The sequence below is a fragment of the Streptomyces sp. NPDC093064 genome, assembly GCF_044754605.1.
GTDB lineage: Bacteria > Actinomycetota > Actinomycetes > Streptomycetales > Streptomycetaceae > Streptomyces.
This window is the reverse complement of the sequence record NZ_JBIVPK010000003.1, coordinates 171,261-226,283: the sequence shown is the minus strand read 5'-3', so window position 1 is coordinate 226,283 and position 55,023 is coordinate 171,261. Positions and strand designations below refer to the sequence as shown.

The following is a 55,023-nucleotide window of genomic DNA, read 5'->3' as shown; positions in this document are numbered from 1 at the left end:
TCCGCGCCCTTGGCCGTGCAGCGCGGCCCGCGGCACACCATGACCTGGTGCCGGTGGCCGGTGACCTCCTCCCAGGCCGGAGAGGTGAGGCCGGGTTCCCCGCCGGTGATCGGCCTGACGGACGCCGTGGCCGCGGCCACGGCGTCCGCGGAGTCGGCCAGCCGGGTGGCGACGAGCAGCCCGGGGCGGTGGCCGGCGCGCTCCCGCCACCAGTACGCCGCGATCCGCCGCAGCCAGGAGTGGCCCGGACCCGAGGCCCCGAGGCGGACCCCGATCAGGACGACGGTCTCCGCGCCCGTCTCGGCCAGCCTGGTCAACTCGGCGGACAGGGACGGCTCGCCCTGCTGCAGGAACGCCGTCGTAGCACCCAATGGCGCGGCGGCTCCGAGCAGTTCGGCCCGGTGGTTGGCCTCCGCGAGGGACATGCCGACCAGGACCGTGGCACGGCCCGCGACGGCGGCCGTTGAGGGGGCGCTCGTACGGTTCTGGCTCATGACGCGGGCCCCTCGGGAAGCAGTCCGTTCCACCGGATGTGCGGCCTGTCGTACCGCGGGTGCCGCTCCACGGTCGCGTCGACTCCGTAGACACGCGCGATCGTGGCCGAGGTGAGCACCTCGGAGGCGGGCCCATGGGCCACCAGGCGGCCGTCGAGCAGCACGGTGACGTCGTCGCAGTAGGCGGCGGCGAGTTCGAGGTCGTGCAGGGCCGCGACGGTGGTGATACCGAGCCCGCGTACGGTTTCGAGGAAACCGAGCTGGTAGCGCAGGTCCAGGTGGTTGGTGGGCTCGTCCAGCAGGAGCACCCCGGGTTCCTGTGCCAGGGCCCGCGCCAGCTGGACCCGCTGGCGCTCGCCGCCGGAAAGAGACGACCAGGTCCTGTCGAGCAGCCGCCCGACGTCGGTGGCGGCGACGGCCCCGGCGAGCACCGACCGCTCGTGGTCGGCCGCGGCGCCCGCCACAACGGGCCACCGGCCGCGGTGAGGCGTGCGCCCCAGGTCAATGACCTGACGGGCCGTCAGCGGCAGTGCGGTATCGGCCTGCTGTTCCATGAAGGCTACCCGCCGCGCGCGCCGGCGGGCCGGCAGGGCGTACAGGTCGCCGCCGTCGAGGAGGACCCGGCCCGACTGCGGCCGGCGCAGTCCGGCCAGCGCCCGCAGCAGCGTCGTCTTGCCGGCCCCGTTCGGCCCGAGCAGGCCGGTCGTCCTGCCGGGGGTGAAGCCGAGCGTCACGTCCGTCAGCAGCGTGGCGCCGTCGACGCGCACGCCGACGCCCTCGGCGCGCAGCCCCACCGGTTTCGTGCTGATCACGGCCGACCCCCTGCGGCCGACCCGCCGTCTGTCCGGCGCCACAGCAGCCAGGCGAAGAACGGCGCGCCGAGCCCGGCGGTGACGACGCCGACGGGGATCTCCTGGTCCGGGAGCACCGAGCGCGCCACGATGTCACTGCCCACCAGCAGGGACGCGCCGACGAGTGCGGACAGGGGCAGCAGCAGGGCGTGGCGCGGGCCGCACACCAGGCGGACGACGTGCGGCACGACCAGGCCGACGAACCCGATGACACCGGTGTGGGCGACCAGGCACGCGGTCACCAGCGCGGCCGTGGCGACCAGGGCCCAGCGGGTGCGTTCGACGTGGACGCCGAAGGAGCGGGCCGCGGTCTCGCCGAACGCGAACGCGTCCAGGTCCCGGGCGGCCGCGACCATGACCACCGTGCCGACGACCGCCACCGCGGTCAGGAAGAGGGCCGTGCCCCACCGCACCCCGGCCACCGAGCCCAGCGTCCACTCCATGACACCGCGGGCGGCGTTGCGGTCACCGAGGACGAGCACGACGAACGACGTGTACGCGCCGCAGATCTGCCCCACCGCGATGCCGGCCAGCACGGTCCGCGCGGCCGGCAGGGACCGGGTGCGCGCGGCGGCCAGCGCCAGCACGACGACGACGGCGAGCAGGGCGCCGGCGAAGGCGGCCGCCGGGAGCGCGCCGACCGCCGCGGCGCCGGAGGCTCCGACGCCGAGGACGATCACGGTGACCGCGCCGACGGCGGCGCCGTTGGAGATCCCGAGCAGGTAGGGGTCGGCCAGGTCGTTCCCTGTCAGGGTCTGCAGCACCGCGCCGCAGACCGCGAGCCCCGCGCCGGTCGCGGAGGCTCCCAGAACCCGGGGCAGCCGCAACTGCCAGACGATCTGGTCGTCCAGCAGCGTGACGGGGGAGTTGCCGAGGCCGAGCCGGCGCAGAACGACATCGGCGACGACGTGCGGCGGCTCGTGGACCGACCCCACGGCGAGGCCGAGGAGGACGGTGACCAGCAGCAGGACCACGGCAACGGTCAGGCCCGCCGCCGCGCGACCCGCTCCCGCGGGCCGTGCGGCGGGACGATCCGCCACCGTCATGAATGCGGGCGCAGCTTGCTCAGGCCGGCCGAGACACGGGCGGCACCGTCGGCGAGGCGCACGCCGGGCGTGGTCTCGGAGAACGGCACGACCACGAAGGCGCGGTGCCGGACGGCGGTGAGCTTGCTGAGCACCGGGTCGTGCTCCAAGTAGTCGATCTTGGCCTGTGCGGTGTCCCAACCGGCGTCCGCGAGCACGATGACGTCCGGGTCCGCCGCCGCCACCTTCTCCCAGCTCACGGTCTTCCAGCCACCGGGCAGCGTGCCGAAGACGTTGTGGGCGCCGACGGCGTCGAGCACGAGCTGGGGTCCGCCGTGGCCGGCGCCGACGAACGGGGCCTTGGTGTTCGAGTCGTACCAGAGCACGTTCAGGCCCTTGCCCGCCGCCTTGGCCCTGAGGCCGGCAAGCTGCTGCTTCTGCTCCTTCTGGAGGGCGGCGGCGCGCGGTGCGACACCGAACACCTCGGCGATGTCGCCCACTTCGCCCCACACCGCCTGGAAGGAGACCGGCGGCACCTGCTTGCTGTCGGCGCAGCCGAACGGGGACAGGTACGACTCGATGCCCTTGGAGCTCAGATCCGCCCGCGTGCCCGCCACCTTGTCGCTGAACGCGCTGGCGTAGGAGGCGTAGAGGAAATCCGGACGCGCCGCGAGGAGCTTCTCCTTGGTCGGGTACTCCTTGGAAAGGACCGGGACGGCGTCGTAGGCCGCCTTCCACTTCGTCGGGACCGCGTCGTCGAGGAACGCCGTTCCGGCCATCCGGGACTGCAGACCGAGGGCCAACGCCACTTCGGTGGCACCCTGGTTGAGGGTGGCCAGCCGGCTCGGCGGTGCCGCGACGGTCGTGGTGACGCCACAACTGCTCACGCTCACCGGCGCCGGGCGGCTGCTCCCGGCCGCCGCGGCGGGCTTGTCGGCCGCGGGCGCACCCGTACAGGCGCCGAGCGCACCGACGAGCAGGAGCGCGGCAGCGGCGAGGCCGGGGCGTGGGGAACGTGCGGGGCGTGTGAAACGTGCGGCGTGTATGGAACGTACAGATCGAAACGGACGCAGGGGACCGCTGGGCACGATGCTCTCCAAAACCCTCGTGGAACATGTCGCGCCGTGACCGGTCTCCTGGCTTCCGCGTCAACGCTCCGAGGCCGACCTTCCCAGGTGGCTCGTTCCCGATCCACCCAGTGGCCCTGACCGCTCCGGGAGCCGTCAGCGAGGGCCGCGGAACTCCGCGGCTACAGTGGCGAGGGCCGCACCGGCTTCCGACCGGTTTCCCGTACACCACGGCAGCCATACGCTACCAAGCCGCTGGTGACGCAACCGCGAGAGTGTCCCGTAGGAGAGCACCGCCATGCGCAACGCACGGTACCGGGAGCGAAGCGCTTGACCCTCACGTGGCGTCAGGCCGCATGGTCGGTGGCGTGGAAGAGCACCTGACCGTGGGACGTGTGGCCGAGTTGGCCGACGTGACCGTCCGCACGCTGCATCACTACGACGAGATCGGCCTCGTGCAGCCGTCCGCGCGGACCTCGGCCGGGTACCGGGCCTACTCGGCGGGCGACGTGGAGCGACTGCGGGAGGTGCTCGCCTACCGGAGGCTGGGCTTCGGACTGCGCGAGATCGCGGATCTGGTCGACGACCCGGCCACCGACGCGGTCGCGCACCTGCACCGGCTGCGCGGCCTGCTGCTGGAACAGCGCGACCACGCTGCCGCCATGGTGACGGCCATCGACACGGAACTGGAGGCACGGGCCATGGGGATCAGGACGCCACCGGAGGAACAACTGAAAGTGTTCGGCGCGCAGTTGTACGAAGTCATCGGGTCCGCGTACCCGGCGACGCGGCGTACCGAGCTGCGGATCGCCGCGAGGATCTGGGATGCGCTCGGGGACGCACGGACGGTACTGAACGTCGGGGCCGGCACCGGCTCCTACGAGCCCCCCGACCGTGAGGTGATCGCGGTGGAACCGTCGGCGGTCATGCGGGCACAGCGTCCCGCGGGCGCGGCGCCGTGTGTGGCCGCCAGTGCGGAAAGCCTTCCGTTCGAGGACCAGTCCTTCGACGCCGCGATGGCGGTCAGCACCGTTCATCACTGGCCGGACCCGGTCGCCGGGCTGCGCGAGATGCGGCGCGTGGCCCGCCGGGTGGTGGTGTTCACGTACGACGCGAGTGCCACCGGCTGGGGTGAGCGGTTCTGGCTCACCCGCGACTACCTGCCTGAATTCGCCGACCTGCTCGCCGACTGGCCTCCGCTGGCCGACCTGACCCGCGCGATCGGGGGCCGCGCGGAGCCGTTGCTCATCCCGTGGGACTGCGCTGACGGCTTCTTCGAGGCCTACTGGCGCCGGCCCGAGGCATACCTGGACGAACATGTGCGCCGCGCGGTGTCGGTATGGACCAGAGTCGGGCCGGAGGCCGAGCAGCGGGCGGTCAACAAGCTCCGCGACGACCTCTCCTCAGGCCGGTGGGCCGAGCGCAACCGCGACCTCGTCGCCCTCGACGCGGCAGAACTCGGCCTGCGCCTGCTCGTAGCCTGAACCGGCCGGTCCAGCCCAGCAGCGGCATCAGAGCACCCCCGGAGCGCGCTACGTCCACGTCGGTACGGCGGGCCGCCGCCGCGCTGGTCATCCGGCTCCGCACATGATCGACCGGACAGCTCGCGGCAAGATCCCCCAAGCGCCGAGTCTCTACTGCTGCTCGATGCTGATTGCGGCGGTGTTCCCGGCGGTGTCCATGCTGAGCGCGACCTTGCCGAGTCCGAGGTTTTCGACCTGCATGCCGTCCTTGTCGAGCATGGCGGGCAGCTTGGTCTGGATCCAGGTGCGGACCTTGGCGTTGTCGATGCCGTCGAGGTTGGCGGCCGTGACGCAGTGCGGGCCTCGGCGTCCCAGCGGTAGAGCATGGTGGTCAGGTCAGGATGGCGGGTGCGCTTCACGGTGGCGAGGGTGCCGAACTGCTGCTCGCCGAGCAGGGTTGGGGAGAGCGCCTCGCCGGACAGGGGCGCGATGTGCGGGATCAAGGCCGATCACGCTTCTCATTGAGGATGACGTCGGAGGAGGGGCCCAATGGGTGCAGGGGAGATGAGCCGGGCTCAGGCCGTCGCGCTCGTGCAGCGGATCATCGACGCGGATTACGCCTCCGAAGAGGAGATGGACAACTGGCTGGACATGCTCGACAGGACCCTGGCATGTCCAACTGGGCACGTCAGTGACCTGATCTTCTGGCCGCCGGAGCGAGAACTCTCGGCCGACGAGGTGGTGGGCCTTGGTGTATCGGCCGATAGCCCTGTGACACGGCACTGCGCGAGACGACAGACGTGGCTCCCGCCACTTGGCGCGGGCGTCGAGGCGCTGCGGTAACCAGGTGCGCGATTCGCTCTCTCAGAGCGTCGAAAAGCCGTGTCCGTAGGCAAGTCGGGTACAGCGTGCACCAGCGACGAAGCCCGTCCAGGCTTCCGCCGACATGGTGAGGTGCGCCTGCTCGGGTCGCTTGGAGTCCCGCACGAGTACGCCGGACGGGGTGAAGGCGGCTTCTAGGCACTCGGTCGTGTTGCCGCCGCTGTACGACGACTTGAACCAGACGAGTTCGGAGGCGGGCCGGGGACTGACAGACATTCACAACTCCTTGCGGGCACGATGGATCACGGCGGAGGAAGCCTCCATGTCCAACGCTTGTGCGCGGAGGTACTCGAACGCAAGTCTGTATCGCTCTAGTTCCTCATCCTTTTCCAGGAAGAGCGAGCCGGCGTGGAAGTCGACGTACACCACGTCGAGGGCTGACTCGGTGCCGCCGAGGATCACAAAGCTGCCGAGTGCGGCGGAGTGGGCGCCCTTGGAGAACGGCAGCACCTGAAGCGTGATGTGAGGGGACTCGTTCGCCTCCAGGAGGCGGCCGAGCTGCTCCTTCGTGGTCTCGGGAGAACCGACGACCCGGCGGATGACGGACTCGTCGAGGATCGCCCACAGGCGAGGAGGCTTCGGCCGGTTGAGGATCTCTTGGCGTTTCATACGGATGTCCACCAGCCGTTCGATCTCGGACGGCTGCAGTGGAATCTCGTTGGCCTTCTGCAGGGCAGTGCTGTAGGCGCGCGTCTGGAGAAGCCCCGGAACGTAGACGCACGAGAAGTGGTCCTCGCGTACGGCCTCGTCCTCCAGAGTGAGCAGCAGGTTCATGCTCTCCGGGATGGAGTCGGCGAAGGAACTCCACCAGCCCTGCTGCTTGGCGTCCTTGGCCAGCCTGACCACAGCCTCCCGTTCGGAGTCGGAGGCTTCGTACTCGCGGCACAGCGCGTCTACGACGATCCACTTGACCGGACCCGCCTGGGTCTCATACCGGCTGACCGTCGCCTTCGAGACGCCGACCAGTTGGCCGGCCTCCTCCAGGGTCATCCCTTTACGGGCCCGCAACTTGCGCAGCGTTGCACCTAGTTGGCGGCGGCGTGTGGTGGTCCTCACGGACATGGGACTCCTCTGTGGGTACCCCTGGGCAGCGGCTCGGAGCCTCAACAGGCTAGGCAGCGCGGTAGCCAGCCCACCACGGGATTCACTCGATAGATTCCCGTGAGAAGTTACATAGTGAGAGTTCTCTATGCCATCCTCGCTACAGATCGCTACGCAATGCAGCCGAACGGACACGGTGGGCGCAGCATGCGCGTGGCATGGGAGGGAGGAATGCTCATGCCTGGTACCAGTGCCAGGGACGGTCAGCACCGCTGTGTCCTGCCTTTTGAAGCGCTGCCGGCTGAGGTCCGGCTGCTACGCAAGGCTGCTACTTCGCAGTTGGACCAGTGGGGCGTGCCAACAGCGGGTGAGGAGACTGCGCTAGTCGTCACGGAACTGGCCACGAACGTCATCAAGCACGTGGGAGAGGGGGCGTCGGCGACCCTGATCCTTGAGTGGAGCCGCGAGCGGCTGCGGGTCGAGATGCACGACAAGAGCCGTGTACTGCCATCCGTGCACCACGCCGACTGTGATGCGGAGTGCGGTCGCGGCCTGCATATGGTCACTGCCATGGCGGTGAACTGGGGGACCGTCGTCACGGCGCTCGGTAAGGCGGTGTGGTGTGACATCGCGTTGGGCGCCGAATCCGACTGCCGACGCGTGGAGCGTGCCGTCGAAGCGCTTGAGCGTTACCAGGGGAGCAGTGAAGCCGCCCCGGAAGGACGGCAGCGCGCGGCGGCCCTGGAGGAGTTGGCGATCGAGCTGATCGCGGACTTGCTGCACTGGACGTCGGCGCGCGGCCTGGACCCGGATGACGTGTTGGACCGGGCCCAGATGCACTATGAGGCCGAGGCGAAGGTTGCCTAGGGACCTGCCTGTGCTCGCGTTGCACGATTCCGGCGCCGGCGCCGACCAGTTCGGCGCCGCACACCCCCATGACGAACCTGGTCGATGTGGATCAGCTCGCCCGGGCCGAGTACGTCCACACGTCAGCCGGGAGGTCGCGCTCCAGGTGCCAGGTGATGGCCATCGGCTTGCTCCCGGTGTGGGTCTGGTAGGTCGCTGGGCCGAGGAGCATCCACGGCTGGGACTTGCCTATGTCGGTGTTCTTGTAACGCCGTACGAATAGCAGGACGTGACTGCCGCGCTGGGCATGTTGCCGGTAGCGCATGCCGGTAGGAGAGTTCGCGGCCGTCGAGTTCTGCGATTCCCAGTGGAAGAGTTCCGGGCTCAGCGCGTAGTCCCTGTATCGGATGGTGGGTGAGAAGTCCTTCTCGTTCTTCTCCAAGGTGATGAGCAAGGCGTCCGTCTGAAGGTCCTCGACCCACTGCACGCCCTGCGCGAAGGACCGTGGCATCTGACCGCCGAAGCGTGCCACACCGAGTGCCGCGAGGATCTCGGACCGGTTGTAGGCGCTGTGGACCTTCAACGGGACGTGGCTGAGGGGGCCGGACAGAGGCAGGGGGAAGTGGTCGGCCTGTTCGATCACGTGGGAGAGCAGTTGCCTGAGCTCGTCACGGAACGCCGGCTGAGAGCGGAGGGATTCCAGGCCTGCCTGGAAGCTGGTGAAGCCGCCCGCGTTGTCCCAGAGGTTGAAGAACAACATACGGGCGTAGGACTGATCGCTGGGGCTCAGGTCCTCGTACGGCGGGACGTTGTCCTCGAGGAGACGAATGTAGGCCTGGGCGCGCTCGGGGTCGTCAACGTGCAGGAACGCGTGGACGCGCTTGAGTAGAGCGGCCTCTCCTGCCGGGGCGGTTTCGTCGATCAGGCCGGCACGGCGCAATACCGTCGTCCACGAGTTGTCGCTCTTGTAGAGCTCCTTGATCTCCCGGCGACTCTCCCGAAGATAGTCGGCGAGGCGTGGCGTGCTGTAGGCCTGGACCTCCTTCACCAACGTCTGGACTGAGGCGTTCACTTGGGCACGGATGTTGTCGAGGATGAGGTCCTTGGACTTGCCCTCCAGGATGATCTGGCAGCCGGATGGCAGTTGTGGGAAGTCGTGCTCGATGTGGTCGACGAGCCGGTTCCGCGAGAGGTTGGTCAGTGCCCGGAACTGCTCCTCGAAGCGGAACTCCGCCCGATGCTGTCCGATGAAGTCGAGAACCGTGAGTACCGGTTTCGTCTCGGTACGCCTAAGCCCCCGGCCCAGTTGCTGGAGGAAGATCGTGGCGCTGTTGGTGGGGCGGAGGAGAAGCAGGGTGTCGACGTCGGGGATGTCGAGTCCCTCGTTGAACAGGTCGACGGAGAAGATCACCTGGAGCTTGCGGTCGCGTAGATCGCGCAGTGCTTGGGCGCGCACATCCGCGGGCGAGTCGCTGTCGAGCGCGACGGCCTGGAAGCCTGCCTTGCGGAAGAAGTCGGCCATGAAACGGGCGTGCGCCTTGCTCACGCAGAAGCCCAGCGCCCGCATGGTTCCGGGGTTGGAGACCTTGTCGCGGATCTGCTTCACCACGATCCGGGCGCGTGCGTCATTGCCTGTGAAGAGGTTGTCGAGCTCCTGATCGGTGTATGTGCCCTTCTGCCAGCCCAGGTGCCTCAGATCCGTGCCGTCCGGGATGCCGAAGTAGTGGAAGGGGCAGAGCAGGTCGTTCTCCAGAGCCTCCCACAGGCGCATTTCAGCGGCGATGCGTCCTTCGAAGAACTCGTCCTGGACGTTGCGCCCGTCCATCCGCTCGGGGGTCGCCGTCAGACCCAGTAGCTCCTTCGGCGCGAAGTGGTCGATCACCCGGCGGTACGTGGTCGCGGTGGCGTGGTGGAACTCGTCGATGACGATGACGTCGAAGTGATCGGAGGCCAGTTGCTCCAGCCGCCGCACATTGAGCGACTGGACGCTTGCGAAGACGTGGTTCCACTCACGCGGGTCCTGTCCCGCGTGCAGCAGCTCTCCGAACGAGGCGTCGTCGAGGACTTCCCGGTATGTGCGCAGGGATTGGTTGAGGATCTCCTTGCGGTGCGCCACGAACAGGAGCCTCGGTCGTTCGTTGTCGGACTTGCACATGCTGCGGTAGTCGAGGGCGGCCATCACGGTCTTCCCCGTGCCGGTGGCGGCTACCAGCAGGTTGTCGTGACGCCCGCGGATCTCCCGCTCGACGCGGAGCCGCTCCAACATGTCCCGCTGGTGTGGGAAGGCGCGTACCTGAAGGCCGGAAAGGTTGATCTTCAGATCGGTGGTGGAACTGGTGCCGCTCGCCTGGGCCAGCGCTCCGTCGAGGCGTTCACCGTGCAGGTCTGGGTAGTAGGTCTCGAAGGCGCTGTCGTTCCAGTACGCCTCGAAGGTCGCCTCGAACTTGTCCAGTACGGCGGGGGTGGCGACGGACGACAGCCGTACGTTCCACTCCAAGCCGTCGAGCAGTGCGGCCCTGGACAGGTTCGAGCTGCCGACGTAGGCGGTGTCGAAGCCCGTCTTGCGCCGGAACAGCCAGGCTTTGGCGTGCAGGCGGGTGGAGCGGACCTCGTAGTTGACCTTGACGGTCGCGCCGAAGTCCCGCACCAGCCGATCGAGTGCGTGACGGTCGGTGGCCCCCATGTACGTGGTCGTGATGACCCGAATCTCCACGCCGCGCTCCTTGGCGGCGCGAAGAGCGTCCTCCAGGACCCGGATGCCGTACCACTTCACGAACGCGCAGAGCAGGTCGATACGGTCCGCGGTCGCGAGCTCGGCCCGCAGCTCGGCACCCAGGCTGAGGTCCTCCGGCGAGTTCGTGAGCAACGAGGCCTCGGACAGCGGCGTGAGGGGGCGGATTGCGTAGGCGCCCGGCGCCTCCTGCTCGGCGAGGGCGAGCAACTGGCGGGGGCCCTCGACGACCGTGCTTATGGGCTCGGTGTCGGTCTGGCCGGTTGTCCCGGTGGCCAGAGATTCCAGGACCTTGTTGACGAAGGGGACTCGCTGATCGGAGGGAAGCCGGCTGAGCGTGCGGGCGACCACCTCACCGACGTGCCGGGCCAGAACGTGAGGCGAGGACTCCTTGCTGACCTCGGCGTCGATGGCCTTCCACCCCATGGCCTCGAGCTGCCCCAGCTCGTCGTGCACGTCCTGGGTGATCAGCCGTTCGTACACGCCGGCGACCGGCTGGCCCGCACCCTGAGATTCCGTCACCAAGCCCCCCTCGATCACGTATCAGTGGCTCTGTTGTAACAGGGACCACTGACAATCGAAGAACCTGGATGCACCAAATGCGCCCCAGCCGTCCGTTCTGAGGGGCAGGCGACGGGTGCGGCGCTGTTGGTCTGGTTCTCCAGTTGTCGGCGCTGACTGAATCCGGTCCGTCCCGGCCTTCCGGCCGACGGACGGCCTCACTGGTTGCGGCGGCAGTCGCTGATCGACAAGGCTTGTCGATGTTGACGAGAACATGGCGGCACGGTCGGCGACTGCCATGGCCGTGTGAGGGACGGGGCGCTGGTGAGTGACCGGCATGTGCGGAAGATGTTGCGGCAGATGGCGAGCGGGGAGCCCGTTCACGTCTCCCCCGCCATGGGGTCGATGAAGAAGTTCACCCGACTCGCCTTCATCGCTGAGCAGTTCGGATACGAGTACGCGGACATATGGCAGGGCGGCGGGCTGGATGGCAACCAATACGTGATGCTGATCGTGCCCGACCCAAGTCCGCAGGCCCGCGCGCGGGCCGCGCAGAACCGGGCGCTGTACCCGGACGCGAGCGACGGGGGCCCGCTGCCGCCCCTCGTGCCGGACGCGGTCGAGCTCCTCAAGGCCCGCATCACGTTCGACATCACCGCCAAGTTCACTGACAAGCAACGGGTGGTGCTCGCGGCTGTCGGTGCCATTCCGTTGGCCCTGCCCGTCGGCTTCTGGATCGGCGAGGGCGCCACTGCCGTTGTCCTTGCCGGCGTCGTCTGGGCCGCGGTGATGGCCCTCGTGCCCGTGGGACTCGCCGTCAACCGGCACTACAGGGCCAAGTACACCGCCCTCCTGCAAGCTGCCGGGTACACAGCGGTGACCGACCCGAACGGGCGGCTGCGGTATGTGCCGCCGGACGGGCAGCTTCCCGGGCACGGCAATCCGTTCGCCGCAGGGACGTAGCGCGTGCGGTGCCGGGCGCGCCCGCCGCCGAGCCGTAGGGTGCCGGCCTGGCTAGGTCGCCGGCCAGACTGTCATGTCCGCCATCACGAAGCCGATCTCCGGCAGCGCGGTCGACTTCACATCGATCAAGAACAGCGCGATGTCTCCAGAGGGGTGCTTGACGCAGATCTCGCTGCCGGCCGCCGTTGCGGCCAGCGGGATGCGGCGATGGCCGCCGCGGCGGCTGTCGGCACCGGCGAGGAGGTCACGGCAGTCCTCGAAGGAGACCCCGGGATCGCCGTACCACAGGACCATCGTGCTGGTGTCGCTTTCCAGCTCGCAGCCCGCTTCCTTGCAGTCGAAGCGGATGTCTCCTTTGCGGTCCTTGCGCGGGGCGGCCTTTTTGAGGTCCAGTGAGTTCTCGCGGTCCAGCCACTGGCCGGGGTACGGGACGGCTTGCGGCGGCTTGGGTGTGGTGGAGGAGGGGAGCGACGCCTCTGGTGTCCGGCCACCAGCCTCGGAGGCCGGCGTGGCTGCCGATGAGGACGCCGAGGACTGCGCGGACGCTTTCGGAGAGGGCGTCGAGGACGCGGCCGCACTCCAGTCGCGGAGCCCGTTCACCGCGTTCATGGCCGTCCAGGTCAGGCCGGTCAGCAGCAACGCACCCGCCGCCACGGAGGCGGTCGCGATCAAGGCGACGCGGCGTCTGCGGGTGCGTCGTTCTTCCGGGTTGAGAGGCATCGGCGGCCGCGGCCATGCGGGCTGTGGGGCCGGGACGGTCGACTGCGGCCAGCCGACCGAAGGCAGCGTGTAGCCCTGGGTGGGGTTGGGGACCGGGGGTGGGACCGTCACCTTCGGTCCCGCTATCTCCCGCCAGACGGCCGGCCCGCCGCCTGCGTCGGCGTCCCCGCCCAGCCGCTGCCGGCACCACTCGACGAGCTCCGCCGGGGTGACCCGCTCCTCCGGATCGGTGGCCAGGCACCGGGCGAGCAGCGGACGGAGCTGCTCGGGCAGGAGGGAGAGGTCGGGTTCGTCGTTCACGATCCGGTACAGCACGCTGACCGCGGGGCCGTCCCCGTACAGCGGCTCGCCCAGGGCCGCGAACGCCGCCGTCTGGCCGAGCGCGAAGACGTCGGTCGCCGGCGTGAGCTCGCCCGCGGACGCCTGTTCGGGAGCCATGAACGACGGTGTGCCGATGGCGGCGCCCGTGGTGGTGTGCGAGGTGACGTCCGAGGCCAGCGAGATGCCGAAGTCGATCACGCGCGGGCCGTCGGCGGCCAGCAGCACGTTCGACGGCTTCAGGTCCCGGTGCACGATGCCCGCGTCGTGGATGGCCTGCAGCGCCTCGGCCACCCCCGCCATCAGCCACAGCACGGCCGGAACCGGCAGCGGTCCACGCCGTGCGACGGCCTCGGTCAGGGAGGGGCCGGGTACGTACAGCGTGGCCAGCCAGGGCGGTACGCCGTCCGCGTCGGCGTCGATCAGCTCGGCGGTGTACGCGCCCCGGACCCGCCGGGCGGCGGCAATCTCCCGGCGGAACCGTCGCCGGAAGGCCGGGTTGTCGGCCAGTTCCGGCCGGACCACCTTGATCGCCACAGGACGGCCGCCCTGCGTGTGCGACAGGTAGACCCGGCCCATGCCACCCGCGCCGAGCCGGGCGGCGAGGCGGTAACCGGCCACCAGGGGAGGGTCGTCCGGCTGCAGTGGCTGGAACACCTCGGTCGCACCCGCATTGTTCATCGGTCTTCGTCCCCCTGATCCCCCGGTCGCCTGATCCCCGGATCCCCAGATCCGGTGAGTCGACCAACAAGCAGCACCCTAGAGCGTGTTGAGGAGGTCGTGATCAGGTGGCCTGCGGCCTCGGCGGGGCCTGAGACGGTCGATCTCGGCAAGCACCGTCTCCACGTGCGGGCGTACCCGGGCCTTCAGCTCCAGGCTCCAGTGCTCCTCGGAGTACCGGCAGTTGAGATACAACGCCCTGGCGTGCTCCAGGACAGGGCGTTGCTCCGGGGGAAGCCGGGCGAGAGTCCAGTCGGCCGCCTGGTCCTTCGACCTGATCTCACCGGTGGCGAGCGTCGTCCAGACGCGTGCCAGGGTCAGCACGACGTTGCGGGTGTCACTGTCCAGGTCGTCGAGCAGGCCGGGGATGCCCGCCACGCTGGACCTGGCCAGGTCCCCGGACGGCACGTGGTCCAGGACCTCGGCCGGGGGCGGGCCGGTCAGCGGGTGGTTGCCGGCCAGCACCATCGTGAGGAGAAGGGCCAGGTCCGGCATCGACTCCGGCCGAGGCGGCCCGCTCGCCTCGAACTCGTCGCGCAGCCACTCGCCGTAGAGGAAGTCGGCGGTCGGTGGGTATCGCCAAGGGCGGACCTCCGACTGAACGGTGACCGTGAGCTCGACCGGACGGGCCTCGCCGGTGGAGCCGGAACCGGAGATGCGCGACAGCCCGTGGAGAAGAGCCCGTCGTTCCCGGCCGTTCATGCTGCGCTGAGAGACGACCAGGACGTCCACGTCGCTGGCCGGTCTGAGACCGCCGAGCACGCAGGAGCCGTGAAGGTAGGTTCCGATGGCGGTGCGCCCCAGCACGTCATCGACCAGCCCTGCGATCTCCCGAATCTGGTCCATCGCGGCAGCATGCCCCCCGGCCCGTGCGGACGCACCCTCATTTCTGGGAGTTCGTGCTACGGCCTCAGTGTCCGAGAACGCTCCCCACCGCTGGTCACTGTCCGGTGGTACGCCTTGTTGGCGATACGCCACCTGCCGTCAGCCCGCATCAGCAGGAAGACGTCCGTGAAGGTGTCCGTGCCGTGCCGGAGGGTCATGGACGCGGTGGCGACGGTGCCGTGGACGTCGATGGTGTCGATGCGGCGGGTGCGGGTCGGTTCGTCCGTGGCCGGGCGGCCGGGGAAGAGCGCGCAGTACTCGTCCAGGCGCCACGACACGAATGCGCCGTCCCGGATGCCCTCGATGTGGGCGGTGAGCAGGAACGCGTCTCGGAAGTGGGTGGGGTCGCCGGTGGCGTGGCCGCGGATGTAGGAGTGCAGCGGTTCGAGCACGGCCTCGTCCACGGCGGGAACCGTGGCGGCTACGGCGATGTCGGCCTCCGGATCGGCAGGGGTGGCGGCCAGATCGGCCGCGTTGCGCAGGGGGCTGTTCGACGCCGTGGCCAGCAGCGCCATGTCCTTACCCAGTGCGCCGATCGTGAACTCAGCTGGGGCCGGGGTCGACTCGTCAGCAAGGAGGAAGGTCCGCTTGCGACCGACGAGCCCGCCGAGCTGGCCGAGTTCGAGGACGTCCAGTACCTGGGCACGGGGCAGGTCCAGGGCGTCGGCCTGCCGGAGTGAGTCGCGCAGTGCGAGGACGGCGCCGGCGAGGCTGCTGTTGGCGACCAGCTTGAGCGACGCGGCGGTGGCCGCGCCGTCGACGGGCCACACGGTGCCGAGCGCTCGGAGTACCGGTCGGACCCGGTCGAGCGCGTCCCGGCCGCCGGCGGCGAGGATCCGCAGGGTGCCCGCGGCTACGGCCGGTACGGAGCCGAGTACGGGCGCGTGGACGTAGGACGGGCCGAGTTGCCGGGCCAGGGTCGAGGCCTCGGCGGGGGCGATGGTGCTCGTGTTCAGCACGATCGTGTCCGGTCGCAGTGAGGGGCGGATGCGGTCGACGACCTGCCGGCAGGCCCGGCCGTCGAACAGTGCCAGGACTGTGATGTCCGCCTTCGTCACGGCGTCGTTCGGCTCGCGGGTCGTCTCGACGGCGCCCGCGACGTGACGACCGGACCGTGTCCAGCCGACGACGTCCCAGTCCTGGTCGGCGAGTCGGGTCGCGATCGCGGCGCCCATGCGGCCCAGTCCGAGCACGGCGACGGTGTGCGGTGTGGTCATGCGTCCGAGCGTGGGGCACCGGGAGGGCTGCGACAAGCGCAGATATGGAAGGGCTGCTCTGCGGGATCCGCATATCAGCGGCATACTTGCGGGCCATGGCGCTCACTTCATGGCGGACCTTCGTGACGGTGTGCCGGCTCGGCTCGTTGTCGGCGGCGGCCGACGAACTCGGCTACACGCAGTCGGCCGTCTCCCGGCAGATCGCCGGGCTGGAGCGCGAGCTCGGGGTGCCACTGGTGGAGCGGCATGCGCGTGGTGCGCGTCCGACGCCTGCCGGAGAGGTGTTCCGCCGTCACGCAGCGGCCGCGCTCACCGAGGCCGACCGGGCGGTTCGTGCCGTGCGGGACCTGCGTGACGGTGCGCTGGGCCGGCCAATGGCCGTCGGTGCGACGCCGTCCCTGGCCGCCGGGATCGTGCCCGTGGCGATACGCCGCCTGCTGGACACGGCCGGACCCGTCCGGTGGAGCCTGTCGCCCGGACTGAGCCTGGAGCTGTACGACCGTGTGGTCTCGGGCGACCTGGACGTCGGCGTGGTCACCGACGCGCCACCGGGGCTGCCCAACGACCCGCGTCTCGAACGACGGTTCCTGGGGATGGACGAGATGGTCGTCGTGCTGCCCGTCCACCACCCGCTGGCCGGGGGCGCCCCGGTGCGCATTCAGGCGCTGGCCGACCAGACCTGGGTGGAGGACAACGAGGGCTCGGCGGCGCTGCTCCGCCAGCATGCCGCCCGCGCCGGGGTGACCGCCCGCATCGACCTCGCCGCGGCCGATCTGCCCGGCAAGTTGGCGCTGGTCGCTACCGGCCACGCCATCGCGCTGATACCCGGGGTGCTGGCCGGCGCGCTGCGGACCGATGTCACCGCGGTGGCCCTCGTGGATCCCCCGACCCGCGGCATCTACACGATCACTCCACGCCGCGACCCGCACCCTTGCTCCGCGCCTCTGCTCGACCAGCTCGTGACAGCCTTCAACGCGGGGCGTCTCGCCCAAGCCGCGCACCGGCCGGCTGGGACGGACGCCCACGACCGGGACTGAATCCGCCCGCTTCCGGCCCGCTGAGACGCTTCCGGCCCGCTCAGACGGTTCCGGCGGGTTCGGCCGGTTCGGCGGGTTTGGCCACCCCATGGCACTCCCCGTACGCCTGCCTCGACCCGCACCAGCACAGCGCCCCCCGCTGCGGTGGCCAGGTGACCGCGCGGCCCCGGGCCGCCAGGGTCGTCGCGTACTGGGGCAGCAGGGCCGGGTCGGACGGGGAGGCGGCCTCCGAGGCGGCGAAGGCCTCGTAGGAGGGGACCGTGCCTGTGACGATGCCCAGGTTGGGGGTGCCGGAGGAGGACAGTTCGCGCAGGGACGCCTCTATCGTCGCCAAGTGGGTCTCGTGGGAGGGGTATTCGGACGTGAGGCCGGCGTAGGCCGTGAGGAGTTCGGACAGTTCTTCCGCCGGCCAGTGCAGGACCGCCACCGGGAAGGGGCGGGAGAGGGCCGCGCGGTAGGCGCCGAGTTCGGCACGGAGGCGGGTGATCTCCGCTTGCAGTTCGGCCGGGTTCTCCGAGCCGAGGGACCAGACGCGTTTCGGGTCGTGGAGTTCGTCCAGGGGGACCGGGGAGGCGTGGAGTGTGTCGGCCAGCATGTCCCAGTCGTCGTGGACGGTACCCAGCATGCGGCGGACGCGGTGGCGGCCGAAGAGGAGGGGGTGGGTGGCGTGCGGGGGCTCCTGGGCTTCCGCGAGAAGCAGTTCCACGCCCTGGGTGAACGTCTCGTGCGCTGCTTCGAGTTCGTCGTGGGCCTCCAGGGACTCCGCGACGATCACCCAGGGGGCCGGGTCGCGGGGCGCCGTGGCACGGACGCCCTCGATGATCGCTCTCGCCTCCGCCTCGTGGCCGTACTCCCACAGGTTGGCGGCCTTGAGTGCCCGGACCAGGTGGGGGCTCTCCAGGTCGGCGGGGGAGGACAGCAGCCGGTCGTAGAGGGTCGTCGCGGCGGGGCGGTCGCCGGACAGTTCCCGGTGGGCCGCGGCCTGGAGGAGGAGGGCCTCGGCGTCCTCGGGGTACAGATCGGCGGTCCGCTCGAGGCGGTCCGCTTCGGTGGCGTGGTCGGCGTCTTCGGCGGGCGTGGCGGGGCGCATGGGGGACACCGTACTGCCGGACACTGACAAACGTGAGGTATCTGCAGGCCAGGGGGCCCAGGGGATCCAAGGGACCTCGCCCCAGGGCCCAGCCCACGTCCGTGCGCCCCGCACCCTCACCCCCGCTCCGGCGTCCTCACCCCCGCTCCCGCGACACCCCCACGCTCACCGCGCCCACCAGCGCCAGTCCCGCCGACACCACCATCGCCACGTCGGCGCCCCCTCCCAGGCTGCCCGTCGACGTCGCGAGGGCGATGGTCAGGGCGACTCCGGCGCAGGAGCCGATGTAACGGAGGGTCTGCTGGGCGCCGGAGCCCATCGCCGCGCGGTCCGGCGGGACCGACTCCACCGACAGCAGGGGCAGCGCGGCGTTCAGCAGGCCGCTGCCCACGCCGCTCACCAGCAGGCCCGGCAGCATGCGGAGCCAGGAGCCGGAGCCGATCGCGCCGAGCATCGTGAGGACGCCGGCCGCGTGGAGGACGAAGCCCAGGACCAGTTGCCGGCGCGGCGTCACCCGCCCTGCCAGGCGCTTGGCCTGGAGGGCCACCGTGAAGCCCGTGCCGGACCACAGCAGCAACAGCCAGGCGGTGGTCATCGGTGACATGTTCAGCGTCTGCTGGAGCAGGGCCGGCAGGTAGCTGAAGAGGCCGATCACCGCCAGGCCGGTGAACAGGCCGCCCGCCGAGGAGGCCAGGAAACGGGGGCGGCGCAGCAGGGACAGGTCGATCATCGGTGTGCGGCTACGGCGCTCCAGCAGCGCGAAGACCCCGAGCAGCGCCACGGCCGCCGCGAGCAGCAGTCCCACGGGCGCCCGCAGCCAGCCGTCCCGGCCCAGGGTCACGGCGGCCACCAGGGCCACCAGGGCCAGCCCGAAGGTCAGCGCGCCGAGGACGTCCGGCCGGCCGCCCCTCGGCGCGCGGGACTCCGACAAGGCTCGGGTGCCGAGAGCGGCCGCGACCAGGGCGGCGGCGCCCAGGACGGCGTAGGCCGCCCGCCAGTTCGGCAGGGCGCCCGTGACCAGCGGGCCGACCGCTATGCCGCCGCTCACGAAGGCGCCCCAGACGCCGGTCGCGTGGAGCCGCCCGCGCGGGGTGGGGAAGGCGTGCACGAGCAGGCCCAGGCTGCTGGCCAGCAGGGCCGCGCTGGCCGCGCCCTGGGCGATACGGGCCAGCGTGAACTGCCAGGTCGTCGTCGCCAGGGCGCCCAGAACGGTGGTCAGACCCAGGGTCAGGGTGCCGGCGAGGAAGACGCGGCGGCGTCCGTAGTCGTCGGCCAGGCTGCCGGCGATCAGGAGGAGGGCGGCCAGGCCCAGCGGGGTGCCGTTGAGCAGCCATGCCTGGGCGGAGAGGGGGGTGTGCAGGGCGGCCGCGGTGCCGGGGAGGGTGATGATCGGCGCCGTGTACGTCATCAGGGCCACGGTGGTGGCCGCGCTGGTCACGGCCAGGGTGGCCCGGGGGTGCGGGGGCCCGTCCCGGCGCCTGAGGCGTGGGGCTTCGGTGCGGGTGGTGACCGTTGCGGTGGAGGTCGTGGCGGAGTTCAGCCCGGTCATGGGCCCGTCCTTCCGGGGGCTGGGCGGAGAAGAGGCTCAGGCAGGTTCGGTCATTGAACTGACCTGCTCGTGAACGGTAACACCCTCGGTTCGCTCATTGAACCAAGGCCGCGGAAAGTGGCTACAGTGGACGGCATGGCACTGGGCAAGGACTACGCGACGCAGGAGTGCTCGATCGCCCGCGCGCTGGAGATCATCGGAGAGCGCTGGACGCTGCTGGTCGTCCGCGACGCGCTGTACGGCGTCCGGCGCTACAACGACTTCCTGGTCCACCTCGGCATCCCCCGCGCGGTTCTCGCCGCCCGCCTCCAGACGCTGACGGCGGAGGGGATCCTGGAGAAGCGGCGGTACCAGGACTCGCCACCCCGGTACGAGTACGTCGTCACCGAGCGCGGGATCGCGCTGTGGCCGACCCTGCGGGCGCTCGGCCTGTGGGGGCGCGAGCACTTCACCGAGGTCCGGCTGCGCTACTTCCGGCACGCGGAGTGCGGCACCGAACTCGGGCCGTACGGCGAGTGCCCCTCCTGCGCAACCGTCGTACCGGTCGAGGACGTCCTCATGGAACCGGGACCCGGACTCGATACGGACCCGGCGGATCCGGTCAGCCGGGCACTGCTCAAGCCGAGGCGGCTGCTGCAACCGCTCGAGATCGATCCTGTATAACGGCCTCTACGCCTCTACGCCTCTACGCCGCTATGGTGAGCCGGAGGCCGCCCGCCGTCTGCCGTCCGTCGGCAACCGGCAGCCGGCACCAGAGCACCGCAACGCACGCTCACGGGGAGGGAGTCGACGTGATCCGCAGTCGCGTCGCCACGCGCCCCGCCGCCGTGCCGCTGCTCCTGTCCCTCCTCCTGCCCCTCCTGCTGCTTCCGGTCGTCCTGTTCGACACCGGCGGTCTGTCCGGGACCGTGGCCATCGCGCTCGCCGCGACCGCGGCGGCCGGTTCCGCGCTCGTCGCCTGCGCGGTGCTCGCCTCCCGCTGCGCTCCCGCCGTGCCGCCCACCCGGGTGCGTACGGCCATCCGGGACCGGGACCGCCGTACGGCCTTCCTGCCGCAGCGTGATCCCGACGCCGCGGGCCGGCCGCGGCCCCGGGCGCCCGGGCGCGCCCTTCCGGCGACCACCGTGTAGGGCACCGCACACCTCACCTCGTGACCCTGCGCGGGTCGTCATGCCGTCATCCCCGTACGCCATTCCCGTACGCCTGGCACGACGAGACCCCCGGAGGGCTCACCCATGTCCGTTTTCGCCGGCCTGGTCGAGCGGCTCGCCGACCTGCTCCAGCCGCTGTTCCACGCCTCCGCGGCCGCCGCCGCGATCGTCCTGTTCACCGCGCTCGTACGACTCCTCCTCCACCCCCTGTCCCGGGCCGCCGCGCGCGGGCAGAAGGCGCGAGCCGCGTTGCAGCCGCGGATCGGCGAGCTGCGGAAGAAGTACCGGAAGGACCCCGAGAAGCTGCAAAAAGCCGTGCTGGAGCTGCACGCCGAGGAGAAGGTGTCGCCGCTGTCGGGCTGCCTTCCCAGCCTGCTGCAGATGCCCGCCTTCTTCCTGCTGTACCACCTGTTCTCGACACCGGCCGCGGACGGCGACGGGCTGCTCGGCCACCGACTGCTGGCCGCGCCGCTAGGCGGCCGGTGGGCCGACGCCCTGGCCGGGGACGGCGTGTTCGGGGCGGCCGGGGCGGTGTATCTGGCGCTGTTCGCGGTGGTGGCCGTCATCGCCGCGTTCAACTTCCTGCGGACGAAGAAGTCCCTGGTCACAACCGATATGGCAGGGATGGGCGGCGGCGCCGCGGGCGCGGTCGGCAAGGCCATGCCGTACATGTCCTTCTTCACCCTGGTCACCGTGGCGGTGGTGCCGCTGGCCGCCGCGCTGTACGTGGTGACCAGCACGGCGTGGAGTGCGGTCGAACGGGTCCTGCTGTACCGGTGAGCGCGCGGGCGCGGCCGTCCTCCGCGGCGGGCCTACGGTCCAGTACGTGAACGCGCTCTTGCGGAGTGGAGGTTGACCTTGGACGATCGACCAGTCCTCCGATGGTTGCGTCTGCCGCACCCAGGTCGCCTTCATCGGCCGGGCGCCCGCGATCGAGGGAGTTGACACATGAAATTGCTGCGAGTCGGTACGGCGGGTGCGGAGCGGCCCGCGCTGCTGGACGCGACCGGGGTCCTGCGGGACCTGTCGGGCATCGTCCCGGACATCGACGGAGCTCTGCTCGCCGACGACGCGGCGCTCGGCCGGATCCGTGACGCCGCCGCCGCGGGGGAACTGCCCGCGCTGGACGGGGCCGGGTCGGACGCGGCCGCGTCGCGGATCGGGCCGCCGCTCGCGCGGATCGGCAAGATCGTTTGCATCGGGCTGAACTACCACGACCACGCCCGCGAGACCGGGGCCGAGCCGCCCGCCGAGCCGGTGATCTTCCTCAAGGCGCCGGACACCGTGGTAGGGCCGGACGACACCGTGCTCGTGCCGCGCGGCGCCGCCAAGACCGACTGGGAGGTGGAGCTGGCGGTCGTCATCGGCCGTACGGCCCGCTATCTGGAGTCCCATGAGGAGGCGCTCGCGCACGTCGCCGGGTACGCGGTGGCGCACGACGTCTCCGAGCGGGAGTTCCAGATCGAGCGCGGCGGGACCTGGGACAAGGGCAAGAACTGCGAGACGTTCAACCCGCTCGGGCCCTGGCTGGTCACCGCCGACGAGGTCCCCGACCCGCAGGCGCTGCCGCTGCGCCTGTGGGTCAACGGCGAGCTGAAGCAGAACGGGTCGACCGCCGACCAGATCTTCCCCGTCGCCGAAGTCGTGCGCTACGTCAGCCAGTTCATCACCCTGTACCCCGGTGACGTCATCAACACCGGTACGCCGGCCGGGGTGGCCCTGGGCCGGCCCGAGCCGAAGCCGTACCTGCGGTCCGGGGACGTGGTCGAGCTGGAGATCGAGGGGCTGGGCCGGCAGCGGCAGGAGCTCAAGGACGCGTAGGCGCTCCGCCGGCGGGCCGGGAAGACGTGGGCGGTTTCGGGTCCGCGGCGCCGTCGCGGCTCGCCGTGCCCGCGCGGCGGAGCCGCGCAGTGCCACAGCCCCGCGCCCGCGCGGCGGAGCCGTTTTTGCCACAGCCCCGCGCCCCTTGACCCGGTCCGCTCACGCCAGCAGGGTGGCCAGCCTGCGCCACTCCTCCCGCGGCAGGGCGTCGCGCGGGCCGTCGGCGACCACCTGGAGTGCCACGTGGTCGGCGCCCGCCGCGTGGAACGCCTCGATCCGCTCCCGGATCCGGGACTCCTCACCCCAGGCGAACACCGCGTCGATCAGACGGTCGCTGCCGCCGCCGGCGACGTCGGAGTCGGTGAAACCCAGGCGCAGGAAGTTGTCGGTGTAGTTCGGCAGCTCCAGATAGGGGGCGAGGTACCCGCGGGCCACGGCGCGGGCGCGGGCCGGGTCGGTCTCCAGGACGACCTTGAACTCCGGTGCAAGGAGCGTCGCCTTGCCCAGGATCTCGCGGGCCTGCGCGGTGTGGTCCGGCGTGACCAGGTACGGGATCGCGCCGGCCGCACGGTCCCGGGCGAGCCGCAGCATCCTGGGGCCGAGGGCGGCCAGGACCCGGCGCCCGGCGGGCACGCCGCCCTCGCCGGACCGGTCGAGATCGTCGAGCCGGTCCAGGTAGCCGACCATCGCCGAGTACGGCTTCCGGTACTGCTGCACGCGCGGACCGTGGCTCACTCCGAGGCCGAGCACGAAGCGGCCGGGGTGGGCGGACTCCAGCGCGGTGAACTCCGCCGCGGTCTCGGCGGCGTCCTGCTGCCAGACGCTCTGGATGCTGGTGGCGACGACGATCCGCCCGGTCGCCTCGATCAGCGGGGCGGCGTTGCGGGCGGTGCTGTTGCCGCCCAGCCAGACGGCCCCGTAGCCGAGTTCTTCCAACTCGGCGGCGGCCTCGGCGAGTTCGGTGCGCCGGGCCGCGTTCTCCGAGCGGAGTCCGATGCTCCAGATGCCGTACCGGCCGATGGTCTCCGGCAAGGCGCGCGCGGGGCCTGTGGTGTCGCTCATCGGTTCCGATCCCTCCGGGCGGGGGTTGCTGTGCCTTGATCGTCACGTGTCCGGCACATCCCCACCGGAGGGCGTCCCGGGACGGTCCCCGGCTTCCCCCGAGAGCACTAACCTCGATCTTGCGTGCCCCTTCGAGTCCCCCGCCCGGCTGTTCGAACCGCTGTGGACGGTGGTTGTGGCCGGTGGCTCCCGGCTACGTGTTCAGGAACCGCTCCAGTGCCTCCACCACCATCCGGTGGTCCTCGAGCTGGGGCAGGCCGGAGACCGTCACCGTGCCGATCACGCCCGCGCCGTCGACGTGGAGCGGGAACGAGCCGCCGTGGGCCGCGTACAGGTCCGGGTCCAGGCGGGAGGCGGTCTCGAAGGTCGTGCCCTTGGCGCGGAAGCGGGCGCCGACCAGGTAGGAGGCGCAGCCGTAGCGCTCCACCACGCGGCGTTTGCGGGCGATCCAGGCGTCGTTGTCGGGGGTCGAGCCGGGCAGGGCCGCGTGGAAGAGCTGCTGGCCCGCGCGGTGGATGTCGACGGCGACCGGGGCCCGGCGCTCCCGTGCCAGTTCCACCAGCAGCGAGCCCAGCGCCCAGGCGTCGTCGTACGTGAAGCGGGGGAGGACCAGCCGGCGTTCCTGCGCCTCCAGTTCCTCGATGGTCGGGGTGGTCTCGGGGGTCGGGCGCACGTTGTTCGTCACAGCCGCACCTCCACGCCGTCGCGGGCCGAGCGGCGGGCCGCCTCCAGGACGTCGAGGGCGTCGGCGGCCTCCCGGGCGGTCACCGGGTTCGGGGCGCCGTCGCGGAGGGCGGCGGTCACGGCCGCGTAGTACGCCGGGTAGTCGCCGGGCAGGGTCGGTACGGGGCGGCCGCCGCCGGTCAGCGGGGACTCTCCGGAGCCGATGCGGCCCCACAGGGCGTCGTTCTCGGCGCCCCAGCCCTCGGTGCCCGGGCGCGTGCCTTCCCGCAGCGCGGCCTCCTGCGGGTCCAGGCCGTACTTCACATAGCCCGCCTGAGAGCCCAGCACCCGGAAGCGGGGGCCGAGTTGGGCGGCCGTCGCGGAGACGTGGAGGTGGGAGCGGACGCCGTTGGCGTGCGTGAGCGCGATGAAGGTGTCGTCGTCCGCCTCGGCGCCGGCGCGGCGCACCACCGCCTCGGCGTACACCTGGGTGGCCGGGCCGAACAGCACCAGGGCCTGGTCGACCACGTGGCTGCCGAGGTCGTACAGCAGGCCTCCGATCTCCGCGGGGTCGCCGGACTCGCGCCAGCCGCCCTTCGGCTGCGGACGCCAGCGCTCGAAACGGGACTCGAAGCGCCATACGTCGCCCAGCTCGCCCTCGGCGATCAGCCGGCGCAGGGTGAGGAAGTCGTTGTCCCAGCGGCGGTTCTGGAAGACGGACAGGAGCAGCCCGCGCTCGTCGGCCAGGGCGGCGAGGTCGCGGGCCTCGGCCGCCGTCCCGGCGATCGGCTTGTCCACGACCACCGGGAGGCCCGCCTTCAGGGCGGCTGTGGCGAGCGGGACGTGCGTCTTGTTCGGGGAGGCGAGGACGACCAGGTCCAGCTCGCCGGCGCGGGCGAACAGCTCGTCGGGGCCGGCGGCGAGGCGGACGTCCGGGAACTCCGCGCGGGCCTGTTCCTGCCGCTGCGGGTTCGAGGTGACGACCGTGTCCAGGGTCAGGCCCTCTGTCGTGGCGATCAGCGGGGCGTGGAAGACGGAGCCGGCGAGGCCGTAGCCGACGAGGCCGACGCGGAGGGGGGTGCCAGTCATGGCCCCTACTTTCGCAACGCTGTTGCCGAAGTGCAAGCGCGGGGGACAATGGCGAGGTGAACAGTGGGAAGGGCGGAGCGGACGCGGTGACGGTCTCGGGAGTGACGGGCAGGGGGACGGCGGGCGCGAACCTGCTGGCCCTGCGCAGCCACAACACCGCGCTGGTGCTCGACCTGCTGCGCGGGGCGGGCGCGGCGGGGATCAGCCGGCTGGAACTCGCCGAGCGGACCGGGCTGACCCCGCAGGCGGTCAGCAAGATCACGGCGCGGCTGCGCCGGCAGGGCCTCGCGGCGGAGGCGGGACGGCGGGCGTCCACGGGGGGCAAGCCCCGCACGGTGCTGCGACTGGTGCCGGAGGCGGGGCACGCGGTGGGAGTCCACGTCGACCGGGACGAACTCCGTGTGGTCGTCGTCGACCTGAACGGCACCGCAACCGGCGAACGCCGCCGCCCACTGGACCTCGGCGCGGGCGCGGAATCCGTCGTGGCGACGGTGGCCCACGAGGTGGAAGCGCTGGTGGGGGAGGCGCTGGGGGGTGGGGCGGCTCGTGTCGGCGTGCCCCAGGCCGGGGTGGCCCGGGCTGCCGCGTGGGCCGGGGTGGCCGAGGCTGAGGAGTCAGAGGTTGGCGGGGCTCAGGCGGGGGTCGCGGGGGCTGGGGTGCCGCAGGTCGGGGTGCGCGAGGCTGGAGGGGCCCGGACCGGTGCCGCGCAGGGCGGGCTGCCCAAGGCCGGGGAGTCCGAGGCGGCAGCGGACCGGGCCGGGGCGTCGCAAGCCGGAGTGACCCAGGCCAGAGGGGCCGAGGCCGGAGTGGCCGGGGCCGGAGGGGCCCGGATCGGCGCCGTGCAGGCCGGAGTGACCCAGGCTGAGGCGGCGCAGGCCGAAGGGACCCGGCCCCGGCTTTCCGGTGTCCCGTCGCTCGTCGGGGTCGGGGTGGCCTTGCCCGGGCCGCTTGATCATCGGTGGGGGGTGCTGCATCGGGTGACCGGGTTTCCGGAGTGGGACGGGTTTCCGTTGCGGGACGCGCTCGCGCGGCGGCTCGGGGTGCCCGTCGTGGTCGACAAGGACACGAACGCGGCGGCGCTGGGGCTCGCGGTCGCGGGTGAGGGCCGTTCGTTCGCGTACCTCCACCTCGGTACCGGTCTCGGGGCCGGGCTGGTGATCGGGGGGAGCGTGCACCGGGGGGCGCGGACCGGGGCGGGGGAGTTCGGGCACCAGGTGATCCAGCTGGACGGGCCGTTGTGCGGGTGCGGGGACCGGGGATGTGTCGAGGCACTGTGCCTGGCGGCCGTGGAGCGGGGAGAGGCCGCGGAGGCGGCGCGGGTGCTGGGGGCCGGGGCCGCGAACCTCGTGGGCCTGCTGGACATCGAGTTGGTGCTGCTCGGCGGTCGTACGGTCGCGGCGGCGCCCGAGGTGTTCGTGGCGGGCGTGGCCGAGGTGCTCGCGGCGCGGGCCCGGCGGGAGGGGGCGCCGGGTGACGTGGTGCCGGTCCGGATCGCGCCGGGAGGGGAGCGGGGGGTCGCGGAGGGCGCGGCGCAGTTGCTGCTCGCGCCGATGTTCGGGCGGGGGGACGGCTGACGGGTGCCCGGCGTCGTGCCGCACCCGTCAGGTGAACATCTCCGATGTCGTGGCCGGTGAGGTCGTCGCGACGGCCGCTGTGGTGCAGCGGCACGACAACGGCGAGGACCGGGTCGGCCGGTCCGACGACCGCCCGTTTCGCATCGACACGGATCCCGAAGCCGCCGACACCGCCCCGCGCCCCCGAGGTCGTCCGGCGGCCCCCACGCCCCCGACGGCCGCCTCCCCCCGTGCCGGCGAACTCGCCCGCACGGGCCCGGTCGCCCCGCGCGGAGTGGGCACGGTCGCCTAGTGCTGCGACCGGAAAGGTTCACCGGCTCGCGACGCCCGGCACGGCACCTCGCCGCGTTGTCGCATCACCCGAGTACATCCAGTACGCGGGCGATGCTCCGCCTTGCGATGTACCGCACCGGACGCCGCGAGCTTTCCGGCAAACCTTTCCGGCCACAGCACTAGCGCCGCTCGGCCTCGGCGGGACGCCGACCCGGAGGCGCCGCCGAGGCCGGCGGGTGGATCTGCGACGATCTTCACGTGGACTACCCCAACGACCAGGCTCCCGGCGCCCCGGTGCGCTCCGGCATCCCGGAGCACGGCCGGATCCCCAAGTACTACGCGGTGAAGGCGAGGATCGACGACCTCATCGGCGAACTGGGGGAGGACCGGCCGATCCCGACCGAGCGCGATCTGTCCGAGGAGTACGGGGTCGCCCGCGAGACCGTGCGGCAGGCGGTGCGCGAGCTGATCCTGGAGGGCAAGCTGCGGCGCCGGGGCCGCGGCACGGTCGTCGCGGGCCCCAAGCTGGAGCAGCCGCTGTCCCTGGTCAGCTACACCGAAGGCGTACGGCGGCAGGGCCGCACCCCCGGACGTTCCCTCGTCACCCTGGACCGCTTCCCCTGCCCGGACCCCCTCGCCGCCGAGACGGGACTCACCCGCGGCGAACCCGTCTGGCACCTGGAGCGCGTGCTCCTCGCGGACGACGAGCGGGTCGGCCTGGAGAGCACCTACGTGGCGGTGGCCCGGGTGCCGCACCTGGACACCGGCTTCGACCCCGACTCCTCCTTCTACGCCTACCTCCAAGGGCTGGGCATCGCCTTCGGCGACGCCGACGAGCGCATCGAGACGGTGCTCGCCACCCCGCGTGAGGCCCTGCTCATCGGCACCCCGCCCGCGGTGCCCATGCTGCTGATCCACCGCGTCTCACGGGACACGGACGGGCGCCCGCTGGAGCGGGTGCGGAGCCTGTACCGAGGGGACCGGTTCTCCTTCACCACCCATCTGCGCGGCTGACGACACCACCCACCCGCGAATGACGAAAGGGCGCCGAACAGGCGCCCTTTTTATCACGAAGAGATAACGGGTCTAGCCCAAACTTGACGGCTCGTTCAACCTCCCGTTGTCGGCAGGACCCTTCCGGTTCCTTGTCCGGGAGGAACGTGGTCGTCGTGAGAGTGACAGTCGTAGGAGCCGGCGTGGTGGGCACCATGCACGCCTGGCAAGCAGTGGAACGCGGCCACGAGGTCGTACAGATCGAGCGAGAGGCCGAGGCCCGCGGCGCCTCGCTGCGCAACTTCGGGCAGATATGGGTCAGCGGCCGCGCGGTCGGCGAGGAACTCGACACCGCCCTGCGTGCCCGCGAGCTGTGGGAGGAGATCGGCGGCCGCGTGCCCGCGCTGGGCTTCCGCGCCAACGGCTCCCTGACCCCCGTGCGCGGCGACCTCGAACGCGCCGTCGCCGAGGCCGCCGTGGCCCGCCCGGACGCCGCCCTCCGCGGTCGCAAGCTGCTGACCCCGGCCGAGGCCCGCGCCCTCAACCCCGCCCTGCGCGGCGAGTTCGACGCGGCCCTGTACTGCGAGCGCGACGCGGCCGTCGAGCCGCGCACCGCCCAGCTGGCCCTCCGTGCCGAACTGCTCAAGCACCCGAACTACACCTTCCTGCCCGGGCGCGAGGTCCGGGAGGTTGTCGGCGAGGGCGCCGTACGCGACGACCACGGCGACGTCCACACCGGTGACGTGGTGGTGCTGTGCACGGGAGCCTGGCTCGGCGGACTCGTACGGGAACTCGCCGGCCCCGATCTGCCGGTGCGCCGCGTCCGGCTGCAGATGATGCAGACCGACCCGCTGGGGGAGCCGCTGCCGACCTCGGTCGCGGACGCCGACAGCTTCCGGTACTACCCGGCCTACGCGTCCGAGGCCCTGGACGAGCTCAACGCGAGCCGGCCGCAGGCCGAGATCGCCGCCGCCCACCGGATGCAGCTGCTCATGGTGCAGCGCGCCGACGGCGGACTCACGATCGGCGACACCCACGAGTACGAGCACCCCTTCGCCTTCGACACCGTCGAGGACCCGTACGACCACCTCACCCGTGTCGTCGAATCCCTCCTCGGCCGCCCGCTGCCGAAGGTCCGGCGCCGCTGGGCCGGCGTGTACGCGCAGTGCACCGACCCCGGCCGGGTCGTGCACCGGCAGCAGGTCCGCGACGGGGTGTGGCTGGTCACCGGGCCCGGCGGGCGCGGCATGACCTGCTCACCCGCGATCGCCGAGCAAACCGCGAACGAACTGGGCTGGTGAGGAACCGATGAACGAGATGACGACCACCGAAATCCGCCTCGTCGTGCTGGACATGGCCGGCACGACCGTCGCCGACGGCGGCCTGGTCGAGCGCGCCTTCGCCACGGCCGCCGCCGAACTGGGCGTCGAGCCCGGCTCCGCCGACCACGACGACAAGCTCGCCTACGTCCGCGCCACCATGGGCGAGTCCAAGATCTCCGTCTTCCGGCACCTGTTCGGCGCCGAGGACCTGGCCCAGCGGGCCAACGCCGCCTTCGAGAAGGCGTACGGCGGCCTCGTCGACGGCGGCCTCGTCGCCCCGGTCCCCGGCGCCCGCGAGGCCATCGAGGAACTGCGGGCCGACGGCCGCACGGTCGTGCTGACCACCGGCTTCGCACGCGTCACCCAGGACGCGATCCTCGACGCCCTCGGCTGGCGCGACCTCGTGCCGCTCACCCTCTGCCCGGCCGACGCCGGCGGGCGCGGGCGGCCCTACCCCGACATGGTGCTGGAGGCGTTCATCCGCACCAAGGCGGCCGACGGCGTGCACCAGGTGGCCGTGGCCGGCGACACCTCCTACGACGTGCTCAGCGGCGTACGGGCCGGGGCGGGCGTCGTCGCCGGAGTGCTGACCGGGGCGCACGGCGCGCAGGACCTCCACGACGCCGGCGCCACCCATGTCCTCGGCTCCGTGGCCGACCTGCCCGCCGTGCTCAGGGAAGTCGGCTGATGGGCATCCGCTTCGACTCCGTCACCGTCGCCTACGACGGCACGGTCGTCCTGGACGCCCTCGACCTCACCGTCGAGCCCGGCGAGGTCATGGCGCTGCTCGGGCCGTCCGGATCCGGCAAGACCACCGCGCTGCGGGCGGTCGCTGGGTTCGTGCGGCCCGCGTCGGGGCGGGTGTTTCTGGGGGAGCGGGACGTGACGGACCTGCCGCCCCACCGCCGGGGCATCGGAATGGTCGTCCAGCAGTACGCCCTCTTCCCGCACATGCGGGTCGAGGACAACGTGGCCTTCGGGCTCAAGGCGCGCAAGGTCGCCAAGGCCGAGATCCGCGAGCGGGTCGCCGAGGCCCTGGAGATGACCGGCATGGCCGCCTACGCGCGCCGCTACCCGCGGGAGCTGTCCGGCGGCCAGCAGCAGCGCGTCGCCATCGCCCGCGCCCTGGCCATCCGGCCCGATGTCCTGCTGCTCGACGAACCGCTGTCCGCACTCGACGCCCGGCTGCGCTCCGGGATGCTCGCCGAGCTCGCCCGGCTGCACCGGGAACTGCCCGATGTGTCCATCCTGTACGTCACCCACGACCAGGTCGAGGCGCTGACCCTCGCGGACCGGATCGCGGTGATGGACAAGGCGCGCCTGCAGGCGTGCGGGACGCCCCGGGAGCTGTACCGGGCCCCGGCCAACGAGTTCACCGCCTCCTTCGTCGGCAACGCCAACCTGCTGCCGGTCACCGTGACCACCGGGGGCGCCGCCTTCGGGAGCACCGAACTGAAGGTCGACACGGCGGGCGCGGCGGCCGGCGCGCGTGCCACCCTGTGCGTCCGGCCGCACCTGGTCGGCATCGGAGACGGACCCAACCGGCTCGCCGGCACCGTCAGTGAGATCCAGTGGCGCGGTTCCACGCATCGGCTGTACGTCGACGTGGCCGGCCACCCGGTGATGGCGGACCTGCCCGAGCTGAGGAACCCGCCGGGGCACGGCGACGAGGTCAGCCTGCACTTCGCGCCCGAGGACGCGGTGCTGCTGGCCGCGGGGGTGAGCGGCGATGAGCGCTGAACCCATCGTGCGGGCGGCGCCCGCCCGTCCCGGGGAGAGGGCGGCGGGCCCCGGCCCGGACGCGGCCACCACCCGGGCGCGCGGGCGCGGCCCGCGGACGGCGCCGAGGCTGCTGTGGGCCCTGCCCCCGGTCGCCCTCCTCGCGGTGTTCTTCCTCTACCCCCTCTTCCTGGTCGGCCGGCAGTCCCTCCAACCCGACACCGGCGGGACCTCCGTCCAGCCGTACCTCGACGTCTTCGCGTCCGCCGCGTTCCGTGAGGCGCTGTGGACCACCGTCTGGCTCGCTCTCGGCTCGACCGCCGGATGCCTGGTCCTCGGCTTCCTGCTGGCCCTGGTCATCGCGTTCGTGCCGTTCCCCGGCGCCAAGGCGGTGTCCCGGTTCATCGACGTCTTCCTGTCCTTCCCGTCCTTCCTCATCACGCTCGCCCTGCTGTTCATCTACGGCAACGTCGGCATGGCCAACGGCCTGTGGACGGACGTCACCGGGGCCGCCGACGGGCCGTTCCAGTTCCTCACGACGCCGTGGGGTGTGCTGCTGGCGGAGATCACCTACTTCACGCCGTTCGTGATGCGGCCGCTGCTCGCCGCGTTCACGCAGCTGGACACTGCGCAGTTGGAGGCGGCCAGTTCGCTCGGGGCCCGCGCGCCCCGCATGGTCCGGCAGATCATCCTGCCGGAGGCGCTGCCCGCGCTGGCGGCAGGCGGCAGCCTCGTGCTGGTGCTGTGCCTCAACGAGTTCGGCATCGTGCTGTTCACCGGAGCCAAGGGCGTCACGACCCTGCCGGCCCTCGTCTACAGCAAGGCGATCCTGGAGTCCGACTACCCGGGCGCGTGTGTGGTCGCCGTGGTCAACGTCCTTCTCTCCGTGGGCCTGTACGGCCTGTACCGGGTGGTGAGCCGTCGTGCTGGTGCATAGCCGCAAGGCGAAGTGGGCACTGTGGGCGGTCTTCCTCGTCCTCTTCCTCCCCCTCTTCGCGCTGCCGCTCCTCGTCGTCCTCGGCGCGTCCTTCGCCACCCACTGGTCCAGCGTCCTGCCGTCCGGCCTGACCACCGCCAACTACAAGGCAGCCACTCACGGCGATGCCCTCCAGGCGCTCACCACCAGCCTGCTCACCGCACTCGGCGCGAGCCTGCTCGCCCTGACCGTCGGCACCTGGGCGGCGCTGGCCGGCGCGGCGCTGAAGAAGAGCCACCGGCGTGTGATGGACGCCCTGTTCGTCCTGCCGGTCGCCGTCCCCTCCGTGGTGGTGGGCCTGGCGGTCCTGGTCGCCTTCTCCCAGCCGCCGTTGCTGCTCAACGGCACCCGGTGGATCGTCATCCTCGCGCACACCGTGCTGGTCACGGCCTTCGCCTACCAGTCGGTCACCGCCGCCCTGCGCCGCCTCGACCCGGCCTACGAACAGGCCGCCGCCTCCCTCGGCGCCGGGCCCGCCCGGGTGCTGTGGCGGGTGCGGCTGCCGCTGCTGCTGCCCTCGCTCACCGCCGCGACCGGCCTCTGCTTCGCCCTGTCCATGGGGGAGTTGAGCGCCACCATGATGCTCTACCCGCCCGACTGGACCCCGCTTCCGGTCCTGATCTACTCGGCCACCGACCGCGGTTCCCTGTTCGCCGGTTCCGCCCTGGCCGTCGTCCTCATGACGGCGACCCTGCTCGTCCTGCTCGCCGTCTCCCGGATCCGCACCAGGGCCGCACACCGATAGCCCCAGACCACTCCCGGCCACCCCCACCTCCCGGCCACCCCCCACCTCCCGACCACCCCCCACCTCCCGACCACCCCCCACCTCCCGACCACCCCCCACCTCCCGACCACCCCCCACCTCCCGACCACCCTCCCCGATTCATCACACTCAGCAAGGGATTCGCCACGTCATGCGCAAGAACACCCTCAAGATCGCCACCGCTGTCTGCCTCCTCGCCGCCCCACTCACCGCCTGCAGCGGCACCGCCTCCTCCGCTTCCTCCGCCGACGCCAAGGTCGTCACCGTCTACAGCGCCGACGGCCTCAAGGGCGAGAACGGCGACGGCTGGTACGACCGCGTCTTCCAGGACTTCGAGAAGCAGACCGGCATCAAGGTCAAGTACGTCGAGGGCGGCTCCGGTGAGATGGTCCAGCGGGCCGTCCGCGAGAAGGGCAACCCGCAGGCCGACGTGCTGGTCACCCTGCCGCCGTTCATCCAGCAGGCGGACAGCAAGGGCCTGCTCGAGAAGTACACGCCGCAGGGCGCCGACCAGGTCGCCGCCTCCGACAAGGCCACCGACGGCACCTGGACCTCCGTGGTCAACAACTACTTCGGCTTCATCTACAACAAGAAGGAGCTGAAGCAGGCCCCCACCACCTGGGAGCAGCTCCTCGACGGCAAGTACAAGAACAAGCTCCAGTACTCCACGCCGGGTGTCGCCGGCGACGGCACCGCCGTGCTCGTCAAGGCCATGCACGACTTCGGGGGCAAGGACGCGGCGCTCGCGTACCTGAAGAAGCTCCAGGCCAACAACGTCGGCCCGTCCGCCTCCACCGGCAAGCTCGCGCCCAAGGTCGACAAGGGCGAACTGCTCGTCGCCAACGGTGACGTCCAGATGAACTACGCCCAGTCCAAGACCATGCCCAACCTCGGCATCTGGTTCCCGGCCACGAAGGGCGGGAAGCCGACCACCTTCGCCCTGCCCTACGCCGCCGGACTGGTCAGCCACGCCCCGCACGACGCGAACGGCAAGAAGCTCCTCGACTTCATGCTCGACAAGCAGGCGCAGCAGGAGGTCAGCGAGATCGGCGGCGGCTTCAGCGCCCGCCAGGACGTCAAGGCCACCGACGCCAACGCGACCGACCTGGCCAAGCTGATGCAGGGCGTGGAGGTGTTCACGCCGGACTGGAACGACATCGACAAGAACCTCACGACGTACGTCGAGGCGTGGAAGCAGGCCACCGGAAGCTGAACCGGCCTCCGGCAAGATCCGACCTCCGGCAAGATCCGGCCACTGGCTAGGCTGGACTCACGCAAACGCGCGTACGGCAGGAGGCCGAAGCACATGGCAGACCGCAAGCCCATCGAGTCGTGGCTCACCGACATGGACGGTGTCCTGATCCACGAGGGTGTTCCGATCCCCGGTGCCGACGCCTTCCTGACGAAGCTGCGTGAGTCCGGCCGGCCGTTCCTGGTGCTGACCAACAACTCCATCTACACCCAGCGCGACCTGCACGCCCGCTTGCAGCGCATGGGCCTGGACGTGCCGATGGAGAACATCTGGACGTCCGCCCTGGCCACCGCCCAGTTCCTCGACGACCAGCGGCCCGGCGGCAGCGCCTACGTCATCGGCGAGGCCGGCCTGACCACCGCGCTGCACGACATCGGCTACATCCTGACCGACCACGACCCCGACTTCGTGATCCTGGGGGAGACCCGGACGTACTCGTTCGAGGCCATGACGAAGGCCGTGCGGCTGATCAACGACGGCGCCCGGTTCATCGCCACCAACCCGGACAACGTGGGCCCCTCCGCCGAGGGCGCCCTGCCCGCGACCGGCTCGGTCGCCGCCCTGATCACCGCGGCGACCGGCCGGAAGCCGTACTTCATCGGCAAGCCCAACCCGCTGATGATGCGCGCCGGGCTGAACGCGATCGGGGCTCACTCGGAGACCTCCGCCATGATCGGCGACCGTATGGACACCGACGTGCTCGCGGGCCTGGAAGCCGGGATGCGGACGTTCCTGGTCCTCACCGGTGTCACGCAGGCGAAGGACATCGACCGCCACCCGTTCCGGCCGTCCCACGTCGTCGACTCGATCGCGGACCTCGTCGAGCGGATCTGAGAACCCCGTCCCGCCCACCCACCCTTCTCACCCATTCGGCGCAGCGCGGTTTCGCAGCGGATGCGGCCGTGGCCCGTCGGGAGTCTCCTGATAGCGGAGGTTTCACGATGGGTCCATTGCGCCTCACACTCTGCACGGGACTTCTGGCGGCCGCCGCGCTCGTCCCAGCGGCCGACGGGGTGGACGGTCCGGGTGGTCCGGGCGGTCCGGTTCTGCCCGGTGCCCCGGCGGCTCCGGGCACCCTCGCCGTCGTACCGCCGTCGAAGCCGCCCACCGCATCGGCTTCCCCGAGCCCGCCACGTACGCCACCCACTCGACCCACGCCGTTCGTTCCGGCCACCCGGACCCCCGGGGCCACCACCGCCCCCGCACCGGCCGCTCCGCCCGCGCCCGGCACGGCGCACGCGGTGACCGGGCTGGTGCTCGCGGGTGCCGCCGGGGCGGCCGTCCTCCTCCTTCCCCGGGCGCGCGGTACGAGCCGCGCCGGGGACGGCCGGCGCGGCCGCCGCGGCCGCGGATCGCACTGAGGGCGGGATCGGCATGTCCGACCACGACGGCACCCGCTCCCGCTGCACCGGCCGCCTCCTGGCCGGCCTGGCCTGGGTGGTGCTGCTGCTCGGGCTGTGGCTCTGGGGACGCGATCTGACCGACGTACGGGAGTCCCTGGCGCCGTCGGCCACCGGGGACATGGCCGCGGCCGGCCGGCCCTCAGCGGACCGGCTGCCCACGGAGTCCGGCCCGCTGACCGACGCCCCGCCGCGGCGCCTGGACATCCCCGGCCTGGGAGTGCGGGCGCCGGTGGTGGCCCGTGGCCTGGACGCGCGGGGCGCGGTCGAACCGCCGCCGGCGGACCAGGCCGGCACGGTCGGCTGGTACGGCGCCGGGGTGAAACCGGGGACGTCCGGGACCGCGCTGCTGGTGGGCGACCTCGGCGCCGGGAGCCGGCCCGGGGCGTTCGACCGGATCGGTTCGCTGCGGCCCGGCGAGGCGGTCCGGGTGGTCCGGGACGACGGCAGCGTCGCCGACTTCACCGTCGACGACGTCAAGGTCCTGACCGGCGACCGGCTCGACGTCCGGCAGGCGTCCGGGGAACCGAAGCCGGGCCGCGCCGAGCTGCGGCTGATCGGCTGCGGCGGCACCGTCGACGGAACGAGCCGCGGCTGCGCCGCGAACGTGGTCGTGTCGGCGCACCTCACGGGCGCCGGCCGATGAGGCCACCGGCCCGTGAGGCCACGGTCACCACCGCCACCCCGCCACCCCCCATCACCGCCACCTGGCCCCGCCGACGAACCGCTCCCCGACTGACCGTTCCCCATGGGACTTTGAGGCCTCGGGCGACCTGTGACCTGTGACAGCATGGGACCCGGCCGAGCGCACCAAGGGGGAAGGCATGTACGGCATGAGGGGGGCCCTCTCGCGTGCCCGTGCGGCGGGCGTCCGGGCGTCCGCGGCGGCGCTGGGGGCGGCACTGCTGGCCACCGGGTGCACCTCCGGGGGCGGCGACAAGGACAACGGCGCCGGGATCACCCAACAGCCCAAGGAAGCCGACCCGTTCTGGGTCAACCCGGACAGCAGGGCGGCCCGTCAGGTCGCCGCCTACCTCAAGGCCGGGAAGAAGGCCGACGCCGAGCAGATCCGGAAGATCGCCGGGCAGCCGACCGGCGAGTGGATCGGCCCGGAGAACCCCGAGCAGGAGGCCCGCGGCTTCACCGAGGCCGCCGACAAGGCGGGCCGCACCGCGCTGCTCGTCCTCTACAACATCCCGCACCGCGACTGCGGCCAGTACTCGCAGGGCGGCGCCGCCGACGGGGACGCCTACCGCTCCTGGGTGGACGGTGTGGCCCGGGGCATCGGCGACCGCCCGGCCACGGTGGTCCTGGAACCGGACGCCCTGCTGCACCTGGTGGACGGCTGCACCCCGGAGGAGTACCGAGAGGAGCGCTACGACCTGCTCGAGGGCGCGGTCCAACGGCTCAAGTCCCTGAAGAGCACCAAGGTGTACGTGGACGCGGGCAACGCGGGCTGGGGCCACCCCGACCAGATCTTCGAGCCGTTGCGCCGCGCGGGCGTGGGCCGGGCCGACGGCTTCGCGGTCAACGTCTCCAACTTCTACTCCACCCGGGAATCCCTCGCCTACGGCAAGCAGTTGTCCGCCAAGCTGGACGGCAAGCACTTCGTCGTCGACACCAGCCGCAACGGCAACGGCCCCTACGACGGCGGGGATCCGGGAGAGCGCTGGTGCAACCCGCCCGGCCGGGCACTGGGCGAGGCGCCCACGACGAGGACGGCCGACCCGCTGGCCGACGCCTACCTGTGGGTCAAGCGGCCCGGCGAGTCCGACGGCACCTGCAAGGGCGGCCCGAAGGCGGGGGACTGGTGGGCCGACTACGCGCTGAAGCTGGCGAGGGCCAGCAAGTAGAGCATTCGGAACACGACTTGGGGCGCCCCCCTGGAGGGAGGGCGCCCCTGAGTGCATGCGGCTACGGGACCTCGGCTGCTTTCGAGCCCCGGCCCGCTACGGGACCTTCACCCACTGCGCCTCGCTCGGCGTTCCCTGGTCGTCGTCGACGAACAGCATGTACCACCCCGACTGCACCAGATTCCGGCCCTTCGGCACCGTCACCGTGATCTTGTCGCCGGACGTGGTGAAGTCCAGCGCGATCGAGCGCTGGTCGACGTCCGTGACATGCGTGGAGGCACTCGGGCGGATCAGCCGGACCTTCTTGATCGTGCCGGCGTGCTGCGAGGCGAACGTGCCGGAAGCGCCCCGGGCGATGGTCTGTGGGCCGCCCGACAGGGAGGGCCGCGCGTCCCGGTACAGATATGGCGGCGTGTAGATCTCGACGCGCTGCTCGAAGGTGCCGGGCTTGGTGTTGGCCTTGTCGCCGTAGAGCGAGTCGGAACCGAAGAACATCACCCGGCCGTCCGGCAGCAGGATCGAGCCGGCGTGGTAGTTGCGGCCCACCAGCGGGTCGGCGACCCGCTTGAAGGAGTTGGTACCCGGGTCGTAGAGCCGGGCCTGGAGGATGTTGGAGTCGCCGCGGCCCCGGTAGTCCTCGGAGCCGCCCGAGACCAGGATGGAGTCGTCGGGCAGGACCGAGGACTGAGGGTAGCGGGTGCCCTTCTCCAGCGTCGGACCGTCCGTGAAGCGCGGGTTCTTCGCCTTCAGGTCGATGATGCGGGTCTTCCTGCTGGCCAGCGGGGACTCGCCGACCCCGCCGCCGCCGATCACCATGAACCGCTCGTCCTGCGCGGGCGGCAGCAGGACCGTGCCGGAGGTTTCCATCATCTGCGCGTCGCTCAGGCCGGGCAGCTCGGTGAACTTGTTGCTGTCCACGTCCCAGACGCCCGGGTCGCGGCCCACGTCGGCCGGTCCGTAGCCCGCGTTGGAGCCGGAGTAGAACAGCTTGCCGTTCTGCAGCGGGAACAGCGCCGGGTAGGTCGGGAACTGACGGACCTTCGGCGTGTACGTCCACTTCTTGGTCTTGGGGTCGAAGACCTCGTTCTTGCCCGGGACCAGCTGGCCGATGTCGTCGAGACCGGAGACGCTGAGGATCTTCCCGTCGCTCAGGGTAGTGAGCGTCGGGTACCAGCGGGCCTCGTTCATCGGGTCGACCTTGATGTACTTCTCGGCGACCGGGTCGAACTCGTAGGCGTCCCGGATCCCCTGGAAGTCCTTCTTGTCCAGGGCGAGCTTTTCCGCGATGCCGTAAGTGTTGCGGGTGTCGTCGCCGGACAGGCCCTGGATCCGGTAGTTGTCCTGGGTGCCCGTCTCGTACCGGGCGCCGCTCTTCTGCGCCTCGACGTAGATGCGGCCCAGACCCGGGCTGTTGCCCAGGAACCTGCCGGCCTGGTCGAACTTCTTCTTGGCGCGCGGCACCAGCACCGGGTCCTTGGAGACGAACGTCTTTCCGTTCGCCCCGCCGGTGAACCTCGTGCCCGCGGGCAGTGTGATCGGCTTGTCCGGGTTCTCGTTGTGGACGATCATCAGGCCGCCGGCCTTGGTGACGTCGCCCTGGAGCTTCTCGTACCGCTTGGTGCCGCCGGCGATCAGGATGTTGCCGTCGGCGAGCTGGGTGTGGCCCGTGCAGAACAGGTCCTCGGGCGTGGGCACCTTCTTGACGGTGCCCTTGACCGGGTCCCAGATACGGGTGTCGAACTGCCGGGCGTCGAAGTTCTGCTTGTTGTTGCCCGAGCCGGCGACCATCAGCACCTTGCCCGTGTGCAGCAGCACGGCGTGGATGGTGTTCTGCCGGTACTCCTTGGGGAACTCGACGATCTCCCAGTGGCCGTTCTCGGCCTTGTACTCGGGTTTGTTGATCTTGTACTGGTGGTAGCGCTCCGTGCCGAAGCGGTAGAGCCACGGCCCGTTCATTCCGGCCAGAGCGACTACCACCACCGCGCCGATCCCGAGTCGTCGGGCGCGCCGGAGGCCGGCCTGGTCCTTCATTCCTTACGTCCCCCCAGTCCACCGAGGGCGATCTGCATGGTGTGCTCGCCCGTCGTTCCGTCCGTTCCGGCCCCACTCGGCCCGCCGCTGCCCGGCGCGTGTCCCGGCGGTACCTCCACCACCGGGACCGGCATCCCCTGGGCCGGTGTGTGCGCCCGGTGCGGATGTGCCGGGACCGCGTCCCGCGGCTCCGGCGCGGCGGCCCCGGACGCCTGCCGGCGCCTCTCCTGCCGCAGCGTCCACCGCCAGGCGAAGATCGGTGCGGCGGTGACGAGCATGGCGAACGTGGCCCAGGTGATCATCGCCGGGTGGGAGTGCCCGAGGGCGAAGCCCGCGACGAGCGAGCCGCCGAAGACAAGGATGAAGAACCAGTGGATGCGGAACGTCCCGAACAGCGTGTCGGGGCTCGCCGACTCGCCCTTCGGGGTCACCACGAACTTGCTCTTGCGCCGCAGCACGGCGTCCATCAGCGAGCGCGCGTAGACCGGCGCGGACAGCGCCGACATCACCATGCCGGCCACCCCGCCGGAACCCTCCGGCTCGTGCGGCGAGACGTTGTGCCGGCGGTTCCAGACGTACAGGCCGATCTGGAGCGCCGAGGCGTTGCCGTACAGCATCAGCCACACGGTCGGGTCGATGTTCACGCCCGAGGCGCCGAGGCCCAGGAACAACGCGCAGCTCAGGGCCGCCAGGATCCAGTTGAGGGCGGACATCGGATAGAAGATGATCATCATCGTGTAGTTGAAGAGCTTGGCCGGCGGCAGGGTGCCGAAGCCCTTCCAGTACTGCTTGAGGATCGTCTCGTAGGTGCCTCGCGACCAGCGCAGCTGCTGGGTGAAGAAGTCCGTCCAGGCGTTCGGGCCCTCGCCGACCGCGAGCACGTCGGGGGTGTAGACCGACTTCCACTTGCGGCCGGTCGCCGGGTTCTTGGCACGGTGCATCTCGAAGCCGGTGGCCATGTCCTCGGTGATCGAGTCGTACAGGCCGCCGATCTGCTTGAGCGCCTTGATTCGCACGGCGTTCGAGGTGCCGACGAACATCGGCGCGCCGTAGCGGTTGCCGGCCCGCTGGATCAGCGCGTGGAAGAGGAACTGCTGCGACTCGGCCGCCTTGGTGACGAACGTGTCGTAGTTGCCGTAGACCTGCGGGCCGATCACGAATCCGACGTCGGGGTCGCGGAAGTACCCCAGCATCCGCTCCAGGTAGTTGGGCAGCGGCACATGGTCGGTGTCGACGGAGGCGAAGAAGTCGTAGTCGTCGCCGTGCGCCTGGAGCCAGGCGTTGTAGTTGCCGTGCTTGGTCTTGGCGCGGTGCGGACCCTTGGCCTGGTTCCAGCGCGCGACGCCCTTGCGGCTGAAGTGGTGCACGCCCAGGCGCGCGCAGACTTCCTTCACGTCGGGGTCGTCGCCCTCGTCGAGCAGCCAGACGTGCAACAGGCCCCGGTGACGCAGCCGTACGGCGGCCTCCAGGGTCTTGGTCACCATCTCCAGCGGTTCCTTGCCGGGCACGAAGGAGGTCAGGAACGCGACCCGGGTGCCGGGCTCGGGCACCACCGGGACCGGGTCCCGGGCGACCAGGGTGGCGTGCGCGTTGGACAGCACGTTCATGCAGCGGAAGAACTCGATCAGGCCGATCGAGACCAGCATCACCGTGTCGAGGGCCGGCAGGAAGTCGTAGGCCGGGTAGTCGCGTTCGGTCCAGTGCTTGGGCTGGAGCAGCCAGGCCAGCAGGACCAGCGACAGCAGCGGCGCGGCGGCGAGCATCAGTGCGACCCGGATGCGGTGCGGCTCCTGCGAGATCAGCGAGCGGTACTGCACCGTGTACGGCTCGTCCGGGTCGGGCTCGGTGAGGGGGCCGGCCAGCCGGCTGTAGTGCTCGTAGTCGTATTTCGGCAGGGACTTCTTGATTCTGCGGAATGTCCCCGTGGTGCTGGTGCGGTGTCCCGGCACTCGTAGCCGGGTCGTCTCAGAAGGATCGGATTCGTGCCGGGCGCCCGACGGCGTCGACGTCATGACTCATCCCCCCACACGCATGCGAGCGCGTGTTCGTCGGTTCCTTCGTCTGTTCGAGGCCCCCTCGGCCCGTCACGGACGTTTGCGTGCCGGCCGCGGGTCACCAGGTCGGTCCCACCCCGGAGACACGGCACCGCGGCCCGCCGGTTGCATGGCTGCCCCCCGTGGCGGCCGTCGACGCGCGGGAGTCACGGCTCACCGCGCGGCCGGAGCAACCGGCTCCTACAACCCCCCAACACCCCCCAACATCCCCAACACCCCCCAAGTGCAGCCAAAGGGCGGCAGCTTGAAACATCCAGGGTTCTACGGTGTTCAGCATGATCGCAAGACGCGAAACTCGGAGTTTACCGGTCATACGCACGCATTGCGGAGAGGGGGTGCGCCGAGGTGTTCGACACCCTGCGCCGCTCGATCTTCTGTACGGCTGAGACGGGAGAGGCGTTCAGCCGGAACGGGAGGAACCGGTAAAAAGTGAAGGCGAGCCCGGTCCTGTGGACCGGGCTCGCCTTTGTCGTGGTGCGCCGCCAGGGACTCGAACCCCGGACCCGCTGATTAAGAGTCAGCTGCTCTAACCAACTGAGCTAGCGGCGCCTGCTGACAGCGTTCACTTTACATGACCTCCGTGGGTCCCCCGACCAGCCGCGCCCGGTGGGCGGGGCAGGTGGAGCCGTCCTGTACATCGTTCGGACCGTCAATGTTCGCGTCCGGTGGACAGTTGTGGCAATGATCAACGTGCACAGATCAGGATATGTACCCATGAAGTGTGAGGAAGATCGCATGATGCCTCCGGTGTTCGAGGACATCGACCCCGCGAGCGACTGCGACTGCTCCGGGTGCGTGCGCGGGCGCGGCCTCTCCCGCGCCCCGGCCGCCCGCACCCCGGTCCGTGCGGCCGCCGCGCATCGCGCGCTGGCCGTGGTGGCCGTCACCGCCGCCGCGGTCCTCGGCGTGGGCCATGCGCCACCGGCGGCGGCAGCCATCCACACCGCCGGCCGGACACCCGGGCCGCCGGGCACCCGGTCCTCGGCCGACGAGACGGAGACCCCGCAGGGCGTCGCGGGCGCGTTGTTCGGGCCGGGCGGACCGGTCAAGGCGGGGGAGCAGGTCGTGATCGGCGCCACCACCCGGTCGCAGATCGTCACCCGGGCCAAGAAGTGGCTGGACGCCCGGGTGCCGTACAGCATGAACCTTTTCTGGCGCGACGGATACCGCCAGGACTGCTCCGGCTTCGTCTCGATGGCCTGGGACCTGCCGCGCAACGAGTGGACCGGCAGTCTCGGCCGGTACGCGGCGCGGATCACCAAGGAGCAGCTCCAACCCGGCGACATCCTGCTCTTCCACAACCCCGACAACCCTCAGAAGGGCTCACACGTGGTGCTCTTCGGCGGCTGGACCGACCAGCGGCACACCTCCTACATCGCCTACGAGCAGGCGCCGCCGCACGCTCGCAGCAGGACCACTCCGTACGCGTACTGGACCAACTCCAAGCGCTACATCCCCTACCGCTACAAGGGCGTCACCCGGGGTGCGGCCGGTCCCGCCGCGGCGTCGCCCGCGCCGTACCCGGGAGCGGCGTACTTCGGCCCCGGCGCCAACAACCCGCATGTCACCCGGCTCGGCCGGATGCTCGCCGCCCGTGGCGGCGCCTCCTACTACGCCAAGGGGCCCAACTCGCGCTGGTCGGAGGCGGACCGGCGGGCCACCCAGGCCTTCCAGCGGGCCCAGGGCTGGACCGGGGCGGCCGCGGACGGGCTGCCGGGGCCGGGGACATGGCAGCTGCTGGTGACCGGGAAGGGCAAGGACATCAAGGCCGCGGCCCCCGCCTCGCACGGGGTGCCCGGCTACCCGGGGCGGGCGATGTTCCGGCCCGGTGCCGACAACCGGTACGTCACCGAGCTGGGCCGGCAGCTGGTGAGGAAGGGGTACGGCCGGTTCTACACCAACGGGCCGGGGCCGCGCTGGTCGGACGCGGACCAGCGGGCCGTCGAGGCCTTCCAGCGCGCCCAGGGGTGGCGGGGCGGCGCGGCGGACGGCCGGCCGGGGCCCGAGACCTGGCGCCGGCTCTTCGCATGACCGCGGTCCCGAAGGGGCCGCCGATCCACCGTACGAACGTCTGAACCATCTGGCGCGGAGGCTGGAGGCAGGTATGAGTACGACCACATCCCCCACATCCGAATACGACGAGCACGAGACGATGATGGCCCCGGACGGCTGGGCGGGCCGCTGCGTCCCCCGGCTCATCCACAACGAGGGGACCACGGAGATCCCCGTCCATCTGCTGTTCCGCGACGACGCGGACACGATCCCGCTGCCGGTCACGCCCGCGGTGGTGGGCAGCAGGAAGGGTACCGGTGAGCAGCCGCGGCTGGGGCGCGGGCACCGGGTGCCGGCGCCGGCCCGCCCGGCGCCGGAGATGGACTCCGAACTGGTGGAGCGCCCGGCGCTGGTGCTGCCCGGCGCGGCCGGGGTGCTGGCCGGGGCCTGCGGGGTGGCGGGCTGTGTGCTCACCTCGTGGTGGGCGGGGGTGCTGCCGGGCCTCGCGGTGCGGCTGCTGGGGCTGCCGGCGTCCGTGGACGCCGGACTCGGCGGACCGCAGTGGGCCGCGTACGCCGGGGCGGGGGCGCTCGCCCTGTTCGGTTTCGGCGGGCTGGCCCGGGGCCGGACCGGGCGGGCCTGGGTGCTCGGCCTGTTCGGCCGCTACCGGGGGACCGTCCGGCACACCGGGCTGCTGTGGCTGAACCCGCTGATGCCGCGCCGCCGGATCGACGTCCGGCTGCGGCACTGGCGCAGCAAGCCGATGCCGGCCGCCGACGTGGGTGGGGTCGCGCTGCGGGTGGTGGCGCTGGTGGTGTGGCGGGTGCGGGACACCGCGCGGGCCATGCTCGGGATCGACGACCACGAGACGTACCTGCGCGAGTGCGTCGAGGCGGCGCTGGCCCGGGTGCCGGTGGACCCGCCGAGCGGCGCGCGGGGGGCGGCGGCCACCGCGGACACGCTGACCCGGCTGGTGAAGCGGGAGGTGACACCGGTCGGTCTGGAGGTGTTCTCGGTCCAACTGGTCCGGGTCGAGTACGCGCCGGAGGTCGCCGCCGCCATGCACCGGCGCAGCGTCGCCGCACTGGACGCGCGGCACCGGGCGAGCATGCTCACCTCGGTGGTGGACTCGGTGGAGGACACGGTGACCCGGCTGACCACCAGAGGTCTTGTCGACCTCAACGACTATGAACGCAAGCTGCTGGTACGGGACTTGACGGTGGCGTTCTGCGCGGGAGGCCGGGAACCGGGGCCGTGACGGGGGTGGGGGAGGGCGTGTCTTTGGTATGGACATGTTCAAGTAGCGGCAATAGCCTGAACTTGGTCTAGACCTGCACAGCTCACTGAACCTCCCCCACATCTCCAGGAGCGGCAGTATGCGCACCAAGGCCAAGATCTCCGCAGCCGTGCTCGGCCTCACGACCGCCGGAGCCTTCGTGCTCTCCACCGGCGGCGCCAGCAGCCACGGCTACACCGACCTGCCCATCAGCCGGCAGAAGCTCTGCAACAACGGAACCGTCGCCGACTGCGGCGACATCCAGTGGGAGCCGCAGAGCGTCGAGGGCCCGAAGGGCTTCCCGGCCTCCGGGGCGGCCGACGGACAACTCTGCTCCGGGAACAACACCCGGTTCAGCCAGCTCGACAGCCCCAAGACCCCCTCGGGCGTCGCCTGGCCGACCACCAAGGTCAACGGCGGCCAGAGCTACACCTTCCGCTGGCAGTTCACGGCCATGCACGCCACGACGGACTTCAAGTACTACGTGACCAAGCAGGGCTGGAACCAGAACCACGCCCTGACCCGCGCCGACCTCAACACGACCCCGTTCCTGACGGTGCCCTACGGCGGACAGCGCCCGCCGGCCACCCTCAGCCACAGCGGCACCCTGCCCACCGGGCTGAGCGGCCACCACGTCATCCTCGCGGTCTGGACGATCGCCGACACGGGCAACGCGTTCTACGCCTGCTCCGACGTCACGTTCTGAGCGTCGATCCGGGCGTTCCGCGATCTGAGCATTCCCTGAGCCACCGGACCGGCCGGCGTGGGTAGATTCCCCCCCACGCCGGCCGATCACGGCCGCGCCGGAGTTCGGGGGATCTCATGGAAGCGATGTTCTACGTCGTGCCCGGTTTCATCATGGCCGTGGCCCTGACCATGGCATTCGTGGCCGTCCGCCACACGCTGCGGCTCAGGCGCGCCTGGCGGAGCGGGCTGACCGCCGAGGCGCGTTGCCTGCGGATGTTCACCACGGCGCGCGACGGCGGTGACTCCCACGTCCGCACCACGCTGCACCACGTGTACGAGTTCACCGCCCGCGACGGCCGCCAGGTCCGGTTCGAGGAGCAGAACGGCCCGGCGACGATCGTCGAAGGCGACATCGTGCCGGTGTACTACACCGATGGCCGCGCGGTCTTCGCCAATGTCCGCCGGCCGAACAGTGCCCGGAACGTGGCCGGGCTGGCCGCCACCCTGGCGTTCCTCGGCCTGGTCGTGGGCTTCTGCGTCGGCTTCATGGTCACGTACAACGACATGGCCGGCATGTGACCGCGGGTGGAACACGCCGAAGGGCCCCTCGTGATCACGAGGGGCCCTTCATCTGTGCGCCGCCAGGGACTCGAACCCCGGACCCGCTGATTAAGAGTCAGCTGCTCTAACCAACTGAGCTAGCGGCGCATGACTCCCGCCGTCCGCTTCCCGCGGTCGGCGACAAAGAAAATACTACCTGGTTCTCGGGGGTGCCTCGACCATCCCGGGGGCCGGGGCGCCGGGACGGCCCGGAAGGCCGCCGGCGCCCCGGAGCGGCCCCCTACAGCACGGCGCTCAGGAACTCCCGGGTGCGCTCGTGGTCGGGGTCGCCGAAGAGCTTCTCCGGCGGCCCGGACTCGATCACCCGGCCCGAGTCGAACATCAGCACCTGGTCGGAGATGTCCCGGGCGAAGTTCATCTCGTGGGTCACGCACAGCAGCGTGATGTCGGTGGTGTGCGCGATCTCCCTGAGCAGGTCGAGCACGCCCGCCACCAGCTCCGGGTCCAGGGCCGAGGTCACCTCGTCGAGGAGCAGGATCTCCGGCCGCATGGCGAGCGCCCGGGCGATCGCCACCCGCTGCTGCTGGCCGCCGGACAGCTGCGACGGATGGGCGTCGGTCTTGTCCGCCAGCCCGACGAGATCGAGGAGTTCACGCGCCCGCTCCTCCGCCTCCTCGCGGCCGAGCCCGAGCACGTTGACGGGTGCCTCCGTGATGTTCTGGAGCACCCTCATGTTCGGGAACAGGTTGAACTGCTGGAAGACCATTCCGATCTTCCTGCGGATCCGGCGCAGGTGCTTCTCGTTCGCCGGGAGCAGGGTCCCGTCAGGGCCGGGCATGTGGGACAGCGGCTCGCCGGCCACGTGGATCACGCCGTCGCTGACGCGCTCGAGCGTCATCAGCAGCCGCAGGATGGTCGTCTTCCCCGAGCCGCTCGGCCCGATCAGCGTCACGTGCTCACCGCGCTGGACGGCGAAGTCCAGCCGGTCGAGCACGACATGATCGCCGAAGCGCTTGACCACCTGGTCGAAGCGGACCAGATCCGCGGGCGGCGCGTCCGGCGCCGCGTTCTCGGACGCCCGCGGCGGCGTCTTCTGCAAAGGGTCAGTGGCCAAGGCGCTTCTCCAGCTTTCTCATCAGAAGCGAGGTCGGGTAGCTTGCCGCCAGGAAGAACAGGCCCGCCAGGGTGAACGTCTCGGCGTAGGTGAAGTGGTCCGCGCCGTACTCACGGGCCTTGGCGACCATCTCCTGGACCGTGATGACGGCCAGGAACGGGGTCTCCTTGAACATCGAGATGCCGTAGTTGCCCAGCGCCGGCAGCACCTTGCGCACCGCCTGCGGCAGGATCACCGCCTGCCAGGTGCGGCGCGGCGACATGGACAGCGCCCGGCACGCCTCCCACTGGCCCTTCGGCACGGCGTCGATGCCCGCCCGGTACACCTCCGACAGGTAGGAGGCGTAGTGGATGCCGAGCACCGCGACGCCGATGGTCAGCGGGTCCACCGTGTTGAAGACCGCGTAGGCGCCGACCAGCTGCACCAGCAGCGGGGTGGACCGGACGAACTCGGTGACCGTCCGCACCGGTATGGTGACCAGCCTGCTCGGCACCCGTCCGGCCACGGCCACGAGCAGGCCGAGGACGGCGGCCACCGCGGTGCCGAGGACCGTGGCCAGCAGCGTGGTCAGAAAGCCGTGCCACAGCAGCGGCAGCGAGTCGCGGACCGCGCCCCAGTCCCATTCGTAGTTCACGAGGCGCCTCCCGCCATCTCGGGCTCGCCCGCCGACTCGGAGCCGCGCCGGCGCAGCAGGGCGCGGCGGTCCGTGTGCAGTCCGAGCCGGGACTTGGCACGCCGCTCCAGGGCGTTCATCAGCAGGGTCAGCGCGTAGGCGAGGACGAAGTAGATCACCAGCAGGGTCAGATAGGCCCACGTGGTCGCGCCGGTGCGGTCACGCATCTGCTGGACCACCGTCGTCAGGTCGGCCGCGGAGATCAGCCACAGCAGCGGGGTGCACTTCAGCAGCTGGATCAGCAGGTTCGTGAACGAGGGGATCATCTGCACCCACGCCTGCGGCAGGATCACCCGGCGCATGCGTTGCAGCGGCGTCATGTTCAGCGCGACGGCGGCCTCCCACTGCGCCTTGGGCACGGCGTTCAGCGCGCCGCGCACCACCTCGGAGCCGTAGGCGCCGTAGTTCATGCCGAACGCCACCACACCGCAGAACAGCGGTGACAGTTCGTACCCGGACAGCAGCGGGAACGCGTAGTACAGCCAGAAGAGCTGGACGTACAGCGAGGTGCCGCGGAGGAACTCCACGACCACCCGGGAGACGCCGCGCGCGACCAGGAGCCTGCTGTTCGCCGCGAAGCCGAACGCGAAGGACAGGGCGAGCGCGACGGCCGAGCCGAGGACCGTGGCCTCGACCGTCACAAGCAGCCCCGACCACACGTTGGAGATGTGGTCGAAGAAGTACGTGTAGAAGTCACCCATGGACAGGCGTTCCCGTCAGCCCTTGCACAGGTCGGCGGTCTTCAGGTCCGCCGGCGGGATCGTGTCCTTGCCGAACCCGTACTCCCCGACGAGCTGCACATACCGGCCCGGATCCGAGGTGATCTTCTTCAGCTGCTCGTTGAAGGCGTCCCGGAGCTCCTCGCTGCCCTTGCGGAAGACGGCGCCGCCCGGGCTGTACTGCTTCACGCCGTCGACCACCGGCACGAACGAGTCGGTGACCTCCACCTTCGGGTTGGTCCTGGCCAGCCAGCGCAGCGAGATGCCCGTCAGCACGAAGGCGTCGATCCTGCCCTGCGCGACGGCGTCCGCGCCGTCCTGCGGCTTCTGCAGTGTCCGTATGCCGCTCTCGGAGATTCCGGCGGCGGTGACGTAGCCCTTCTCCACCGCGCCCGACATCACGCCGATGGTCGCGCCGGCCGACTTGGCGGAGGCGAGATCGGTCAGGTTCTTCGGGTTGCCCTTCTTCACCATCATCGCGGTGGGCGAGACGAACTCGGGCTCGGAGAACAGGGCCTTCTGGCAGCGCTCCGGGATGATGGCCATGCCCGCACTGATCACGTCGTACTTGCCGGCCTGGAGACCAGGGATCAGACCGTCCCACTCGGAGAAGGTCGGCTTCAGCTCGTCCACTCCCAGGGCCTTGAAGATCTCTCTGTGCAGCGTCGGCGCCTCGCCCTTGAGCTGCCCGCCCTCCTCGAAGCCGTACGGGGACTCGTTGGCGTAGGCCACCTTCACATAGCCCTGCTTCTTCAGTTGTTCCAGCTTCGAGCCCTTGCCGTCGCCGCTGTCCGTCTTGCTGCAGGCGGCCAGCAGCCCGGGGACGGTGAGCATGCCGCCCACGGCCGCCGTCCTGGTCAGAAAGCCCCGGCGGGACAGGTTGGGGAACTCGGACATGGACACTCACCCTCCAAAAGAGCCTCGTCGGCTCGGGCCCTTCGCAGATAGTGGTGGCGCCTGCCCGATCTCCCTCGTCTATGCGGACGGGCTTGGGGATGTAATCCAACGGTGTCCGGGGGGATACCGTTCCGTGTCCGGATGCGGAGGTGCGGGACGGGTGTGAACTCCCGCGCCTTCGGGCAGACGGCCCCTCAGAAGCTGCGAGGAGGCGCCATGGTGGAACGCCACGTCGAAGTCGCGCTGGAGAAGCGCGGAATCCGCTGCACGGCACGGCTGCTGGACGACCGGGCGCCGCGCACCTGCGCCGCGGTCTGGGACGCGCTCCCGCTGAGCGGGGACGTCTACCACGCGAAGTACGCGCGCAACGAGATCTACGCGCTCTTCGCGCCGTTCGCCCGGGCGGAGCCACCGCTGGAGAATCCGACGGTCACTCCGATCCCGGGCGATCTGTGCTACTTCTCGTTCGCCGGCACCGAACTGGGTACGCAGGCCTACGGCTACGACGGCGTACCCGGCGCCGGGCCGACGGTCGTGGACCTCGCCCTGTTCTACGAGCGCAACAACCTCCTGCTCAACGGGGACGTCGGCTGGGTGCCCGGCATCGTCTGGGGCCAGGTCACCGAGGGCCTGGACGCCATGGCCCAGGCCTGCAACGACCTGTGGCGCTCCGGCGCGGCGGGGGAGACCCTCAGCTTCCGGCGGGCGTGAGCCGGGTCGCCAACCCCGCGTCGTACAGCGCGTGGGCCGCCCGCAGCACCAGGTCGTCGCGGTGCCGCGCGGCCACGATCTGGAGGCCGACCGGCAGGCCGCCCTCGTCCCGGCCCACGGGCACGGACGCCGCCGGCTGCTGGGTCATGTTGAACGGGTACGTGAACGGAGTCCACCCGGTCCAGCGCCGGTGCCCCGAACCCTTCGGCACCTCCGCGCCCGCCTCGAACGCCGTGATCGGCAGGGTCGGCGTGACCAGCAGGTCGTAGCTCTGGTGGAAGTGGCCCATGACGCGGCCTAGTTCCATGCGGACGTCCACGGCGGCCAGGTAGTCCAGCGCCGACAGCCGGGCGCCGGTCGCGCAGATCTCCCGCAGCCCCGGGTCGAGCAACTCCCGCCGTTGGGGCCCCAGATGCTGGACGACACGGGCGGCGCCGCTGAACCACAGAGTGTGGAAGGCCTCCACCGGCTCGGCGAAGTCGGGGTCGCTCTCGGTGACGTACGCGCCGAGCTCCGCCAGCCCCGCGACCGCCCGGCGCACCGCCGTGGCGACCGCCGGGCGCACCGGCACCTGGCCGCCCAGGGACGGCGAGTAGGCGATCCGCAGCCCCCGTACCCCGCCGGCCAGTGCCTCCGTGAACGAGCCGGGGGCCGGGCCGAGCGCCGACCAGTCCCGCGCGTCGGGCACACCGATCACGTCGAGCAGCAGCGCCGCGTCCGCCGCGTCCCGGGTCATCGGACCCACGTGCGACAGGGTGCCGAAGGCGCTGGGCGGATACAGCGGGACCCGGCCGTACGTCGGCTTCAGGCCGAAGATCCCGCACATCGCGGCCGGGATGCGCACACTGCCGCCGCCGTCCGTGCCCAGCGACAGCGGGCCCGCGCCGAGCGCCACGGCCGCCGCGCTGCCGCCACTGGAGCCGCCGGCGGTGCGGGCCGGGTCGTGGGGGTTGCGGGTGACACCGGTCAGCGGGGAGTCCGTGACGCCCTTCCAGCCGAACTCGGGGGTCGTGGTCTTGCCGAGGAAGACCGCGCCGTGCTCGCGCAGCCGGGCCACCGAGGGGGCGTCCTCGTCCCAACGGCCCTCCTCCGGCACGGTCCTGGAACCGCGCAGGGTGGGATGGCCGCGCAGCAGCAGGATGTCCTTGACGGTGACCGGCACTCCGTCCAGCAGCCCCGACGGCCTTCCGCGCCGCCACCGGTCCTCCGACTCCCGGGCCCGCGCCAAAGCGTCCTCGGCGGTGATCCGGACGAACGCGTTCACCTCCGGCTGGATCCGCTCGGCCCGTTCCAGGGCCGCCCGGGTGGCCTCCACTGGGCTGAACTCGCCCTTGCGGTAGCCGTCGAGCAGTTCTCCCGCGGTCAGCTCGGTGAGTGCGGTCATCGCGCCTCCAGACAGGGGTCAGTGTCCCGGTACGTATCCGCGCCGTTTGTCGACGACGTTCGGCAGCGGCTCGCCCGCCTCCCAGCGGCCGTACAGATCGACGAACTGGGCCGCCAGCTCGTCTTGCCAGCCGACCGTGTCACCGCTCATGTGCGGGGACACGACCAGGCCCGGCACCCGCCACAACGGGCTGTCCGGGGTGAGGGGTTCGTCCTGGAAGACGTCCAGGGCGGCGCCCGCGATCCAGCGGTCCGCGAGCGCCCGGACGAGCGCCTCCTCGTCGACGAGCTGCCCCCGGCCGACGTTGACGAAGCGGGCCGAGGGCTGCATGAGGCCGAACCGGCGGGCGTCGAACATGCCGCGGGTCTCCTCGGTCAGCGGGGCCGCCGCGATCACCCAGTCGGCGCGGGCGACGAGCCGGTCCAGGTCCTCCGGGCCGTGCACTCCGGCGCGCGCGGCACGGCCGACGACCGCCGCCCGCACCCCCAGCGCGCCGAGCGTGCGGGCGATCGCCCGGCCGATCGGCCCGGAGCCCACGACACACGCGCGCGTACCGGCCACCCGCTGCGACTCGCGGTGCAGCCACCGCCCCTCGCGCTGGAAGTCCAGGGTCCGCGGCAGGTCCTTGGCCAGGGCGAGGACGAGCGCGGCGACGTACTCGGCGATCGGCTCGTCGAACACGCCCCGCGCGTTGGTCACCACCGTGCCGGACGCCGCGATCTCGGGGCACATCAGATGGTCCACGCCCGCGCTCGCCGTGTGCACCCAGCGGGGCCGCGGGCCCTCGCCCGGCCAGGCCTCCCGCACCGCGGTGGAGGTGAAGTCCCACACGAGCAGCACGTCCGCCTCGGGAAGCCGCGCGGCCAGCCCGGCCGCGTCCGTGCGCACGATCCGGGCGCGGCCGGTGAGCCGGCCCAGACGCGGCGGCGGATCGGCGTCCAGGACGAGCAGGACGGGGACACTCATGGCGAGCCGTTTCTCGTAAGGGGCGGCCGTCTGACGTGCACGGATTGACCACGCTCGCACCCGAACCTACCTTCGTCAACACGGGCGCCCGTACGGACGGTTGCTGTCTGCTGCCCCACCGTGTCGTTCACCTGCCGTCAGTGCCGCCCTTCCGTCTCCCTCACGTGAGGCAGGTGTCTGCCATGGACGCCACGAACGACATGAACGGCATGGGGATCTCCTTCCTCGGCGGCCCGCGCCCGCAGCGCGGAGTCGGGGTCGTCGCCCCCTTCGACTTCGCGCTGGACCGCGAGCTGTGGCGGTGGGTGCCGGACGAGGTCTCGCTGCACCTGACGCGGACGCCGTTCGTGCCGGTGGAGGTGAGCCTGGACCTGGCGCGGCTGGTCAGCGAGCACCAGACGCTCGACGCCGCGGTGCGCACCCTGACCGCCGTCGCGCCCGAGGTCGTCGCCTACGCCTGCGCCTCGGGCAGCTTCGTCGGCGGGATCGCCGGCGAGCGCGCCATGTGCGGGGCGATGACACGGGCGGGCGCGGTGGCCGCGGTGACCACGTCCGGGGCGCTGCTGGAGGCGCTCGCGGAACTCGGCACCCGGCGGGTGGCGCTGGTGACCCCGTACACGGTGTCCTTGACGCGCTCGCTCCTGGACTACCTGGCCGAGGCCGGCGTCACCGTCACCGGGTGCGCGTACATGGGGCTGACCCGGCACATCTGGAAGGTGCCGTACCGCGGCGTGGTCGACATGGCCCGCCGGGCCGCGCGCCGCAACCGCCCCCAGGCGCTGTTCCTGTCCTGCACGAACCTGCCGACCTACGACGTGATCCCGCAGCTGGAGGCCGAGCTGCGCATACCGGTGATCTCGGCCAACCAGGTCACGATGTGGGCTGCGCTGCGCCGGCTGGGTACCCGAGCGGTGGGGCCCTACCAGGCGCTGCCGGCCGGTGTGCCTCCCGCGCCGCCCGGTCCGCGGCACGGTGACGGCGGCGCCTGGCCCGTACTGTCCGACGAACAGCAGGAAGGCAGGCCATGACCGCACTCGGATTCCTCTACCCGGGCCACTCCGCAGAGGACGACTATCCGCGCATCGAGCAGCTCCTGGGCAGCGACATCCGGGTGGACCTGGTCCACACCGACATCGGCGAGGACGCGCACCGGGTGGACGCGCTGTACGAGATGGGCTCGCCCGAGCGGCTCGCGCAGGGCGTGCAGGGGCTGCGGCTGTCCGGCGCGGAGGCGGTGGTGTGGGCGTGCACCAGCGGCAGCTTCGTACGCGGCTGGCAGGGCGCGCACGAGCAGGTCCGCGCGCTGGCCCGGGTGGCGGGCATGCCGGCCTCCTCCACGTCCTTCGCCTTCGTGCACGCGGCGGCCGAGATCGGCGCCCACCGGGTCGCGGTCGCCGCGACCTACCCGAAGGACGTCACCGGCCTGTTCGCGGACTTCCTGCGCGCCGGGAAGGTGGAGGTGGCCGCCGCCCGCAGCGCGGGGATCATCACCGCGGCCGAGGTGGGCACCTGGGGCGAGGCGGAGATCCTGGCCCTGGCGCGGGAGGCGGACGTCCCCGAGGCGGACGCGGTCCTGCTGCCCGACACCGCCCTGCACACGGCGTCCCACCTGCCCGCCCTGGAGAAGCACCTCGGCAAGCCCGTCCTCACGGCGAACCAGGTGACCGTCTGGGAGGCGCTGCGGCTCACCGACCGCCGGGTCAACGCGCCTGCTCTGGGCGCGCTGTTCATACGGGAGCCGATCGTCCAGGTGTGACACCGGCGCGGTTGCGGTCCCCCTCGCGCGGGCGGACGCTGGAAGTGTCCGGCGGTGCAGCGAGAACGCCCGGGGCCCGGGACGACCGACGCCCCCGCCTTCCTGTGTCATCCCCCTGGTTGGTGTCCCCCGGCAACGGCCCGTGGTCGCCGCCGTCGTCCAGCGTTCGACGCGGAGGTGACCCAGGTGAAAGCCGTCGTCTACGAAAAGCCCTTCAACGTCACGGTGAGGGACGTCGACGATCCCCAGATCCAGCACCCGAACGATGTGATCGTACGGGTCACGTCCACCGCGATCTGCGGTTCCGACCTGCACATGTACGAGGGCCGCACGGCCGCCAAGGCGGGAATCGTCTTCGGCCACGAGAACCTCGGCATCGTCGAGGAGGTCGGCGACGGCGTGACGTCGCTGTCCCAGGGCGACCGGGTCGTGATGCCGTTCAACGTGGCCTGCGGGTTCTGCAAGAACTGTCTCGCCGGGAAGACCGGGTTCTGTCTGACGGTGAACCCCGGCTTCGCCGGAGGCGCCTACGGATACGTGGCGATGGGCCCCTACACCGGCGGCCAGGCCGAGCGGCTGAGGGTGCCGTTCGCCGACTTCAACTGTCTGAAGCTGCCGCCGGGCGACGAGTTCGAGACGGACTTCGTGCTGCTCGCCGACATCTTCCCGACCGGCTACCACGGCTGCGAACTCGCCAAGGTGTCGCCCGGTGAGTCCGTCGCCGTCTTCGGCGCCGGACCGGTGGGCCTGATGGGCGCCTACTCGGCGCTGCTGCGCGGCGCGTCGATGGTGTTCTCGGTCGACCGGGTGCCCGAGCGGCTCGCCAAGGCGGAGGAGATCGGGGCCATCCCCATCGACTTCACCAAGGGCGACCCGACCGAGCAGATCATG

The 55,023-nt window shown here is 71.3% G+C and carries 51 protein-coding genes, 2 tRNA genes, 1 pseudogene and 1 riboswitch (2 of these 55 running past the window's edge); of the genes and pseudogenes, 29 read left to right on the top strand and 25 right to left on the bottom strand.

Annotated elements, in window-relative coordinates; genetic code table 11:
- The 4 genes in view from ACIQFZ_RS05775 to ACIQFZ_RS05760 are tightly spaced (each overlapping or abutting the next) and all read right to left on the bottom strand, a layout consistent with a single transcriptional unit that may run on beyond the window.
- Positions 1-494, bottom strand: partial view of a ferredoxin gene (locus ACIQFZ_RS05775; RefSeq protein ID WP_376650833.1) — the 5' portion only. It extends 262 nt beyond the left edge of the window; the window shows 494 of its 756 coding nt (coding positions 1-494); its start codon is at positions 492-494; the stop codon falls past the left edge of the window.
- The gene (locus ACIQFZ_RS05770; protein ID WP_365430602.1) at positions 491-1,306 is read right to left on the bottom strand and encodes an ABC transporter ATP-binding protein; all 816 of its coding nucleotides are present in this window, start codon (positions 1,304-1,306) and stop codon (positions 491-493) included. The genes ACIQFZ_RS05775 and ACIQFZ_RS05770 overlap by 4 nt, the downstream gene beginning before the upstream one ends.
- Positions 1,303-2,391 carry a FecCD family ABC transporter permease gene (locus ACIQFZ_RS05765; protein WP_402690695.1) on the bottom strand — a complete coding sequence of 363 codons (1,089 nt, stop codon included), beginning with the start codon at positions 2,389-2,391 and terminating at the stop codon, positions 1,303-1,305. The genes ACIQFZ_RS05770 and ACIQFZ_RS05765 overlap by 4 nt, the downstream gene beginning before the upstream one ends.
- Positions 2,388-3,257, bottom strand: a complete 870-nt coding sequence (locus ACIQFZ_RS05760; RefSeq protein ID WP_402690694.1) for an ABC transporter substrate-binding protein — start codon at positions 3,255-3,257, stop codon at positions 2,388-2,390. The genes ACIQFZ_RS05765 and ACIQFZ_RS05760 overlap by 4 nt, the downstream gene beginning before the upstream one ends.
- A 221-nt stretch (positions 3,258-3,478) precedes the next feature.
- Positions 3,479-3,704: riboswitch (cobalamin riboswitch) on the bottom strand.
- A gap of 89 nt (positions 3,705-3,793) precedes the next feature.
- On the opposite strand from ACIQFZ_RS05760, the gene ACIQFZ_RS05755 reads away from it, so the two are divergent.
- Entirely contained in the window at positions 3,794-4,921 is a 1,128-nt protein-coding gene (locus ACIQFZ_RS05755; protein ID WP_383055676.1) for a methyltransferase domain-containing protein, read from the top strand.
- Between the two features lie 528 nt (positions 4,922-5,449).
- Positions 5,450-5,675 (top strand): annotated as a pseudogene (locus ACIQFZ_RS05750) (e9imm peptide).
- An 89-nt stretch (positions 5,676-5,764) separates the two neighbouring features.
- Here ACIQFZ_RS05750 and ACIQFZ_RS05745 read toward each other — a convergent pair.
- Both ACIQFZ_RS05745 and ACIQFZ_RS05740 read right to left on the bottom strand, forming a co-directional pair.
- The gene (locus ACIQFZ_RS05745; protein ID WP_402690693.1) at positions 5,765-5,998 is read right to left on the bottom strand and encodes a DUF397 domain-containing protein; all 234 of its coding nucleotides are present in this window, start codon (positions 5,996-5,998) and stop codon (positions 5,765-5,767) included.
- Positions 5,999-6,844, bottom strand: a complete 846-nt coding sequence (locus tag ACIQFZ_RS05740; RefSeq protein ID WP_402690692.1) for a helix-turn-helix domain-containing protein — start codon at positions 6,842-6,844, stop codon at positions 5,999-6,001. It abuts the gene before it with no gap.
- A gap of 216 nt (positions 6,845-7,060) precedes the next feature.
- Here ACIQFZ_RS05740 and ACIQFZ_RS05735 point away from each other — a divergent pair, with 216 nt between their 5' ends.
- Positions 7,061-7,690 (top strand): ATP-binding protein, encoded by a 630-nt coding sequence (locus tag ACIQFZ_RS05735; protein ID WP_402690691.1) that lies wholly within the window; start codon positions 7,061-7,063, stop codon positions 7,688-7,690.
- A gap of 91 nt (positions 7,691-7,781) precedes the next feature.
- Here the strand turns inward: ACIQFZ_RS05735 and ACIQFZ_RS05730 are convergent, their stop codons facing one another.
- Positions 7,782-10,925: a DUF3427 domain-containing protein gene (locus tag ACIQFZ_RS05730; protein WP_402690690.1), complete on the bottom strand. Its 3,144-nt coding sequence runs from the start codon at positions 10,923-10,925 to the stop codon at positions 7,782-7,784.
- Positions 10,926-11,225: 300 nt separating this feature from the next.
- Between ACIQFZ_RS05730 and ACIQFZ_RS05725 the strand changes: the two genes are divergently transcribed.
- Complete coding sequence (locus ACIQFZ_RS05725) at positions 11,226-11,864, top strand: hypothetical protein (RefSeq protein ID WP_402690689.1); 639 nt, start codon at positions 11,226-11,228, stop codon at positions 11,862-11,864.
- Positions 11,865-11,915: 51 nt separating this feature from the next.
- Here ACIQFZ_RS05725 and ACIQFZ_RS05720 read toward each other — a convergent pair whose 3' ends face one another.
- From ACIQFZ_RS05720 to ACIQFZ_RS05710, 3 genes are all read right to left on the bottom strand, one after another.
- Entirely contained in the window at positions 11,916-13,583 is a 1,668-nt protein-coding gene (locus tag ACIQFZ_RS05720) for a serine/threonine-protein kinase (protein ID WP_402690688.1), read from the bottom strand.
- 78 nt (positions 13,584-13,661) lie between these two features.
- On the bottom strand, positions 13,662-14,468 hold the full coding sequence (locus ACIQFZ_RS05715; protein ID WP_402690687.1) for an aminoglycoside adenylyltransferase domain-containing protein: 807 nt from the start codon (positions 14,466-14,468) through the stop codon (positions 13,662-13,664).
- A 56-nt stretch (positions 14,469-14,524) separates the two neighbouring features.
- Positions 14,525-15,724 carry a nuclear transport factor 2 family protein gene (locus tag ACIQFZ_RS05710; protein ID WP_402690686.1) on the bottom strand — a complete coding sequence of 400 codons (1,200 nt, stop codon included), beginning with the start codon at positions 15,722-15,724 and terminating at the stop codon, positions 14,525-14,527.
- A gap of 95 nt (positions 15,725-15,819) precedes the next feature.
- Between ACIQFZ_RS05710 and ACIQFZ_RS05705 the strand changes: the two genes are divergently transcribed.
- Complete coding sequence (locus ACIQFZ_RS05705) at positions 15,820-16,761, top strand: LysR family transcriptional regulator (protein WP_402690685.1); 942 nt, start codon at positions 15,820-15,822, stop codon at positions 16,759-16,761.
- A gap of 40 nt (positions 16,762-16,801) precedes the next feature.
- On the opposite strand, the gene ACIQFZ_RS05700 is transcribed toward ACIQFZ_RS05705, so the two are convergent.
- Both ACIQFZ_RS05700 and ACIQFZ_RS05695 read right to left on the bottom strand, forming a co-directional pair.
- Positions 16,802-17,851, bottom strand: a complete 1,050-nt coding sequence (locus tag ACIQFZ_RS05700) for an SEC-C domain-containing protein (RefSeq protein ID WP_365420814.1) — start codon at positions 17,849-17,851, stop codon at positions 16,802-16,804.
- Between the two features lie 136 nt (positions 17,852-17,987).
- Positions 17,988-19,400 (bottom strand): MFS transporter, encoded by a 1,413-nt coding sequence (locus ACIQFZ_RS05695; protein ID WP_402690684.1) that lies wholly within the window; start codon positions 19,398-19,400, stop codon positions 17,988-17,990.
- Positions 19,401-19,535: 135 nt separating this feature from the next.
- Between ACIQFZ_RS05695 and ACIQFZ_RS05690 the strand changes: the two genes are divergently transcribed.
- The 4 genes from ACIQFZ_RS05690 to ACIQFZ_RS05675 all read left to right on the top strand — a co-directional run bounded on the left by ACIQFZ_RS05690 (position 19,536) and on the right by ACIQFZ_RS05675 (position 22,372).
- A complete protein-coding gene (locus tag ACIQFZ_RS05690) occupies positions 19,536-20,063 on the top strand; it encodes a helix-turn-helix domain-containing protein (RefSeq protein WP_225078576.1) in 528 nt (175 codons plus the stop codon).
- A gap of 128 nt (positions 20,064-20,191) precedes the next feature.
- Positions 20,192-20,530 (top strand): DUF6412 domain-containing protein, encoded by a 339-nt coding sequence (locus ACIQFZ_RS05685; RefSeq protein WP_384085383.1) that lies wholly within the window; start codon positions 20,192-20,194, stop codon positions 20,528-20,530.
- A gap of 105 nt (positions 20,531-20,635) precedes the next feature.
- On the top strand, positions 20,636-21,331 hold the full coding sequence (locus tag ACIQFZ_RS05680) for a YidC/Oxa1 family membrane protein insertase (protein ID WP_365420805.1): 696 nt from the start codon (positions 20,636-20,638) through the stop codon (positions 21,329-21,331).
- A 168-nt stretch (positions 21,332-21,499) separates the two neighbouring features.
- Positions 21,500-22,372 (top strand): fumarylacetoacetate hydrolase family protein, encoded by an 873-nt coding sequence (locus ACIQFZ_RS05675; RefSeq protein WP_365420802.1) that lies wholly within the window; start codon positions 21,500-21,502, stop codon positions 22,370-22,372.
- 159 nt (positions 22,373-22,531) lie between these two features.
- Here the strand turns inward: ACIQFZ_RS05675 and ACIQFZ_RS05670 are convergent, their stop codons facing one another.
- The 3 genes from ACIQFZ_RS05670 to ACIQFZ_RS05660 all read right to left on the bottom strand — a co-directional run bounded on the left by ACIQFZ_RS05670 (position 22,532) and on the right by ACIQFZ_RS05660 (position 25,186).
- On the bottom strand, positions 22,532-23,434 hold the full coding sequence (locus tag ACIQFZ_RS05670) for an LLM class F420-dependent oxidoreductase (RefSeq protein ID WP_402690683.1): 903 nt from the start codon (positions 23,432-23,434) through the stop codon (positions 22,532-22,534).
- A gap of 193 nt (positions 23,435-23,627) precedes the next feature.
- Complete coding sequence (locus ACIQFZ_RS05665; protein ID WP_402690682.1) at positions 23,628-24,119, bottom strand: heme-degrading domain-containing protein; 492 nt, start codon at positions 24,117-24,119, stop codon at positions 23,628-23,630.
- Positions 24,116-25,186 carry a Gfo/Idh/MocA family oxidoreductase gene (locus ACIQFZ_RS05660; protein WP_402690681.1) on the bottom strand — a complete coding sequence of 357 codons (1,071 nt, stop codon included), beginning with the start codon at positions 25,184-25,186 and terminating at the stop codon, positions 24,116-24,118. The genes ACIQFZ_RS05665 and ACIQFZ_RS05660 overlap by 4 nt, the downstream gene beginning before the upstream one ends.
- A gap of 56 nt (positions 25,187-25,242) precedes the next feature.
- On the opposite strand from ACIQFZ_RS05660, the gene ACIQFZ_RS05655 reads away from it, so the two are divergent.
- From ACIQFZ_RS05655 to ACIQFZ_RS05600, 12 genes are all read left to right on the top strand, one after another.
- Positions 25,243-26,760 (top strand): ROK family protein, encoded by a 1,518-nt coding sequence (locus ACIQFZ_RS05655; RefSeq protein WP_402690680.1) that lies wholly within the window; start codon positions 25,243-25,245, stop codon positions 26,758-26,760.
- Between the two features lie 31 nt (positions 26,761-26,791).
- Positions 26,792-27,052 (top strand): hypothetical protein, encoded by a 261-nt coding sequence (locus tag ACIQFZ_RS05650; RefSeq protein ID WP_402690679.1) that lies wholly within the window; start codon positions 26,792-26,794, stop codon positions 27,050-27,052.
- A 239-nt stretch (positions 27,053-27,291) separates the two neighbouring features.
- A complete protein-coding gene (locus tag ACIQFZ_RS05645; RefSeq protein WP_365420788.1) occupies positions 27,292-28,047 on the top strand; it encodes a GntR family transcriptional regulator in 756 nt (251 codons plus the stop codon).
- Positions 28,048-28,241: 194 nt separating this feature from the next.
- Complete coding sequence (locus ACIQFZ_RS05640) at positions 28,242-29,327, top strand: TIGR03364 family FAD-dependent oxidoreductase (protein WP_376650863.1); 1,086 nt, start codon at positions 28,242-28,244, stop codon at positions 29,325-29,327.
- A gap of 7 nt (positions 29,328-29,334) precedes the next feature.
- On the top strand, positions 29,335-30,036 hold the full coding sequence (locus ACIQFZ_RS05635) for a phosphonatase-like hydrolase (RefSeq protein WP_376650805.1): 702 nt from the start codon (positions 29,335-29,337) through the stop codon (positions 30,034-30,036).
- On the top strand, positions 30,036-31,088 hold the full coding sequence (locus ACIQFZ_RS05630) for an ABC transporter ATP-binding protein (RefSeq protein ID WP_402690678.1): 1,053 nt from the start codon (positions 30,036-30,038) through the stop codon (positions 31,086-31,088). The genes ACIQFZ_RS05635 and ACIQFZ_RS05630 overlap by 1 nt, the downstream gene beginning before the upstream one ends.
- Positions 31,078-32,004, top strand: coding sequence for a 2-aminoethylphosphonate ABC transporter permease subunit (locus ACIQFZ_RS05625; RefSeq protein ID WP_365420776.1), 927 nt, complete (start codon positions 31,078-31,080; stop codon positions 32,002-32,004). Before ACIQFZ_RS05630 ends, ACIQFZ_RS05625 begins: the two co-directional genes overlap by 11 nt.
- On the top strand, positions 31,991-32,788 hold the full coding sequence (locus ACIQFZ_RS05620; protein ID WP_365420773.1) for an ABC transporter permease subunit: 798 nt from the start codon (positions 31,991-31,993) through the stop codon (positions 32,786-32,788). The genes ACIQFZ_RS05625 and ACIQFZ_RS05620 overlap by 14 nt, the downstream gene beginning before the upstream one ends.
- Before the next feature lie 169 nt (positions 32,789-32,957).
- Positions 32,958-34,019 (top strand): 2-aminoethylphosphonate ABC transporter substrate-binding protein, encoded by a 1,062-nt coding sequence (locus tag ACIQFZ_RS05615; RefSeq protein ID WP_365420770.1) that lies wholly within the window; start codon positions 32,958-32,960, stop codon positions 34,017-34,019.
- A 93-nt stretch (positions 34,020-34,112) separates the two neighbouring features.
- Positions 34,113-34,892, top strand: coding sequence for an HAD-IIA family hydrolase (locus tag ACIQFZ_RS05610; RefSeq protein ID WP_376650804.1), 780 nt, complete (start codon positions 34,113-34,115; stop codon positions 34,890-34,892).
- A 540-nt stretch (positions 34,893-35,432) separates the two neighbouring features.
- Positions 35,433-36,104: a sortase domain-bontaining protein gene (locus ACIQFZ_RS05605; RefSeq protein ID WP_402690677.1), complete on the top strand. Its 672-nt coding sequence runs from the start codon at positions 35,433-35,435 to the stop codon at positions 36,102-36,104.
- Between the two features lie 178 nt (positions 36,105-36,282).
- Positions 36,283-37,311, top strand: a complete 1,029-nt coding sequence (locus ACIQFZ_RS05600; protein WP_402690676.1) for a glycoside hydrolase family 6 protein — start codon at positions 36,283-36,285, stop codon at positions 37,309-37,311.
- A 96-nt stretch (positions 37,312-37,407) separates the two neighbouring features.
- Here ACIQFZ_RS05600 and ACIQFZ_RS05595 read toward each other — a convergent pair whose 3' ends face one another.
- The 3 genes from ACIQFZ_RS05595 to ACIQFZ_RS05585 form a co-directional block, all read right to left on the bottom strand.
- Positions 37,408-39,342, bottom strand: a complete 1,935-nt coding sequence (locus ACIQFZ_RS05595) for a kelch motif-containing protein (protein ID WP_365773742.1) — start codon at positions 39,340-39,342, stop codon at positions 37,408-37,410.
- Positions 39,339-41,354, bottom strand: coding sequence for a glycosyltransferase family 2 protein (locus tag ACIQFZ_RS05590; RefSeq protein ID WP_402690675.1), 2,016 nt, complete (start codon positions 41,352-41,354; stop codon positions 39,339-39,341). Before ACIQFZ_RS05590 ends, ACIQFZ_RS05595 begins: the two co-directional genes overlap by 4 nt.
- Positions 41,355-41,868: 514 nt before the next feature.
- Positions 41,869-41,945: transfer RNA gene (locus tag ACIQFZ_RS05585), tRNA-Lys, on the bottom strand.
- 186 nt (positions 41,946-42,131) lie between these two features.
- On the opposite strand from ACIQFZ_RS05585, the gene ACIQFZ_RS05580 reads away from it, so the two are divergent.
- The 4 genes from ACIQFZ_RS05580 (at position 42,132) to ACIQFZ_RS05565 (ending at position 45,930) form a co-directional block, all read left to right on the top strand.
- Positions 42,132-43,427 carry a peptidoglycan-binding protein gene (locus tag ACIQFZ_RS05580; protein WP_376650803.1) on the top strand — a complete coding sequence of 432 codons (1,296 nt, stop codon included), beginning with the start codon at positions 42,132-42,134 and terminating at the stop codon, positions 43,425-43,427.
- Between the two features lie 73 nt (positions 43,428-43,500).
- Positions 43,501-44,646, top strand: a complete 1,146-nt coding sequence (locus tag ACIQFZ_RS05575; protein ID WP_365435623.1) for an SPFH domain-containing protein — start codon at positions 43,501-43,503, stop codon at positions 44,644-44,646.
- A 118-nt stretch (positions 44,647-44,764) separates the two neighbouring features.
- Positions 44,765-45,370: a lytic polysaccharide monooxygenase gene (locus tag ACIQFZ_RS05570; protein WP_402690674.1), complete on the top strand. Its 606-nt coding sequence runs from the start codon at positions 44,765-44,767 to the stop codon at positions 45,368-45,370.
- Between the two features lie 125 nt (positions 45,371-45,495).
- Positions 45,496-45,930 carry a DUF3592 domain-containing protein gene (locus ACIQFZ_RS05565; RefSeq protein WP_402690673.1) on the top strand — a complete coding sequence of 145 codons (435 nt, stop codon included), beginning with the start codon at positions 45,496-45,498 and terminating at the stop codon, positions 45,928-45,930.
- 55 nt (positions 45,931-45,985) lie between these two features.
- Here ACIQFZ_RS05565 and ACIQFZ_RS05560 read toward each other — a convergent pair.
- The 5 genes from ACIQFZ_RS05560 to ehuB form a co-directional block, all read right to left on the bottom strand.
- Positions 45,986-46,059: transfer RNA gene (locus tag ACIQFZ_RS05560), tRNA-Lys, on the bottom strand.
- Positions 46,060-46,192: 133 nt separating this feature from the next.
- Positions 46,193-47,026: an ectoine/hydroxyectoine ABC transporter ATP-binding protein EhuA gene (gene ehuA / locus ACIQFZ_RS05555; RefSeq protein ID WP_402690672.1), complete on the bottom strand. Its 834-nt coding sequence runs from the start codon at positions 47,024-47,026 to the stop codon at positions 46,193-46,195.
- Positions 47,016-47,660: an ectoine/hydroxyectoine ABC transporter permease subunit EhuD gene (gene ehuD, locus ACIQFZ_RS05550; RefSeq protein ID WP_383055642.1), complete on the bottom strand. Its 645-nt coding sequence runs from the start codon at positions 47,658-47,660 to the stop codon at positions 47,016-47,018. Before ehuD ends, ehuA begins: the two co-directional genes overlap by 11 nt.
- Positions 47,657-48,400 carry an ectoine/hydroxyectoine ABC transporter permease subunit EhuC gene (gene ehuC, locus ACIQFZ_RS05545; protein WP_365425258.1) on the bottom strand — a complete coding sequence of 248 codons (744 nt, stop codon included), beginning with the start codon at positions 48,398-48,400 and terminating at the stop codon, positions 47,657-47,659. Before ehuC ends, ehuD begins: the two co-directional genes overlap by 4 nt.
- A gap of 15 nt (positions 48,401-48,415) precedes the next feature.
- The gene (ehuB, locus tag ACIQFZ_RS05540; RefSeq protein WP_365425256.1) at positions 48,416-49,315 is read right to left on the bottom strand and encodes an ectoine/hydroxyectoine ABC transporter substrate-binding protein EhuB; all 900 of its coding nucleotides are present in this window, start codon (positions 49,313-49,315) and stop codon (positions 48,416-48,418) included.
- A 216-nt stretch (positions 49,316-49,531) separates the two neighbouring features.
- Between ehuB and ACIQFZ_RS05535 the strand changes: the two genes are divergently transcribed.
- Positions 49,532-50,026: a DUF3830 family protein gene (locus ACIQFZ_RS05535; protein ID WP_365425254.1), complete on the top strand. Its 495-nt coding sequence runs from the start codon at positions 49,532-49,534 to the stop codon at positions 50,024-50,026.
- Here the strand turns inward: ACIQFZ_RS05535 and ACIQFZ_RS05530 are convergent.
- Together ACIQFZ_RS05530 and ACIQFZ_RS05525 are read right to left on the bottom strand one after the other, a co-directional pair.
- Positions 50,007-51,410 (bottom strand): amidase, encoded by a 1,404-nt coding sequence (locus ACIQFZ_RS05530; RefSeq protein ID WP_402690671.1) that lies wholly within the window; start codon positions 51,408-51,410, stop codon positions 50,007-50,009. The genes ACIQFZ_RS05535 and ACIQFZ_RS05530 overlap by 20 nt on opposite strands.
- A gap of 18 nt (positions 51,411-51,428) precedes the next feature.
- Positions 51,429-52,376, bottom strand: a complete 948-nt coding sequence (locus ACIQFZ_RS05525; RefSeq protein ID WP_365425250.1) for a D-2-hydroxyacid dehydrogenase — start codon at positions 52,374-52,376, stop codon at positions 51,429-51,431.
- A gap of 209 nt (positions 52,377-52,585) precedes the next feature.
- On the opposite strand from ACIQFZ_RS05525, the gene ACIQFZ_RS05520 reads away from it, so the two are divergent.
- The 3 genes from ACIQFZ_RS05520 to ACIQFZ_RS05510 form a co-directional block, all read left to right on the top strand.
- Positions 52,586-53,404 (top strand): decarboxylase, encoded by an 819-nt coding sequence (locus ACIQFZ_RS05520; RefSeq protein ID WP_402690749.1) that lies wholly within the window; start codon positions 52,586-52,588, stop codon positions 53,402-53,404.
- Positions 53,401-54,132, top strand: a complete 732-nt coding sequence (locus tag ACIQFZ_RS05515; protein WP_365425248.1) for an aspartate/glutamate racemase family protein — start codon at positions 53,401-53,403, stop codon at positions 54,130-54,132. Before ACIQFZ_RS05520 ends, ACIQFZ_RS05515 begins: the two co-directional genes overlap by 4 nt.
- 186 nt (positions 54,133-54,318) lie before the next feature.
- A protein-coding gene (locus ACIQFZ_RS05510) for a glutathione-independent formaldehyde dehydrogenase (RefSeq protein WP_365425246.1) crosses the window boundary here: on the top strand, positions 54,319-55,023 show its 5' portion. 450 nt of this gene lie beyond the right edge of the window; only the first 705 of its 1,155 coding nucleotides appear in the window; its start codon is at positions 54,319-54,321; the stop codon falls past the right edge of the window.

Bases quoted from the DNA above. Each gene is read 5' to 3' on its own strand.
- ACIQFZ_RS05765 (WP_402690695.1), bottom strand. From the start codon at position 2,391: ATGACGGTGGCGGATCGTCCCGCCGCACGGCCCGCGGGAGCGGGTCGC.
- ACIQFZ_RS05755 (WP_383055676.1), top strand. From the start codon at position 3,794: ATGGTCGGTGGCGTGGAAGAGCACCTGACCGTGGGACGTGTGGCCGAG.
- ACIQFZ_RS05745 (WP_402690693.1), bottom strand. From the start codon at position 5,998: ATGTCTGTCAGTCCCCGGCCCGCCTCCGAACTCGTCTGGTTCAAGTCG.
- ACIQFZ_RS05740 (WP_402690692.1), bottom strand. From the start codon at position 6,844: ATGTCCGTGAGGACCACCACACGCCGCCGCCAACTAGGTGCAACGCTG.
- ACIQFZ_RS05735 (WP_402690691.1), top strand. From the start codon at position 7,061: ATGCCTGGTACCAGTGCCAGGGACGGTCAGCACCGCTGTGTCCTGCCT.
- ACIQFZ_RS05720 (WP_402690688.1), bottom strand. From the start codon at position 13,583: ATGAACAATGCGGGTGCGACCGAGGTGTTCCAGCCACTGCAGCCGGAC.
- ACIQFZ_RS05715 (WP_402690687.1), bottom strand. From the start codon at position 14,468: ATGGACCAGATTCGGGAGATCGCAGGGCTGGTCGATGACGTGCTGGGG.
- ACIQFZ_RS05710 (WP_402690686.1), bottom strand. From the start codon at position 15,724: ATGACCACACCGCACACCGTCGCCGTGCTCGGACTGGGCCGCATGGGC.
- ACIQFZ_RS05705 (WP_402690685.1), top strand. From the start codon at position 15,820: ATGGCGCTCACTTCATGGCGGACCTTCGTGACGGTGTGCCGGCTCGGC.
- ACIQFZ_RS05700 (WP_365420814.1), bottom strand. From the start codon at position 17,851: ATGCGCCCCGCCACGCCCGCCGAAGACGCCGACCACGCCACCGAAGCG.
- ACIQFZ_RS05695 (WP_402690684.1), bottom strand. From the start codon at position 19,400: ATGACCGGGCTGAACTCCGCCACGACCTCCACCGCAACGGTCACCACC.
- ACIQFZ_RS05690 (WP_225078576.1), top strand. From the start codon at position 19,536: ATGGCACTGGGCAAGGACTACGCGACGCAGGAGTGCTCGATCGCCCGC.
- ACIQFZ_RS05680 (WP_365420805.1), top strand. From the start codon at position 20,636: ATGTCCGTTTTCGCCGGCCTGGTCGAGCGGCTCGCCGACCTGCTCCAG.
- ACIQFZ_RS05675 (WP_365420802.1), top strand. From the start codon at position 21,500: ATGAAATTGCTGCGAGTCGGTACGGCGGGTGCGGAGCGGCCCGCGCTG.
- ACIQFZ_RS05670 (WP_402690683.1), bottom strand. From the start codon at position 23,434: ATGAGCGACACCACAGGCCCCGCGCGCGCCTTGCCGGAGACCATCGGC.
- ACIQFZ_RS05660 (WP_402690681.1), bottom strand. From the start codon at position 25,186: ATGACTGGCACCCCCCTCCGCGTCGGCCTCGTCGGCTACGGCCTCGCC.
- ACIQFZ_RS05640 (WP_376650863.1), top strand. From the start codon at position 28,242: ATGCACGCCTGGCAAGCAGTGGAACGCGGCCACGAGGTCGTACAGATC.
- ACIQFZ_RS05635 (WP_376650805.1), top strand. From the start codon at position 29,335: ATGAACGAGATGACGACCACCGAAATCCGCCTCGTCGTGCTGGACATG.
- ACIQFZ_RS05630 (WP_402690678.1), top strand. From the start codon at position 30,036: ATGGGCATCCGCTTCGACTCCGTCACCGTCGCCTACGACGGCACGGTC.
- ACIQFZ_RS05625 (WP_365420776.1), top strand. From the start codon at position 31,078: ATGAGCGCTGAACCCATCGTGCGGGCGGCGCCCGCCCGTCCCGGGGAG.
- ACIQFZ_RS05615 (WP_365420770.1), top strand. From the start codon at position 32,958: ATGCGCAAGAACACCCTCAAGATCGCCACCGCTGTCTGCCTCCTCGCC.
- ACIQFZ_RS05610 (WP_376650804.1), top strand. From the start codon at position 34,113: ATGGCAGACCGCAAGCCCATCGAGTCGTGGCTCACCGACATGGACGGT.
- ACIQFZ_RS05605 (WP_402690677.1), top strand. From the start codon at position 35,433: ATGTCCGACCACGACGGCACCCGCTCCCGCTGCACCGGCCGCCTCCTG.
- ACIQFZ_RS05600 (WP_402690676.1), top strand. From the start codon at position 36,283: ATGTACGGCATGAGGGGGGCCCTCTCGCGTGCCCGTGCGGCGGGCGTC.
- ACIQFZ_RS05595 (WP_365773742.1), bottom strand. From the start codon at position 39,342: ATGAAGGACCAGGCCGGCCTCCGGCGCGCCCGACGACTCGGGATCGGC.
- ACIQFZ_RS05590 (WP_402690675.1), bottom strand. From the start codon at position 41,354: ATGACGTCGACGCCGTCGGGCGCCCGGCACGAATCCGATCCTTCTGAG.
- ACIQFZ_RS05580 (WP_376650803.1), top strand. From the start codon at position 42,132: ATGATGCCTCCGGTGTTCGAGGACATCGACCCCGCGAGCGACTGCGAC.
- ACIQFZ_RS05575 (WP_365435623.1), top strand. From the start codon at position 43,501: ATGAGTACGACCACATCCCCCACATCCGAATACGACGAGCACGAGACG.
- ACIQFZ_RS05570 (WP_402690674.1), top strand. From the start codon at position 44,765: ATGCGCACCAAGGCCAAGATCTCCGCAGCCGTGCTCGGCCTCACGACC.
- ACIQFZ_RS05565 (WP_402690673.1), top strand. From the start codon at position 45,496: ATGTTCTACGTCGTGCCCGGTTTCATCATGGCCGTGGCCCTGACCATG.
- ehuC (WP_365425258.1), bottom strand. From the start codon at position 48,400: ATGGGTGACTTCTACACGTACTTCTTCGACCACATCTCCAACGTGTGG.
- ehuB (WP_365425256.1), bottom strand. From the start codon at position 49,315: ATGTCCGAGTTCCCCAACCTGTCCCGCCGGGGCTTTCTGACCAGGACG.
- ACIQFZ_RS05535 (WP_365425254.1), top strand. From the start codon at position 49,532: ATGGTGGAACGCCACGTCGAAGTCGCGCTGGAGAAGCGCGGAATCCGC.
- ACIQFZ_RS05530 (WP_402690671.1), bottom strand. From the start codon at position 51,410: ATGACCGCACTCACCGAGCTGACCGCGGGAGAACTGCTCGACGGCTAC.
- ACIQFZ_RS05525 (WP_365425250.1), bottom strand. From the start codon at position 52,376: ATGAGTGTCCCCGTCCTGCTCGTCCTGGACGCCGATCCGCCGCCGCGT.
- ACIQFZ_RS05520 (WP_402690749.1), top strand. From the start codon at position 52,586: ATGGGGATCTCCTTCCTCGGCGGCCCGCGCCCGCAGCGCGGAGTCGGG.
- ACIQFZ_RS05515 (WP_365425248.1), top strand. From the start codon at position 53,401: ATGACCGCACTCGGATTCCTCTACCCGGGCCACTCCGCAGAGGACGAC.